Below are 57,671 nucleotides of genomic sequence, written 5' to 3' on the forward strand. Positions count from 1 at the left end.
CTAAAATGACCGCCATAGTCCTGACGATTTTTTAGCAAGCTACGGTACGTAGTCCCTGCCACATAGTCTTGTACCAGGAATAGCTGGCCGCCTTCCCGCATCAACTCGCGAAATTTGGGAATCTGGGAATGCTCCAACTGATAAAGTACCTTGGCTTCCCGCTCAAATAGTTCCTGCGCCTTGGCTAATAAGCCCGGATCGTCAATTTGGGGCACAAATTCTTTCAACACGCAAAGCTCTTTAAACCGATGTAGGTCCTCAGATAAATAGGTACGACCAAACCCCCCTTCTCCCAGTTCTCGCAGTACGTTATAGCGTGCGCCCAACGGGGTGCCAGGTTCCCAGGGTGTGCTCATTGATCGGCTCCTTCACAGGTGAGTGTGCGCCCCACTAAAAGTTGATCGGGGGAAGTATCCCCCTACCAGTATCGGGACTAATTGGTCAGTGTAGTGGGTTTTCCCACGGATGCAACCACCGTCTTTAATTTTTTTTATGGCCATTGGTAAAGACATTCCATGGAACGTCTCTACCAGTGGCCTCCCCCTATTCGTTCATATTTTTGTAGGTGGCCACGGCGGATGGCGAAATCCGATTGAGATAACGGAAAATCCAATACTTAAACACCGTGTCTAAAATCACCGGGAACGTGGCAATGAATAGAAAAATAAAGTCGCGGTTGGCCGGAAACCCCAGGTGGCGCGATAGACCTTCCAATAACACCTCCCAGCCATGGGGAGAGTGGAATCCCACAAAAATATCCGTGAACAGGATGATGATGAATGCCTTGGCACTATCGCTCAAGCCGTAAACAATTTCATCGATAAAGGCCTTGAGGGTGGCAACCTGACGTTTGCAGGTACTCAACAATAGTGAAAACGCGAACACCGCAAAAATATCGGCAAAAACATTTTTGACTGAATCGGCACTACGTTCACGATACTCTTCTTCAATATCTAAGGCTTTGGCTAATACTCGCTCTTCTAATTGAATTTCATTCAGGGCAGCCACTTTGCCCAAAATCACCTCAAACCGCAGTCGCTCTTCAAACTGCTGTAGTTCATGTAGGGCTTCTTCTTCCATCTCATCGTTGAGAAATACCTCAGCTGCTGTGGTTTCGCGCACATAGTCCACCACAGGGCCAACAATGAAGTGCTTGGTCAACTGCTGGGTAAGCAGGGGCACAATCACCAGGAGCAATATAAAGCGTAAGGCTATTTTCGTCTTATTCTGAGATTTGCGAAAACCGCGCATCACGTCAGCTTCAGCCTTAGGATCGAGATCTTGTTTAACCCGATCGACCGTACGCAAGATGGAGCGTGGTAACACGCTACTGCGAGCGGCTAGTCCGGCTCGGCTCTTCTCAGTTTTGCCTGCGACATTATTTGAATTTTGCTGAGTTGTCTTGGTGTCATTGACCTTGCTCAAGGTGAGCGAAGCAGACAGGTCGTTGTAGCGCCCCAAAATCTCATCAATAAACCGTAATTTCTTGAAGATGATGGCAGATTGATCAATTAGATCGAGGGTATATTCATCCTGCTGATCGTCGTAGGACTGCACTTCCATCTGCCGCCCTTGAGAAAGGCTGGATCGAGTAGCTTCAAATTCCTCCATTCGCTGCCGAATTAGGGCAATGTTACGCTCAACTTCTCCTTCGATGTAGCGATAGGCACTGTCCCCGTACTCACTATTGTCTTGAGTGATGGGTTTACCGTCGAAGTAGTCGTCTTCTATCTTTTTGATAGCTAAAGCAGCTCCGTAGGCCTGATCAAGTGATTGGTCAGGAGACTTAAAAAGCCACTGCCCTGCGTTGCGAAAAAATGCGCGAAGCTGCATGGAGATACTGGGGTGCGCTGGAATGCCAGAACTATAGTATCAAGTCCAGGGAAGTGGGGAATGGGGAGTCTTGGGTAGGGTTGCGATCGCACTCAACTCTCTTGTCCATCAGCATCAGGGGAGAAAATGTGCCAGGACTGATCCAGCCGGGCCGCTTGGCCTAAAGGGGCTAGACTTCGCACTATCGGACCATCGGTTACCTGACGCAGTAACGCCACAGCCGGTTGTTGACTCGTAGCCATGGCATCGTAGGCAGTAATACTGCGCAGATTCAACAGGGTAATCAACAATAGCGCAACCAGAGCGAGCACGCTGAAAACACGGTGGGAGCGGACGGTAAACGACTGATATTTAAAGGGCTTGGTAAAGTTACCAGCAAAGCGACGATTACTGGCAATGGTTTCATAGAGGCGAGTACCCACGGCCATCAGCGGAGGCACTCGTAGTACATGGGCTAGGGGACGAAACACAGGTGAGAGACTAACCACATAGGCAATGCCATGCCATTTGTAATGATGCTGTCCCTGCCAATCGACAATCACCCAGGAGTTGTGGGTTTCCATCGCGGTCTGGATCACCGGATCACTCTGGGTAATTTGCAATGGGACTCGACGCGGCAAAATTAAAAACGTCCTAATCAGATGCACAACCTTTTTGCAAAAGCCACACTCCGCATCGTAATAAATTTTGAGTCCTAGGTGTTTGGGGGTAAATGTGCGCTCAGCTAAGTTATCCCACACCGATGAGGGCACAAAGGCTAACCAGGTAATACAGCTGATCATAGGCAGTAAGCCCAGGTTTAAGGTAAGTGCCCCGCCAATGTGGAAAAGCAGCAAGAGCACAACGGCCAACAGGCGACAAACATCAGTTTTGATTGGGCTCCAGAGTAGCAGGGGGCCTACCCATGCCAACACCATGGCCATCATACCCACCCCGGTACCACCGCTCAGGGGTTGAGACAGGGCAGACGCTATATAGATATAGCTTTGTTGAGCCATCAACCCCACGGTGGCCATGGTCACAATACGTTTCGGCTGGGGAGTTTTGGCCATGTTTAATGCCTGGTCCACTGAGTAGCTGCTGCCCGACGGTAAAAACATGGCCCAGAAAACCATGGCTCGCAGCACATCGTCAGCTGACGATACGATCAGAGGGTTGCGGTTATGCAATGAGATCAACATGAGCCAGGCCACGATGGTAGCCCAGCGAGTACGATAGCCGATCAGCATAAGTAGGGCACTAAAGGTTGCGATCGCAAAACACCCCCACTGCCACACCACTGAGCCACTTAACGCATGAATCGACCAGTACCCTGGCAGCCAAAGTGCTCCCAGGGCACTAAGAGGCAATGTCCCCTGGTCAGTATAATCAGCCACTACATTGCCCAAGCGGAACCACACATCGAAGAGAATCACCAACGCCAGCCCCAAACGCAGCAGCGCTAAGGAACGTAAATCGAGACCATAACGATGTTCAAGGGGTTTAAGCCAGCGAGAAATCATGGCAGAAAACAGGTAACAAAGGAGCACGTAGGGTGGGCAGTGCCCACCTCACAAAAAAATCAACGCAAAGGTAATTTAGCAACCATTCACCCAGAAACACTTAGGCCAGTTCAGTAACCCCCATCATCCAAACCAATTCTACGATTTCTTAAACGGCCAAAGTCCAGCGACAATCTGTTGTAGGGCACGACGGGCCACCTTCAATCGATGCCGATTGGTGGGTAGACGATGAATATACACAGCTCGGCGAATAATGCCACCTAGTTTTCCACCCAAACTAAGGCCAAAGCTCCATACCCCAGCGGTTCCCTTGCCAAGGGCCAACATGTCACCCAGGTGCAAATAGCGAAAAGATTTGGGCTGTCGCTGTCGCGTCATATAGGCCAAATTGCTAGCCACAGCAGCGGCAGCTTGATAGGCAGCCTGGGCGGTGTTGGGAATCGGCTTTGGTTGAGCCGCCACATCTCCAACCACAAAAACATTGAAATAGTCTTCTAGCTGTAGCGTAGAACGCACCCACACCTGTCCCTGATCATTAGTACGCACGGGGGTACCTAGCCATTCAACCGGCTCAGTTCCCGTAGCCCAAAGGGTGAGATGGCTGGGCATATCACCCTCGTCTAACCCCACTGTAGTAGGCCCTACCTGATTGATCTGGGTTTGTAACAGCACGTCTACATTACGCTGCAACAGGGCATCCATGGCCTGACGCTGCAGTCCTTTAGGAAAGGGCTTAAGAATTTGATGACCACGATCCACCAACCGCACCTGCCCTTTTTGACCAAGACGATCAGCGACCTTTGTCGCCAATTCAACACCACTCGCTCCAGCCCCAATAACGGTGACAGCAACCGGGTGTGCAGCCTGGACCAGCTGATCTAACCGAGCCTTAACAGTCACCACATCATCAAGGCTGCGAAACGTAATGGCATGCTCACGAATACCAGGAATTGGCAATGGTCGCGTTTTAGCACCGGTAGAGACCACTAGATAGTCATAGGGGAGACTGTCACCCTGACGCAGCATGACTCGCTGCTGTTCTAGATCAATATGGTCAGCCCAATCCTGCTGCCATTGGACATTGGTCCCCATTAACAAGCTCTGGTAAGCAGGCGCGACCTCCCAAAGCAACAACTCCTCAGTCAAAACTTCGTATAGCAGTGGTGTAAAAAGAAATCGTTCGCGAGGCTCGATCAGGGTAATGGCACTGTCCCTAAGATGACGATATTTCTGCAGATATAACGCCGTATACAAACCGCCGAATCCACCACCAACAATCACAATACGTGGGCAATAGTTAGTGGAACGACCGGAATAAGACGTTTGCGCAGGAGATAGGGCCATATGGACTATTTATTTAATAGCAATAACCGGTAGTAATACTTCCAGATTTACATAAAGCGATTGACTATAATTCTGACCATGGGTGCTCTAACGTTTAGTTGTTTAGAAGCCAACATAGTCACCAACGCAGCATCCCCCACAGTCGCTGCAGTCTTGGGCTACAAATCCTTGCGGTCAACAAGATTGACTCGGCAACCCTCAGGATTAAGATAATGAAAGCCCTATGGTTAATTCTGGCAGCTTCCCAAGACTATGACAAAGGCAATCCAAGACAATCTTGAGCATAGAACTTGGAGGCAAGCTCCAGCTGATTGCTACCAAACCATAGACCACAGCACAATGGATCTATGGCGCATTCCCCTGGATCGACCAGCACAAGTGGATTTACTGTCAAAAGATGAGCTCAACCGCATGAATCGCTATCGTTTTGCCGCCGATCAGCGTAAATTTGCAGTTGCCCGCAGTAGTCTACGTCAGATTTTGGCCGGTTACTGTCAAACCAGTCCTGCTGACCTTATTTTTAACTATGGGACCCATGGCAAGCCATCCCTGCACAAGCATTGTGACTGGCAATTTAATCTCTCTCACTCAGGTGAATATGCCCTGTGTGGTGTTGCCCAACACGTTGTTGGCGTAGATATTGAGCAATTGCGCTCTATGGATAGATTAGACGGCCTGATCAAGCGTTGCCTGGCACCATCAGAACAACAGTCCCTTGCCAGCATTTCACCCACACAGCACAGCAGCGCTTTTCTAAAATATTGGACATGCAAAGAGGCCTACCTCAAAGCCACAGGCCAGGGTATCAGCGAATCCCTAGCTGGCATTGAAGTTGACCTGTCACCAACACCGCAATTAAAGGTAACAGGTCAACCATGGCAGCTACAGATATTTACTCCCTGCGACGGATATACAGCAGCTGTGGTTGTCGCACCAGAAATCACTCAAATACGGCTTTGGGCCTAAGGAGAGGACTATAAACTAGCAACCCGATGGCCGAAATGTAGCGGCTATTGCATCCCCTCATCCACATCCCTAGTGGATAGATTTACGCCACACAGCACTAAACCAAGGCAGGCGGTTCAACTGATTTGGCAATCACTCCATCCAGGCGCACATTGGACCAGTTAACACCCCGCACAATCGCACCAGTCAAATCAGCACCACTCAAGTTGGCATAGGATAAATCAGCACCACTCAAATCAGCAAAACAGAGCTTAGCGCCCTGTAGGTTTGCCCCCTGCAAGTTTGCCTGCCTAAAATCACTCAAACGTAAGTCCGCTCGCTGTAGTGATGCATCGGATAAATCGGCAAATGTGAAACAACTGCGCAATACTAAGGCTCGACACAAGTCGGCTCGCTTCAAATTGACCCAGCTTAGATGGGCTCGCCAAATCATCGCACCCACCAATTGAGTTGCTTCCAGATTCGCCTGGTTCAAGTTAGCCCATGTTAAGTCCGCATAATTCAGACATGAGCCATTCAGCGTCGCTTCAGGCAGCTGGGCCTCACGCAAATCTGCTCGATCAAACTGACGCTGACCAATGTTATATCGTCTAATTAACTGAGATGCTTCCAAAGGTGGTTCCTCAACCGCTAGTGCAGAGTCGGATAGGGTTACATCGCCCAAAACAGCAACTTGTCAGTACAGCACCGAAAGTGTGCAGGCTTTTGTAAACTTATATTAATGTAAACTAATGTAACAATTTACGAGACACGACGCAACCTCAGTTTTTGTGGCTAATGCCCTTTGCATCATGAAACATTGAAATACAGGCGGGGTAGCCTAATGCTTCAGTTTCCTTCAATTATGTTGAACTCCGGTTCACGTAACTTCATCCCATAAACCTTATGGTCGATGGGGTTGCTTCGTAGCAATCCGTGGTAACAATATCGAAAATAACAGAGGTCAATTAGGCGATTAATGGCAAAGCAGTGGTTATGGAGCTCACTTTTAGGTTTGTCGATGCTTTTGCCTGGGACAGTGGCCCTGGCGCAAATTGAAACGACGCCGGAGCCAGAAGACGCTTATACCCAAGCAATGAACCTGGGCTATACCTATGCAAATCAATTTGATTATCAGACAGCACTCATTAACTTTCGTCGGGCTTTAGAGGAACGGCCAGATGATGTTTATGCCCTGAATGCGATCGCAAACATGGAGTATTACATCAAGCGTAATCGCCTTGACGCTATTCAAGCAGAGGTCGATACCCTTCAAGCCCGGCTAAACCTGGCAGCTCAAACCAAAGATTGGGTCTGCGTTACCGCCACTGTCGATGAGCTTATCCCCTATGCTGAGGGCCTAGAACGAGAGCGTCTAACCGGCTATCGCAGCCAGCTCACAGGCGTTCTCGACTCTCGCACAGATGTAGAATTTTGGTCTACAGTGTGCAGTCCCGATCAGCCATTGCAATAAAAACTGGTATTACAGGTCCGCTAGCTGACCGTCACGAGATAAGGTTTTACCCGTCAGAGCCGCTTCTAGAAACTGTTTTGGAGGGTCAATATAATTTCCGTCGAGTTTGACTCGAAAATCATAGTGTTCGCCTGACCCCAGACCGCTATTGCCAGTCAGGGCAATCACTTCGCCGCTAGTAAATTGTCCCGAACGGCACTCATTTTCTAGCAAATGCAGGGACTGAAACACTAGTTTCGGGTAGGATTCTGTAGTTTGATTGGCAACCCAGCCACCGCCATCCACATCCCACCAGCATTCCACCGTAACCTGGTCTCCCGTCACCCCCACCGCATACACTGGGGTACCTGACGGGGTCGCCACATCCACACCATTATGGGGCACATTAATGGCACCTGTTACCGGATGCACAGGCCGGATGCGCATATGGTCAGTGACGTCATAACCTGCGATCGTATCGCCCGTCTTCAGGGTCAACGCACTCTGAAAATCAACTATGGCTCTCTTAGGCCCTGACAGCCGCAGGTCTAACACATAGAGAATGGGCAACAAAATAAGTGACGCGCAGGTTGCCGTCAGGGCTAGCTTTGGCAATCTGCCAAGGGAAAATCGAAGCTGTTTGGTTTGAGACGCTCCTTGATTAGTAGGATAGGGCTTTACCTGGGTATTAACTGAATCTGACGACCATGCTGTGACTGTCCGAGCCTGGGCTGTGGGAATATCCGTTGCAAACGTTCCCCACGGCTCATCACTGACTGGAGAGCTCCCTTGATCAATAGGCGGTCCCACTTCATCGGCAGTGACAATAACCAGCTCACCATTGCCTAGTTTTTCCAGTAGCTCTGAAATACTGCCACAACCCACCGCTTGCGCCGCCGCTTTTGAACCGTGCCAGGCCTGCGCAGATACTGTAACGGTACAGCGACGTTTAGCAGGGGCAGCTGGCGACTGAGGAACGTTATTCACAGATAAACACAGCCTCGCGGACATTTTCTGCCCCTTATCCTACTGGAATCTCACCGGAAGGCAAGGCAAAACTGACAGGTTGGTCAGTCCCACACGTGACCGACACAACAACAGCCCCACAGAGTATAAAATAGGGCCGTCCTGCATCAGCCCCCACCGTGAAGTCCACCACAGATATCCATGCACTGATTCGTGAGATACCCGATTTTCCCAAACCTGGCATCCTTTTCCGAGATATTACAACTCTGCTACAAAATGCTGACGGCCTGAGAGCCACTATTGATCTGATGGCAGAACAAGCCGTCAACCATCAGCCAGACTGCATCGTCGGCATTGAATCCAGAGGCTTTATCTTTGGCATGCCCCTTGCCTACCAACTCGGTCTGAGTTTTATCCCCGTCCGCAAACCCGGCAAGCTCCCCGCCGCTGTCCACCAAGTCTCCTACGCCTTAGAATATGGGCAAGATAGCCTCGAAGTACACCAGGATGCTCTAGATACCGGTCACCGCCCCCTGATCGTAGATGACTTACTGGCCACTGGCGGCACAGCAGCAGCCACAGCAAAGTTGATTGAGCAGACTGGCGCAACCATTGCAGGCTTTAGTTTTGTAATTGAGCTAAGCGAATTGAATGGTCGCCAAAAACTCCCTGACGGAATTCCCATAACCACGCTACTGTCATACTGAGATCACGCCTGTAGGGGCGCAGCATGCTGCGCCCCTACAACGAAATTCTGCACCCAACTTTAATTTCGTTGCCCATGACTGCAGAGCCCACTTCTACCCAATCTCGTTCACCATTGCAAACACTGCAGATGGTGCTCACCAGTGAGACGACGCTCTATGTGCTCAAGCGCATTTTGCAGGCATTATTGACGCTTCTACTGGCCTCAGCCTTTAGCTTTTTTATCATTCAGCTAGCACCTGGGGACTTTTTAGATGCTCAGCGACAAAATCCACAGATCTCTCCTGAAACTATCCAGCAGTTTGAAGAACAGTTTGGACTCAATAAACCCATTTGGCAGCAATACTTTCAGTGGATTTACCAGGTGGTCACCAAGCTCAATTTTGGTGTGAGTTTTGCCTATCAACGCCCAGCGGTAGAAATCTTGGCAGAGCGTATCCCCAATACGTTGCTGCTATCCATTGCATCCATTATCGTTACCTGGGCCATTGCAATTCCTCTGGGCATCATTGGGGCCGTTAATCACAACAAATTTACCGACCGTATCCTACGGGTACTCAGCTACATTGGCCAAGGTTTTCCCGCCCTAATTACGGGTCTGCTGTTGCTATTTTTTGCTCAGCTCACCACTCCCCTATTTCCAGTGGGCGGACGCACCAGCATCAACCATGACGACCTCAACTGGATTGGCAAAGTGCTAGATGTGGCTTGGCACATGATCTTGCCGACACTGGCCCTCAGCATTACCAGCTTTGCAGGCCTACAGCGACTGATGCGGGGCCAAATGCTCGACGTATTGCGACAGGACTATATCCGTACTGCCCGCGCAAAAGGTCTCCCAGAAGAGCGAGTCATTTATACCCACGCCCTGCGCAATGCCATCAATCCTTTGATTACTTTGCTAGGGTTTGAATTTGCAAGTTTACTGAGTGGTGCATTTATTACTGAATATTTCTTCGGCTGGCCAGGTCTGGGACGATTAACGTTACAAGCAGTGCAGTCCCAAGACCTGTACTTGATTATGGCCAGTCTAATGATGGGAGCCACCATGCTAATCGTTGGTAACTTGCTGGCTGACCTGGCGCTGTCCTTTGTGGACCCGCGCATTAAACTCTCAAAGATGAATTAGACCATGCAGCCTTTTAGGTCCTACAGTGGTCTACTTGTCGGCTTTATAGTATTTGGCATCGTGATTTGGTTAGCGAACCGGGTCCACGGTGAATTAAACGACCCAGGCTTTGCCCAAACGATATTAATTGCCGTTTCCGGTTGGGCCGGGGGATGGTTAGTAGGGTTCCTGGTCGCTCCAAACACCAGCAATGAACTAAAAAATCTCTCTCAAGCCACCTCTACCATTACGGCCTTCGTTGCCGGGTTCATCATGGCAAAAATAGAACCTTCATTTACCCCGATCTTTGCTGATGGCCAGCTGATGAATGAACCCATCTACGGCATTCGTGTATTAATCTTTATCATCTGCTTTGTGGTAGCGGCTATTAACATGTATGTATTCCGTGAGTTTAACGGACGGTATTGAAACATGTACGCTGTGGTTTCTCCAGAAAAAATTCAACTTCCCCCAGGTACGGTCATGCGAAGGCAGCGTGCATTAAAGCTTACTATCCTCGGTAATGCTGGCTTGGACAATACAACTGCATTTTAGTGTCATTGAATTGTCCAGTTTCCCAACTCATCTCGATAGAGTGTTTCATCAGAAAACTCAAAACACAACGTTTCTGAGTGGAGTAAATCCCCTCCGTGGCGTGGCATTTTAAGATACATGGCTACTTGGTCCTCGTTGACGAACACAAGCACATAGATATCGTCACGCTTTTCTATACCGGTTCGAACTTCTACATCCCAAGGAAATCCAAGGGTAGATTGGGCCATATTATTGGTGGTATATGGCGCAAGCACACACATGCGATTCCAAGTGTTAGGGCCAATGGAAGCCAGGCTCAATTCACGATCATTGGCTTGCAGATCGGCGACAAGACTGCGCTGGGGAAATAGTCCTCCCATGCGGCATCCAACCATAGTGGACAGCAGAAGGATAACTAATAGCAAGTGGCGATAGGTCATCAAGGCATGCCGTCCAGTAACAGTGCACTAATAGGTTATTCAACTTTCACCGGTTCACGCTGTCCGTCCGCTGAAATATCCACAAAGTACCAACCCTTTTTGTGGCATACCTTTTTGCATCAACTGTTTCAAATCTCGTATATAGCTTCAGCAACGTTCGTTCTCTTTCTGATGAAAAAGTTGTCTACCCCCCTCAAGGAATGAACTATGATTTTTGGTTTGACTTCTAAACAAAGGTCTCTAGCCAACCACCCCCACCTAGATCAATTAAGCTTCGCAACAGGAACGTAGGCGATTGAGAACTTTTCTCTTAGCGTAAGGATAAAGCAATTCGTATACTATGTTCACCAAATCTTACTATCTACTACGCTCCACCCACGACGGGCAATATCTCGCTGCGAAACCTCGCAATACTGAAACCTCAAAAGGGTTTTTGATGCTTTTTAACGCTGACTATGAAGCCCTTAGCTATGTTAATCAGCATGCAGCTGAAGTCGCTAATCGCTTTGCCGTCGAACCCATCAGTGGGCCACAGCTTAAGCAAATGATGGAGCGCTGGGGCTATGAGGGTGTAGGAGTCGTTAACGATCCGCTAGTGCCACAGGTAGAGTTTTTAAAACGTAGTTAAGTAAGTTTTGAGTTTTGAGTTTAAGAGAATACATCAAGTTGCCTTAATAATTTTTAGGCAGTCCACCCAAAATAAGAACTTAAAACTTAAAACTCAAAACTTACTCCATTAGCTCCGCTAACTCCATCCACCGCTCTGTTGCCGTATCAATCTCCGTTGTCAGATCTGCCAATCGCTGAGACAGTACCTGCATTTCGTTGTAGTCGCTAGGTGGGTTAGTATACAGCTGGTTTTCTAGGGTTCCTTTTTCTGCTTCTAAAGTTGGAATTTTCTCTTCCAAAGAGGCATACTCACGCTTTTCTTTATAGGAGATTTTCTTGGGCTTTGATGAGGTTTGAGTTTTGGGTTTTGAATTTTGAGTTTTCTGTGGTTTGGCAGCAGCTTCCTGTTTAAGCTTCTTTTTCTGTTCAGCTTTCTCTTTATAGTCTAAATAGACTGAATAGTTTCCAGGATACTGCTTGAGATTACCTAACCCTTCAAACGAAAACACGTTTTCAACAGTACGATCGAGAAAATAACGATCATGAGAAACAACAATCACACAGCCGTTAAAGTCTTCTAGATAGTCTTCTAGGATGCCTAAGGTCTGCACGTCTAAATCATTGGTAGGCTCGTCCAGAATCAGTACATTAGGAGCCTGCATCAACACCCGCAACAAAAACAGACGTCGTCGCTCACCACCAGAAAGCTTATGGATTGGCGCATATTGCTGATCGGGCGGAAAGAGAAATCGTTCCAGCATTTTAGAAGCGGTAATCACCGTACCATCGGCAGTGGTTACCAGCTCAGCCACGTCCTTTAGATAATCGATCACCCGCTGGTCTTCATTAATGTTCACATCGTCGGAATACTGGTCGAAATAGCCGATGTGAATAGTAGAACCAATCTCAACGATGCCAGCATCAGGCTGCTCGCGCCCGGTGATAATATTCATCAACGTGGACTTGCCCACACCGTTGGGGCCAATGATGCCAATGCGATCTTCTGGGGTAAATAAATAAGAAAAGTCTTTGATCAGAATGCGGTCATCGTAGCCTTTGGTGACGTTTTCTAGCTCAATGACTTTTTTACCGATGCGGCGACCGGCAGTGGCAATCTCCACATTGCCCTGGACTTGCTTAAACTCAGCGTTTTGCATATCGCGGATGCGATCAATGCGGGCTTTTTGTTTAGTGCTACGGGCCTTGGCACCGCGCTGTAGCCACTTTAGCTCACGTCGGAGCACTCCAGCGTGCTTTTTCTGGCTGCTGGCAGCTGCATCTTCTTGAGCCGCTTTTTTCTCTAGGTAATAACTATAGTTGCCTGAGTAGGGATACAGCTCACCTCGATCAATTTCTAGAATGCGGTTGGTGACTCGATCCAGGAAATAGCGGTCGTGGGTAATCAGGAATAGGGCACCACGATAACGGCCTAGGTAGTCTTGGAGCCACTCTACCGACAGGGCATCAAGGTGATTGGTAGGCTCATCCATAAGAATGAGGTCGGGTTCGGAGAGGAGGGCGGTTGCGATCGCAATCCTTTTCCGATATCCCCCCGACAGCGTTCCAATCTTGACATTAAAATCCTCAATTCCCAGCTTGGTCAATATCACCTTCGCCTGAGTCTCTAGCTCCCACGCATTCGCCTGATCAATCTGCTGAGATACCCGTGATAGCATCGCCATCAGCTGGTTCGTATCTCCTGTCGCGTCCGCCAACCGAGCAGAAATCAGCTCATACTCCCGCACCAGCGCCATACTGTCACCGCTATCGGCAAACACCTGCTCCAGTACCGTCAGGTCTTCATCCAAGTCTGGCTGCTGGGGCAAATAGACAATTTTGCTGCTGGCATTCTTCCAAATTTCGCCGCTATCGATGGGTTCTATACCCGCGATCATCTTTAGCAGCGTTGACTTACCCGAACCGTTGGTGCCAATCAGCCCCACCCGGTCCCCTTCCTCAATACTAAAGCTGGCATCCCGAAGAATTTCCTTAATGCCAAAGTCCTTATTTATGTCCCGTAAAGCCAGCAGAGTCATTAGTCAACGCAGAACAACCGTAGCTAGTGTAACGTGGGTGGCCGACCTATGATTCTGGACCAGCATCCCATTAATGGTGGCAGCTGGCTCAATGCCGCCATACCTTAACTCAACAATGCCCCACGCATACTGTCATAGTCACGGACCTCAATAGACATTAGACATTGTTATTGCGTTAAAGAAATAGATAATGGTGTCTTTTTTATTTTGATGTTATCCCATCTTTCCAAGACGAAAATCATCCAATAAAGTTGCCAATCAACTGAAGATTTTTCACAAACTTTAAACACCTGGGGTACTTGATGAATAGAGAATTGAAGACTCGTGGACCAGCCCAATTTATGACGGATTTGACTTCAGCATCTACGTATTATGAGCAAAACCTGGATGCGTTATACCTTGAAGGACAACAAATTTTAGGTAATAGCGACTATCTTCCAATCAACACCAATTAGTCTGGAATAATGTTTTAACCCATGGGCTTGCTGTACTTCAAAAGGTTGCTACTTAAATACCAGAGAGCATCACTACCACTAAAGATTAGCGTGCCTTTCATTGTGATGTTTCTAGGTTTCTGGGTAGTCAGCGTTGCTACAGTAGGAAAGTTTTTCTCACATAAGTTAGAACAAGATAAAAAGGAGCAGGCAGAAGAACTTGCTGCTTTGGTTGAGAGAGATATTTATCGAGAAATGGCTTCTCTACGGCAAGGGGCCCGTTTTTTATCCATTGAAGCCTTCATAACTCAGGCAATCATCAATCAAGATATCAATCAACTCCAGCAAACAATACTCCCCCTCGAAGGGATTTTAGAGACCGATATTACTAATATTATCGATCATAATAAAAGACAACTATTTCACGACAAAGATACTAAACTACAGAGTTTCAATCTTAACGACCAAGAGATCAATAACCTACTAATCAAAGGATCAGAGATTACTGATGTTGTCAGTAGCCATAATTTTGGACCTCCTGTTTTAATTGGTACTGCACCCATTAAAAGTGATCAAGGGGTAATCGGCGGCGTTCTACTGGGTACAGCCCTTGATAGTGATTTTCTCAATCAAATTAATTTAACGATTCAAGAACAGATCATTGTTTTATCAGATGATGTAATTGTCGCCTCCACATTTTCATCTGACACTGTCCATTTAGATCAACTAAGTCTCGATAATCTCCAGGATTGTATTACTATCGATCGTCAGAAATTCTTAGCGGAGTCTATTTCTCTGGCTAGCTTCGATGGTGAACAGTTTCAGCTAGTGCTACTGATTTCCCAACAGTCGTTAACTCAGGCAAAAGACGCACTTTGGTTTTTTATCGCCATTGTCACATTAGGTGGGTCATTTATTACCTCTATCCTTGGCTATTGGATTGCAAAAAGAATAGCCAGACCCATTCAAGATATTACTCTGATAGCACAACAAGTAGCCGGAGAAAGTCGCTTTGATTTACGGGCACCTGCCAGTACGCAAGACGATATTAGTATTTTAGCCCTGTCTGTCAATCAGCTGATTGAATGGGTTGGCCATTATACCTATGAACTAGAAGTAGCGGCCCAAACATTGGAAAGCAGAGTACAACAGCGAACAACAAAACTATCCAACACCTTAAAGGAGCTAAAAGCGACCCAAACCCAGCTGATTCAAACTGAAAAAATGTCTAGCCTTGGCCAGATGATCGCTGGCATTGCCCATGAAATCAATAATCCCATTAGTTTTGTTCAAGGTAACATCGAGCCTCTAAAGGAATATTTTGAGGATTTACTAGAGCTGATCAAAACTTACCAAACAGAGTATCCAGAACCGTCCTTAGCAATTCTTCAAAAGTTAGAAGAAATTGATTTTGACTTTTTATTAGAAGATTTGGATAAGCTCTTGGGTTCAATGAATGTGGGAACAGAACGAGTCCATGAAATTGTCCAGTCGTTACGCAATTTCTCCCGTCTGGATGAGGCCACGGTCAAAGATGTTAATATCCACGAGGGCATTGATAGCACATTACTTATCCTCAATCACCGCATCAAACACGAAGTCACCGTTGTAAAGAAATATGGTGAGCTACCCCTGGTGCGCTGTTATCCCGCTCAGCTTAATCAAGTATTTACTAACGTAATTGTCAATGCCTTAGATGCCATGTTTGAGGCTAATTGCGATCGCAAAAAGCTAAAAATCATCACCCGCAGGGTTGATAACAAGCATGTTCAAATTATTATCTGTGACCGAGGTCCCGGCATTCCCCGCGAGATCCGCAGAAAGATTTTCGACCCCTTTTTCACAACAAAACCAGTGGGTAAAGGGACAGGTCTAGGCTTAGGCATTTGTTTTAGGATTATTCAACAGCACCACGGCAAAATCCGAGTACGCTCTAAGGTAGGTAAAGGGACTGAGTTTCTTATCACCTTACCCATCGACGTATTACCCGCTGATCCAGCCATCGCCAAATCCGCCAGAGTCGCAAGTTAATAGGGTAGATCTTCAGACTGCCAATCCGGACTGGACTCCGCCACCAAGGGCAGCTGCCCGACATCTGTACGATACCCCTTATCCCGCTGATCTGGTTCTCGTTTACGTGGGGACTGTTTGCGTCGACGGGCAATATTCTCCTCCGTAGTCTCTTCTGCAATCACTTCATACAAGATCGCTAATTTATTCCCATCTCCCTTACGGAGCACACGACCTAAACGCTGAATATATTCCCGAGTAGAGCCACTGCCTGATAACAAAATTGCAATTCTCGCGTCAGGAACATCCACCCCTTCGTTGAGCACATGGGAAACAACAATGGTCTTATAGTCTCCTGTGCGAAAGCTTTGCAAAACCTCACGCCGCTCTTTTACCGGAGTTTGATGGGTAATGGCAGGGATCAAAAAATCTTGGGAGATTTTATACACTGTGGCATTGTCATTGGTGAAAATGATGGTGCGTTCAGGGTAATGCTGAGCCAACAGATCTTCTAATACCCTCAGTTTGCCAGCGGTGCCCAGGGCAATATTTTTAGCCTCACGATGAGCCAGCATTGCCCGACGCCCCGTTTGCGAACGTGCACTGGCGGTGACAAATCGCTTCCATCCCTCAGGGCTGCCAAGCCAAATCCGAGACTGCTGCAAAAAGTCGTTGCGTCGTTGAATCAGCTCTGCATACCGCCGCCGCTCAATTTCTGACAAAGAGACTTTTAGCTGCACAATTTGATAGGGGGCTAACGCCTGACCAGACAATTCAGCCGCCGTTTTGTGATAGACAACTGGCCCCAGTAGCTGATCGAGATCGCTATGGCGTCCATCAGCCCGATCAGGGGTAGCGGTGAGCCCCAATCGGTAGGGTGCGATCGCATATTCAGCAATCACCCGATTAAAGTCACTGGGCAAATGGTGGCATTCATCGCACACCAATAGGCCATAGCGATTGCCCAAACTCTCTGCATGGATCGCCGCACTATCGTAGGTCGCCACTAAAATATCGGTGCGATCGCGACTGCCCCCACCCAACAAACCAATATCCGCATCGGGAAATGCCGTCTCTAAATGGGCATACCACTGATGCATCAAATCTAATGTGGGCACCGTAATCAAAGCACTGCGGGGAATAGCCTGTAGCGCTAATTGAGCCAGGTAAGTCTTACCCGCCGCTGTCGGCAAAACCACCACCCCTTGCCACCTGTTTTGCTGCCAAGCCTGGAGAGCTTCGCTTTGATGGGGATAAGGTTTAAACGTCAGACGAGGCGTTAGTTCCAAAGCGGTAAAGTCAGACGCCTGATCATTCACCTCCACCTGCTCACGACGCAGCGTCTCTAACAATGGGCGATAGCAGTGGGCCGGGATCCGAAACCGTTCAATGCGGTCATCCCACACGGCATGATCAATCCACCCCTTACCTCGCGGCGGCGGGTGCAAAATTAATGTGCCGCGATCAAACCGCAGCGTGGGTATACGCACCATACACAGAAAACATAAAAACGGGTTGCGTGAAGACCGCAACAACAACAGTAGCTAACTATACCAAGCTCAGTTATCTACCCTAGTTCCTGATTAAAGGAACGTTAAGTCTCCTACATTTTTTTGTCGACTACGTGTAATCACCGAGGTCGTTTATGGACATTTGGTGACAATTAAATCAACTATCCGAGAACCCATGCAGCTTTGCTCTGGAATCGATAGGTTCAAAACTGTATTTATCCGTAGCATTTACCAAGGAGAATCGTCATATGGATATGTCAATGATTCTAGGTTTGACTCTTGCCGGTTTAATTATGCTGCTCAATGGCAACAAACATCAGGGAAAAGAGTCCAAAACACGATCCGGTAACTCATCTGAGTTTATAGTCAGCGTTGGCGGCGACGGCGGCGTCTCCATCAGCCCTAAGAAAAAATCCTGAGACTTTAGAGACTAAGGTCTATGGGCTCACGTTTGTTTGTCAACCCCATGCAATGATTATCCGTCATCCTTAACCCGTTCTAATACCAATCGGAATTCAGTCACTCCGATTAATCAGGGACAATCCCGTAGGGGCAATCCCTTGTGGTTGCCCTTCGATATTGGGTGCAGATAACCAGGATGTTGTATAAGACAACAATTCAAAATTAAATTAAACACCTGAGGGGGGATTCGCAAAATTGTGAATCCCCCCTCAGATGTAATTATCTAAAACCAGCGCAAGAGAACCCTGGTTTATAGAACAAACCCTAGTAAGGTGAGTGACTATTTAAGAAATCACCCCACTCTCCACTGTCTATTCCCCATTGCCCCTAGCCAGGCGTCTTCTCCGGCAACAGGCACTTATCAGAATCACAGCCTGCCGGACCAGCTTCAATCAGTTCACCCGCATCATAACGCTCTAACGCTGCATGGAAATTCTCGGTGGAACGACGGGCTAGAACCTCGTTACACAATTCCTCGTAGCGTGCTTTATCAATGGGTTCAAACGGCAAACGTGGGAATGTTTGCAGATCATCAAAGCGTGCCAGTAGGGCCGAAGAAATATAGCCTTCGTCATTTTGAATCGCCCGGTGAATGCGTTCTGCTAGAACCTCAATTTCATTTTCACGAAATTCGATAGTAGCCGAGGTATTATGCGCCGTATAGTGCCGCTGTACCTGCATGTAGAAATCAAACTGAGTCAGGGCAGAGAACTGCTCAATGGCAATCTGATCTGCCCCTGGCAAATTAGCCCAGGGCACCTCCACAGGCATTTCCACTAGCCACTCAGTACAGCGGGGATCAAAAGGATCATTTAGCAGGTTGCCGTTCTCATCTTTATCAGACTGGGATGGCACCACCGCATAACCATAGTCAATACAAGCCAGGGCCACCGGATCATCCTTGCGGAAGGTAATGCGACGGATAAAGCGTTGGGACTTAGGTGGATGCCAACCAGAAGACGCACCGCTGAGGAGACTCTTCGTACCAGCAGGTTGCACAGTTGTGCAGCGGTTGGGACGCTTGATGTTATGGCGATCGCAATAGTCCCAAACCGTCCCATGGACAATGGCCTTCCAACGGCTTAGATACTCTTGCTCCTTGGCCTTAAACTGCAAGCCTTGCATAGTGTCTGGACGACCGGCTTCCCACCATTTCAGCCAGCCCACCCCAAAGGCCTGCACAAAGAAGTCAAATAGTCCGGTAAAGGATACGCCGACAATGGGATCATCCAACCGTGATTGCTGATAGCGGGGTTCGATAAACTGGTGATTGAGCAGAGCAGCAACTGCGATCGCACCGGCACGGAAGGCATCTTCCTGTTCCTGCAGGTTCTCTGGATCAATTTGGTTCAAGTGAATTTCCGCCAGATTGCAGTGGAAGTTCTGGCCCAAAATTTCACCGCAGGGGTTTAGGCCATAGCGCCCTTCGCCCTGGGCACGGCGTTCTGCTTCACCCGCCCACTGAATCGCCCCCTCACCGGAGTAAAACTGCTTACGCACCGCATTGGTCATTTCCTCCAAGGATGGCTTGGTGTGGAACACCCGCGTGTGGTTAGCCATACGCAGCGCATCACGCTCAGGGTCAATTCGCCAGTTGCCGTCAGCATCCTGTTGCCACAGATTATCTTTAGCCGCCGCCGCTTGCTCATCATGGCTGTCAAACTGACGCATCCCCGCCGACCGCCGGATATTACCAGCCACCACACAGGCCGCAGCTTCATCAATTAACAGACAGCACTCCACAGAGTTGAGCTTACGGCCAATGGCTTTATTTAAAATTGTGGCGCAGCGATTGTATAGCCCCGGCAGCTTCACCGGATTGGCCATGCCGCCAAATCCCTTCAGCTTTTCCCCCGCAGGACGCACATCACTCAGATTAACGACCACATCTACATCACCCGTGAAGTCTTCACGGCTGGAAAGCTCTAAAATCGTCTGATACGACATCACCCAGCCATTACGACTATCACCAACACGGATCTCAACACGGTTGCCATCCACCACGACATCCGTTTCTTCACGACGCTGAGCCACAGGCGTAGCCCCCACATCGCCAGCCATGGTCACCGTTAACCGATTACGAATCACTGGCAGCTGATCGATGTATTTAGGCTCTAGCATCGCACCGGTGCCACAGCCCATCATCGCTAAATCCATCATCAGACCAAAGGCACGCCAGTCCACCACATTGGTGCTGGTACAGTTATAGGCCCCAGAGAAATTTTTCTGCTGCCTACTCCACTCAGTCCCCCCGACCCAGAGCCAACGACCCGACGGCAGCGCCTTTAATTCCCGCTGCATTCGCTGCACCAGGGCCTTTTCGTCCGCCGTCAGCTTACCCAGTTCCACCAGACCGCCTAGGGTGCGATCGCAAACGTCATACCAAGATTCCCGCTGTCCATCGTCCAAACGACGGCTATAGGTACGATAAAAAACTGGATAGGCCGCTGGCGCAGTTCCAGGGAAAGGCGTTTTTGTACGTAGTCGTTCTAACTCTTGAACCATTCGTCTGGACTTCCTTACGAATCTAAGGGTGTGAGTGAAATAGGGTCGTTAACGATGGGGATGTACATCAAACCTTGGGAAACAGCACATGTAGCGCCAATGATGTCCCCAATACTTGTTAACACTCTAAATGTGCTATGGCACATGGAAATAAAGCCTAACACCACCATCAAAAAAAATCTAGCGTCTTGCCTTTAGGGCGAACGCTAGATGTAGCGATCAGTAAATTTTTTATCCATTACGTGAACTAAAACCCCTAAACAGCCGTCAATCCTAACTAACGAACTAATCGACGATTTAGCAAGATGACGTAAGGGGAGACGATATACCGTTGTCAGGCTATATTAATTGCAAGACCCAGGGGTATTTACATCCACATCCAAGCAACGTTCAAGGCCTGATTCCATTGGATCAAGGCTATTTTTTAAAGCTCAGTTCTAGGGTTGTGAGCCAGGTGCGATTTAAAAAGTGGTCAAATTACTAAAGTTACTAATAGGTTGACCGGTAAGCTGCAATATGAGGGTAGCCATATATAGAGGACCTAAAGAATATATGGTTATAGATACTCTAATTGGCACTGGGCTTACATAATGCTCCATATAGCATTCTCGTGGTGTTTGGTAAAGATTTCCTGTCTTAACGATTAACTCAATTCCTTTTACGGGTTTTTCCGAAGTTAGTTCTACTTCCCTGTATCCAATGCTGTGAATCAACCCATTGACCATGAGCCATTCAGTAGTGTTGTCCTCTCCATTAACAGAGACAGTGCAGCGGCCATGTGACTTCACGATTGCTATTTGCACCTATAACGGTGCCCAGCGTATTCCGGCTGTTCTCGATCGACTACAGCAGCAGCTTAATACTCAAATACTGCGCTGGGAAGTTTTTGTAATCGACAACAACAGCAGCGATTCTACAGCTGCAGTCGTCCAGGAATACCAGCAGAAGTGGTCGTCTGACATTCCGTTGCGGTATTTATTTGAGGGTCGTCAAGGGGCCGCTTACGCTCGCCAGCTAGCCATGGAAACGGCTAAGAGCGAACTGGTTGGTTTTTTAGATGACGATAATTTACCGGCTGATAACTGGGTAGCAACGGCCTATAAGTTTGGCCAGCAGCACCCACATGTTGGGGCCTACGGCAGTCAAATCTATGGCCAGTTTGAAGGCACGCTCCCCGATGACTTTCATCGGATCCAGTCATTCTTCGCCCTAACTCAGCGAGGTGATGAAGCCCATGTTTATCAGCCTCGCCAGCGAGTCTTGCCACCCTCTGCAGGTCTAGTGGTGCGGCGGCAGGCTTGGTTGAAAAACGTCCCCCGTCAACTCATTTTGACCGGGCGTCATGACGAACAAATGCTCACGGGCGAAGATTTAGAAGCCATCGCCCACATCCGCAGAGGTAACTGGGAAATTTGGCACAACCCCGACATGAAGGTTTGGCATCAGATCCCAGCCCGTCGTTTGCAGCGCAGTTATCTGCTGCCATTTTTCCGAGGCATTGGCCTCAGCCGCCACGTGACTCGCATGCTCAACATGCCCTCCTGGCAGCGTCCCTTTATGTTTTGGGTGTTTATAGCCAGCGATTTGCTTAAAGCCCTACACCATGTGGTGACTTACCGCACACTACTCCAAACCAAGGTTGTCCCGGCATGTGAGCTAGAATTCTATCTTTGCAGCTTGGTCAGCCCACTTTATATCTGGCGTTTACTATTGCTTAGGTTTCTAAAAAATAAATCTTGAGATATCAATTATCTCAACTACTTTGGGAATATAGAACCGTAGGGACTGCATAATTCTGCGCCTCCTGATGTCAGCCCTCCAAGGCTATGTTTATTTGATACCTATGACCTGTGTCAGTGCTGCACTCATCCTGCCCGTTCGAAATCGTCAAGCCTATACATCAGCCATTTTGCATCAGCTGAGGGCTCAAATTTCTGCGTCCTCAGGTGCACATACCATCGAAGTGATAGTGGTGGATGATGGGTCTACCGATGGGACACCTGAGTTGATTCGCCAAACCTTTACAGCGGTTCACTTACTACAAGGGGATGGCGAGCTTTGGTGGACGGGTGCGATCGCAACCGGCATGAACTTTGCCCAGCAGCAACTGCAAACAGACTATGTCGTTTGGCTTAACGACGACATCACGTTAGCAGACGACTTTATATCCCAACTAATCCAGGTATGTCAGAAAAATTTAAATAAAAAAGTAATCACCGGCGGCATCGTATGTGCTCAATCTCACCCAGACTGGATTGTATTTGGCGGGGTGATTGCCAGCCAACCCATTAATAACCTGGAGCAATTTAGCGATAGTCCAATAATTCCAGTAGATACCTTAAACGGCAACATTGCCGTCATACCCACTGCATTGATAGCAGACATTGACCTCCCCAATGCCAAACGATTTCGCCACTACGGCGGTGATTACGAATATATCTGCAGAGCGAAGGAAGCAGGGTACAAAGTGCAACTGTCCAATCAACTAAACGCAAGCACTGATTGGCAAACCAGTGACGTCATTCGCTACATGCCCCTGTGGATTCAATGGTATATCAGCCAAACCTTTACGGATAAGCTCAAGGTTCTCCAAAGCTTAACTAATCGAAAATCGCCCCATAACGTCGAGCACATGGTTAACAGCATCCATCGGCAGTCTAACCATGTACCCCGCTGGATCTACCTTATTTTTCATCTCAAAAAACTCATAAAACTCGTTAGTAGCGCCCTCATTCCCGCATCGTTACGCCACAAACATGTTCAAGCTTATTTCCAAAAACATAACGTGCCCTCCGACGTTGTGCAATCTGTCTTGCAATAGCTGAGTTTCGATGAAAATATTACATCTCAGCACATCAGATGCGAATGGCGGAGCGGCTCGGGGTGCCTATTGGATGCATACGGCCCTCAAACGAGCTGGCGTTGATTCCCACATGCTCGTGGCCGAAAAATATACTGATGACTCAACAGTAATTGGCCCCAGTGGCATTACAGGAGGACAAAAAATTCTTAACGGTATTCGTCAAACCGTCGAATACTGGCCCTTAAAACGTTATCCCCACAAATTACCAGGGCTCTTTTCCCCGGCTATTTACCCCAATCCAGTTATCAAACAAATCCAACAAATTAAGCCAGACATCATTAATTTACACTGGGTTGGGTTAGGGCTGCTCAGGCCAGAACAACTCAAAACATTTACCCAGCCCATCGTCTGGACATTACGGGATATGTGGAGCTTTACCGGAGGTTGCTGCTACACCCAAGGCTGTACTCGATATCAACAGCAATGTGGCCGCTGTCCTATGCTGGGCTCCACTCAAGAAAAAGACTTATCTAGAAAAGTTTGGCAACGCAAATATCATGCCTGGCAAAACCTGAATCTAACCTTAGTACCCATTAGCCAATGGGTAGCTGACTGCGCCAGCAAAAGCACTCTATTAAACCAATATCCTGCCCAAGTCATCCCCAATGCCGTAGATACTGATATTTTTCGTCCTATTGACAAAAATATCGCCCGTGACATTCTGAAACTGCCTCAACAGGATAAACTCATCCTTTTTGGTGCGTTAAGTGCAACCACTGATAAGCGCAAAGGCTTTGACCATTTAAGAGCTGCTCTAAATACACTAAAAAGTAACAATACCTTGCCTCTGCGAGCTGTCATCTTTGGTGCGAACAAAATATCACCATCAATGAAACTCAATATCCCTCACACTATGCTGGGACGCCTAAACGACAATGTCACACTGGCACTCGCCTATTCAGCCGCTGATGTGATGGTAGTCCCTTCTGTTCAAGAAGCCTTTGGTAAAACCGCCATTGAAGCCATGGCATGCGGCACACCAGTGGTATCCTTTGATGCCACTGGCTTACGCGATATTGTTGAACATCAAAAGAATGGTTATCGTGCCGCATGCTTTAGTGCTGAAGACTTGGCTAAAGGTATTGAATGGACTCTTGAAAATACCGAGCGTCTACAACAACTCTCTCAACAATCTCGACAAACTGTAATTACAAAGTTTTCATTTGAAGTCCAATCAGCATCCTATAAGCAACTTTACCAAGAACTATTGCAATAAATTTGAGAAATCACCTTTGCACTAATTAACCACTATTAATAAAGCCACTCTTTAAAGCCACCTATTAATTTTTATCTATATATGATGACTCAAAAACACAAGCATCCATATACAGCATCTCCTATCTTTATTGTTGGCTGTGCTCGCTCGGGCACAACGCTTCTACAAAGCCTGCTAGCCAGTCATCCCGATATTGCTTCATTCCCAGAGTCCAAATTTTTTGTAGATCTTGTTTGGATGCCAGAGGAACGCTCACGTCGCTATGCCTTAGGTCTAGTTTCTAAGGAAATGCGCAACACAATGGAATCGTTTTTGCATGAAGTTGGGCATCCAGAACTCACTTATAAACTTCCGCGTTTACCCCTCATTCAGGCCTACGTTCGTAGCTTTAAAGAAATAATGGGCGAATTGACCCATCTACAAAAAAAATCTATCTGGCTAGAAAAAACCCCTGAACATTTACACCGACTGAAATATATCGAGCACTACATGCCAGAGGCCAAAGTGATCCACATTGTTAGAAGCGGCATGGATGTCATTGCTTCTATATATGACCTAGCTCAGCGTCATCCCAACCATTGGGGACGCACCTTTAAAACCCTAGATAATTGTATTCAACGTTGGACTGAGGACATTGCCATCACGCATCAGTATCTGGATAAGCCTAACCATACGTTGATTCACTATGAACAAATGGTTAGCCATCCAACAGATGAAGTCAAACGCCTCTGTAATTTTATTGGTGTCCCCTTTGATGATCACATGCTCGAAAATTATCGCAATACATCGAGCCAATTAATCCGATCTCGCGAAACCTGGAAAGCCTCAACTCAAAAAAATATACAGAATACAAATTCTCAGAAATTTTTATCAGTGTTTACCAGGGAACAGCAAAATTACGTTAAGAACCTGGTGCAACAAGTCAATTTGCCAGTTTTACCAACACAAACATTGGCCTAAGGCTAGCAATAAAAGCACAAGGAGCCATGGTCGCTACGCAGAACAGCTGAAGAGACTTTTAGAGTACTTTTCTAGGAAAAATGTATTAATACTAAATTCTGAACAACCAGTCCAAAATCCAGAAAAGGTGTAGGGGAAACCGAACTACATTAGCGGAAATCTACAATTGGGATCCAACTTACGATGTATCAATATATGGTGCGGCATGCTTTATGCACGTTTAATACAAATCCGATAAAAATGGACAATCCTGTAGGGGCACTCCCTTGGGGATGCCCTTCAATAACGGGCACCATCAGTCAGGATTTTGTATAAATTAGTGCATAGAGCCAACACCGTTAGCAAGTCTTAATGAGTCAGAGTAAATCTAAGTCATGGCAGTTGTTCAAGAAACGGGAAACATCAGTATCCATACTGAAAATATTTTTCCCATCATCAAAAAGTGGCTCTATTCCGACCATGAAATCTTTCTGCGGGAGTTAATTTCCAACGCGGTAGATGCCATCAGTAAGCTGAATATGGTGTCCCGAAGCTCCGACTTCACTGGCGAAGTCGGCGAGCCGGAAATTACCATCGCTATCGATAAGGACGCTAAAACTTTAAGTGTTAGTGATAATGGCATCGGCATGACCGCTGATGAGGTTAAGAAATACATTAACCAGGTAGCCTTCTCCAGTGCCGAAGAATTTGTATCTAAGTATAAGGACAATACTGACCAGCAAATTATTGGTCACTTTGGCCTAGGGTTCTATTCATCATTTATGGTGTCCGACCGAGTCGAAATCGACACCTTGTCCTATCAAGCAGAAGCCACTGCTGTCCATTGGTCCTGTGATGGCACTACCTCCTTTGAGCTGACTGATTCAGAACGAACTGATCGAGGCACCACCATCACCCTACATTTGATGGAGGAAGAGGCTGAATACCTGGAGACGACTCGCATCCAGCAGCTGATCAAAACCTACTGCGACTTTATGCCTGTTCCCATCAAATTAGATGGGGAATCTGCCAATAAACAAAATGCTCCCTGGAAGCAATCCCCCGGTAACCTCACCGATGAGGATTATCTAGAACTCTATCGCTATCTCTATCCGTTCCAAGAGGAGCCGCTGCTTTGGGTCCACTTAAATACGGACTATCCCTTTGTCGTTAACGGTATTCTGTACTTTCCAAAGCTCCGCCCCGACGTCGACGTTACCAAAGGGCAAATTAAGCTTTTCTGCAATCAAGTTTTTGTCAGCGATAACTGCGAAGAAATCATTCCACAGTTTCTACTACCCCTGCGCGGTGTCGTCGATAGTACCGACATTCCCCTAAACGTCTCCCGCAGCTTTTTACAGAATGATCGCACCGTCCGCCGCATCGCTGACTACATTGCCAAAAAAGTAGGTGATCGTCTCAAAGAGCTATACCGCACTGATAAAGCGAAGTACATTGAGTGCTGGCAAGATTTGGGCACCTTTGTTAAGTTTGGCTCCCTCAATAACGATAAGTTCAAGCAGCAGATCGCCGATTTTATAATTTTCCGCACCACGGCAAGCCTCGCCAGCGATCAGCCAAAAGTTGAAGTGCAAACGGCAGAAGACGATGCCTGGCAGTCAACAGACGAGGAAAGTGCAGCCATTGATGCCAAGGGTAATCCCTACACCACTCTCAAAGAATATTTAGAGCGGAATAAGGAGAAGCATGAAAACCGAGTCTTCTATACAACGGACGAAGTATCCCAAGCCACCTATATCGATCTGCACAAGCGTCAGGGACTGGAAGTCCTTTATCTAGACTCCTTTATCGACACTCACTTTGTACCGTTTCTAGAACGGGAGTATTCTGATGTTAAGTTCTCCCGTGTAGACTCTGACCTGGATGACACCCTCATCGACGAATCAGCGGGTAGTGACATTGTCGACCCAACCACTAATAAAACTAAGGGTGAGCGGGTGAAGGAGCTATTTGAAAAAGCCCTCGCTCAGCCCAAGGTTACGATTCGAACCGATGCCCTCAAGTCTGACGATGTCCAGGGTGCACCGCCTGCCATTGTGCTACTTCCCGAAGAAATGCGCCGCATGCAGGAAATGATGGCGATGATGCAGCAGCAGACGGCTCAATTTCCTGAGGAACATACCTTGCTGGTGAATACGGCTCATCCACTGATCCAGAATCTGCTAGACATGAGTCAGGGCGCAATTGTACAAGCTGACGGTGGCGAGTCTCCCACTGCGGCCATGGCCAATATGATTTGTCAACATGTCTATGATCTGGCTTTAATGGCGCAGAAAGGATTTGATGCCGATGGCATGAAGTCGTTTGTGGAACGCTCCAATAGCCTGCTAACAGGTTTAACCAAATCATAGGCAATGGCCGTTTTCTTGAAGACCTCATAGGTGTTTCTTAGAAAAGGCTATACCGGTTGCAGGCTCCCCCTTTTGACCTATCGTGTACACACAAGTCCTGGAAACTAGCGTTTGCGCTTGTCTACCCCCCTCTAACTCCCCCTTGGTAAGGGCTACCGTGTATACATAAGTCGGAGAGTCGCTCCAAATCTCGAGCCCACTCTGCGAGAAGAGCAAAGCTCTACATCCCCCAACCCCTTACTCCCTAAGGGAGAAGGGGGGCCTGGCCTCAAAGTCCTTCGCCCCCAGGGAGAAGGATTTAGGATGAGGGCCAATTCAAGGTCAGGTCTACTTTTTGGGACATTATCTTCTAGATGTGTATACACCGTAGTTGGTAAGGGGGAGGACCGGAGTTTCCCCCTTTACCTTAGGCTTTAGCCCATGCCAGGAGGGCTTTAGAGGGTATTAAGGGGGGTAATGCACGATTGTGAACTCCCTTTCGAGATGTGTGTACACCGTAGCCCTTTTGATGGAATAGTCCACCTTTTCCAAATTAGGAATACTGGGGTTTCCCAATCCTGGGGAAACAAGACTCACAGCCCCCAGTATTGGGGGGTAGGGGGCCTGCCCGCCCCCTGAAACCCCTTGGCCTGTTACTCAATCATGGAAATATCTTTTGATTTGAGAATCAGCCCTAAAATATGAGGGGGTTGCATTTAAGAGTGCAGCCATGTAAGGATTAAGGACTGTATTCCAAGGACTGTACCATGAGCCGCAGATGTGATCTGACGAATAAAAAGGCTAATAATGCCTTTGCTGTTTCTCACTCTCACCGACGTACCAAGCGTCTACAACAGGCAAATCTTCAAGACAAGCGGGTTTGGTGGCCCACAGGCAAACGTTGGGTAAAGCTGCGTTTATCCACTAAAGCGATTAAAACCCTTGAAAAGAAAGGGATTGAAGCAATGGCCCGTGAGGCAGGCATTGATTTGAGTAAGTATTAGAGACTGTGGCACTGGTTCAGGCATTAATTTATTGAGTTTGCAATTGCCTGAGTTGATACAACTTAATGCTGCTTACTTAGCTTTATCAAAAGCTTAAAGTTTTGGTATGTTCACGGATAGATCCCCTGACTGCAAAGTCAGGGGATTTACTGTATGTATAGTCGATGATATTCAAATGCAGGATCTTGCAGAACCTTAGTTATGTCGAACTGATCGTGATGTAGAGACAGATATCTATGGATTGTTTTGATCACGATCTGATCGATTCGTCATAAGGAATGGGTAAAGTTCAAGTAAACTATTCAGGCTTTATACTGATTACCAGTTTGGTAATTAAAGGTTTAGGCTGGGTAAATCTACTATGGGACATGTAGATACCACGCAAGTTTTCGTTCCCTGAGAGTTCAATTGCTTTAAGTCTTAAATAGACTACAAATCGATGGTCATGTTGGCATATGCCATATCTGATCTAACGCTTATTTTTTAGAAGTCAGCGATGTCTACCCCAAAACGCTCTCGAGTTTCTAATCTTCGTCGATCCTTGACTCACGTTAGGCAATTACCCAAGCATTTTATGGCTTGGCTGCTTCGCCTTATTTTTGCTGGCGCTCGCTTCAGTCGCACAAACCAGGCCGGTTTTATCTTGCCAACAACAGTGATGTTGCTTTTGGTGTTGACTCTAACCGTTGGTGGTCTCAGCTTTCGTTCGTTTAGCCGACTAAACCAAACCATTGCCTATCGTGAGCAACAGAGCATCGATAATTTTGCTGTTCCAGCAGTGGATAGGGCTAAGGCAAAGATTGAGTTCTTATTTACAAAAGATAAGGCCATCATCGATAAGCGACCGCCATCAAGTACTGATTTGGTCAATGCGCTCTTAGCTAAGTCAGGTACTTGGGGAGATGCAGACCATTCAGAGCAGGATCCCTACACCTTACCTGATGAAAAGCAGCTAGATATTAATGGTGATGGCAACCCCGACCCTGCATGGAGTTTTCCATCTGACGACGGCAGTCTCATTGTGTATTCTCTGTTGACCTCTCATGAAGGACGAGATAGCGGCGGCAATATTATTAATGAGTCAGGAACTACTACACCTTTGACCCTAAGCTCCAATAGGACCCAGGAAAAAGCGAATGCCCTGATTACGCGCAACGGCCCTATTAATACACAACGATCAGCAGAAGGTTGCCCTGTAAGCATCCTGTCAGGTGATGGTTGGCAAGATGCTGGCAGTAATCTACAGAAAAATTTCCAAATTGATGTTTTAACAATCACTAACCCTAACAGCCCTAATCGAACGGTTCATTCCGCAGAATATCAACAGGTCCGTAGTACTCCGAAAGGTAATAAATATGGTGCCTGGTTCCGCTACGACATGGAAATATTTCCGGGTGCAGCTTTTCGCTGGAATGGGGCAATGCACTCAGAATCTAACATCATTGCATTTGAGAATCTAGAGGCCTATCTAGTCAGTTCTCCAGAATCCTGTGTCTTCAGTACAGATGCATCGGAAATCACCCTTAGTGTAAGTAGCTATGACACCGATGGCGATGGAACTAATGATCAATTCTTCCAGGGGCACTTAGTTTCAGGTGCTTCAAAAGATGACAATTTTGCTGGGAGGAGAGGTAAGGAATTTCATGAGGAAAATGATGCCAATCCGGTCAACCCTGGAAAAGCTCCTCTGAAAGAGGATACTGATTCGGTTGATGAAGGCGGAGCACGCGTAACAGACGTCGCTGTAGATCCGGTTTTGATTCTTACAGAAGACAGAACCGTTAACCTGAATCAAGGTACTTGGGATCCTGAAGTTGGCAAAGATGCCTTATTAAATCCAGCAAACCCTGATGAAACTGTACGGCTCTTGACTGATAGTGCCCGAGTAAGAGTGTTTCCTGATGCGGCTCGTCCTTTTGTAGATGATGGATTTCGGGCTGATAGTCGCTATGGTCCAAAGCCACGTTATGACGCATTAAATAGTTTGACTCAAGCTAATAGTGAAACTAATAACGTTTCCCATGTGATTGGCGACATTATTGATGATAATCCACTGTTAGCCGATGATAATCTAGCTGAACAGGAATATGGCTTAGATGGCTACTGGGAACGTCGCTCAGTTGTCCAGGGGTTACGAGTTATTGTTGGACAACGACTAGAGCTGGGTAACAGATTGGGTTGGGAAGCTGATGATCCACTCTACCCACCTACAACAGTTCAGGCCATAACCGATAAAGGTGCTGCTCAGGCTAAACAGCAAAAGTCATTGCGCGATAATTTAGCAGCTGTGCAGGGCATGGTTGCTTACCACTACACCCAGGACAATGGGGAACTGCCATATATTTGTATGGCTTCAACCGTACATCCAGGGACTGAACAAACCCTCACAAATAGTCGAACCTTTGGCACCTATCCTCAAACAGGGGCAAGACGCATTGATTTTCTAACTGGCCAAGGTACTAACGGTTGGGAATTTGATTTTCAAAGTCAGTATGCCACCTCAGATATTTTTGGTAATAAAGTTGTTGGAGAAAATGAGCCATTGGGAAGAGCGTTACGTAACTTGGCGCATTTTGCAGGTGATCCTCAGGGAGGAGCTCCATCCTTTTCGCCTGTTCAAGGTATTCAGAACGATGCTGTAGGTCTTACTCTAGAGCCTAATGATGATTTCGTTCATCCCTATCCCTACCTATCTATGTGGGGTGATTTTTCAATTTTGCGCAGAATTCTGTTTGAGCATAACTACGCAGACGGCAGTGAAACTGATTTAGTTGATACTCTGGACAAGTATAGGAATTTAAGTCCTGCTGATAAATCAACTCTACATTCTGCAGCCTGTACTCTAGGGATGTTGGCTTCCAATTTGGAAAGTTTGGAAGCGTCTTACAACAATGTCATAAACCCCGCAACAAACCCTTCTATTACTGCCCTCGCCACTGAATTAAATAACATAGCTGCTGGTGGTTCAGCGCCTACATCTGGTCAGGGTAGTGATTGGATAGATGCCTTGGAAACAGGTGGCTCATCAGTAGCGAATTTGGAAGCAGCAAAAGTTATAGCTTTGTATCGTCAAGTGCTTAGGGATCGCCAGTTTGGTTTTGCCGAAGCGGGAGCTGCGACCTGTGCAGTAGGTGACTTTCCAGGAGTAGCTGCAGGTGGTATCGTTGCTGCCTTTTGTTCGGACACTCAACGACCAGCTTATCCATCGTTGTACTATCTTTTCCCAACTCTTGCTCACAACCAAAATGGTTCATTAGTCGCTGCCAGTCCTGATGTTCTTGATTATCCTACACCTCTTCTTCCTGGTGTCATCCCTGCAACTCAAATAGATGAATACAATACTGAAGGCCCAGCTACCGACAAGTATATTTTTGATGCAGCAACCCCAGGAAATATAAGAGTAAATAGTGCAGTTGCCTATGCAGTACTTGACCCCACTAATGCAGAGCCTACTGATTTAAGTAACCTTGCACTTACCCCTGTAAATACCGTTGCTGATTTTGAACAACCAACGGAAGTTGTAGCTCCTGAAGCAGATATCCGTGACGAGTTACAAAGAAGCACCATTAATGTCGGTGGTACTACCTTTAACGTTGATGGCACCCTCAATCAGCTTACCTTTTTAGACAAGGCGATGATGGATGGGCGTGAGCTTTTAAGCACCCGTGTACTCAACTTAGATATTGAGAAGCTCACCCAAATTACTGCTGATGCAAGTTCATTCTTCACTGATGGCCCTGACCAGGTAGCCTGGATCCCTGAGGTTGATGGTATTTTTTATGCGGCCCGAGAAGATGCCGTGCGTGAAGATAGTATTGTTCGTCCCCGCCGGGCAGATTGGGCAATCTGTAGAGACTTTACAAACCTTTTGGATAATGGGCAAAACTGTCCAATGATTGTTGCCAACCCGGCTGATGCGAGTCAGAGAGGGACCTCTGACCCACCATTGGCCGACAACTTAATTAGTCCCAAACCTGTTGATATGTACGCCGATCCAGATCGACGCCCCAACGGCTTTCGATTAATCAATGGCTCAATTATTTATCGCTCAGCAGATGACAAAGCAGCTGGTGTTACCTTTGTCACCGACAATACGGCCTATGTTTATGGCGATTTCAACTTACACCAGGATGCTGCTGGCAATATCCTAGAAGAATTCCAAGAACAGCTGGGTATAGATTTTGCAACAGGAGCAGGTAATCCCTTTAATGATTTTTATGGCCGCACAAACCTAGATGCAGACTTTGCTCGGGGTGGTCAAGATCTTTGGAGGCCCTCTGAAATTTTTGCCGATGCCGTTGGCATTTTGTCTAGCGAGTTCCGTGATGGTTGGGTTGAGGATGCCTATATTTACGAGACTGATGGTGCTGAAGGTACTGCAGCTGTTAGCTCCGCATATTTAAATTCGGATCGGCCTCGTAGGGGTACAAACGCTAGACAAGCTGACGATTGGCAACGTGAAGATTTAGCAGCTACACAAGGTGATACTGATGTTACCCTCCCTATCTGGTTTGACCGCAATGGGAGAGTTTTTAAAGCGCAAGATGAGGCTGATCTAGGTTCTCCGTATACCGAGTTTCCTACTACCTTTGCTGGTGCTAATGCTAATCAAATCGGATTAAACGAAAATCTTGAGCGTCAGAGAAACCTCATAACGGCTGCAGACAATACCCGAGTAAATGCACTGCTGGTATCAGGTATTGTGCCTCTGCGGTCAGGCCAAAACTATGGTGGGTTACACAACTTCCCACGACTGCTTGAATATTGGCCCGGTAAAAACCTGTTTATTTCAGGGGGCTTTTTCCAGTTGAACTTTAGTACTCAGGCAACGGCTCCATTTGACCAAGATGCCTGGGAACCAGGGGCAAATCCTAATGGCGCTCAGGTGGACAATGGCTTTTACGGTGCCGCTACCCGTATTTGGGGATATGATGTCGCCTTCCAGTACACCAGCGTTGCCCCCATTGCCCGTCGATTTATTACATTTGGTCGACCCAGAAGTGAATTTTATCGAGAGCTACCACTCAATGATGAGTACATCGCTAACCTTTGTACAGCAAGGAATAATGCGGGTGATCTCGAACTCGGTGCTGATGTTGGTTGCCAATAGGGAGTGAGCGAAAAATGTTTATGAAGAGTAGGCAACTAAAAAAGATGGCTAGGACAATGTCACAACCATCTACTCAGACCAATGACAGCGGGCTGACGCTGATTGAGGGGCTGGTAGCAATTGTGATTATCGCCATTACCACTACTGTCATGACGCCAATGGTAATTCTGGCAGTCGGAGCCAGAGTTCAGAGTCAGCGAACAGAGCAAGCTTTTCAAATAGCTCAAGCAGAAGTAGATCGCATCAAGGTAATTGTTGAGCGGGGCGGGGCTTACACCCTAAACATTGCACCAACGCCAGCTGCTGTTGTTAGTACAGCTGATTTTGAGACACAAGTACCAGGCTCAGATCCTCCTGAATACATAATGCCGCCGCCTGCCACCATTGCTGATGATTACTCCACGACATCTGACTCTGCTCGGGGCATTGACTTTGATAACGATGGCAACGATGATTATGCCGTTCAAATCTTTAGAACTGCAGGGGTTGAAAGAAGCGGTCGACCAGTTGCCTTTGACCTGGGGGTTAGGGTCTATAGAGCTAATGCTTTAGCACCTGGCGCTAATTTAGGGGTAGAACAGGCTCGTCTTTCTGTAAGCAACAGTGAAGGGCAGGCAGGGAGTCGTCCCCTCGCCAATATCTATACAAGCATTATCAGAAGTGATGGTGAAGAATCACTTTGTGACTACTACGAATTTATTGATAATACTGCTTCAGTACCAGCTGATTGTTAACTGCATCATCCCTTGAGAGCATCCATGGCTGATTATCGTTCTAAAACTTTGTTGTATCGATGGCTATTGCAGCGTCGACAATATAAGGCTTCTGGTTTCACATTAACAGAAGTGCTAATTTCAATCGCCATCGCTGGCGTCATTGTGTCTGGTTTGTTATTTCTAGTGGTTGAACTGTTACAGATAGACCGCCGAGAAATTGCCTTAGAACGGGTCCAGCGAGATATGCAACGGGCGATGGACTACATCGCTGATGACTTAAAGGAAGCTGTTTATGTTTACGACAGCAGCAGTTTACCGGATATTGTTGCCGATATTCAGGAGTTAAGTGATGAAGAAGGCCCTGGTGTTACTGGTAGTGGTGATGCCGTCCCCTTAATTGCCTTCTGGCGCACGGTCCCTATCGAAGATGATGTCTTGCCCGATACTTGCACAGGCAGTCGTAGGGAGATTGAAATCTGTCGAGTTGCGAAAACACGTCGAGCTAGTTATTCACTGGTTGTCTACTATCAAAAGCATAGAGATGATGGCGCAGCGAATTATCCCTGGCAAGGTGAAAGCGTTCTCAGACGTTATGAGCTTCCACAATACAACCCAGGCACACTGAACGTAACAACTGGCTATATAGAGCCCATTGATCTAAACAATGGGGAAACTATTTTTGAAGAATGGACCGATATAGTAACGACTGCTATCTCTGGGGGTGAAAGTGCAGTACTAGTCGACTTTGTAGAAGAAGCTAATATAGATGGCGCTGGTGCTATTGACTGTCGAGCGTTAATTGCAGACTTTAACAGCCCTTTGACTGGAGAGGTAGACATCGCAGCCGATGAGTACAACTATGTGCTTACTCCTACAGATGCAACTGAGCAAACCGGATTTTTTGCCTGCGTACGAGCACCTGAGCCAGCGGGTGAAAATTTCAGAGCAACTCAGGATGTTTATCTTTTTCTCAGAGGTGATACCAGGTCTGCGAGTCGCTTTCTAGGACCTGCAAGTGACAACAGCATTCGCCCTGCACTGCAAACCCAGGTAAAGCTGCGTGGTGTCATTGACAAAGACGGATAAATAGCAACCAAAACACTCATCATGAAGCGATTTAGATTACCCAATTCTGCTAATGCAACAGCTGGTTTTACTTTAATTGAGCTGTTTGTAGTGATCATTATGGTTGGAATTTTGGCCGCCATTGCTGCACCGGGGTGGCTGGGTTATATGAATCGTCAACGAGTTAGTCGTGCCCGTAGTGATTTAGCTCAAATCATTCAAAATGCCCAAACCGAAGCACAGCAGAGAAACTCAACAAGAGTTATCAGATTTGCAGAAGATACTGGAATACCTGGTGCTCCAACAGTGCAAGTCAATTCTACAGTTGGTGTAACAACGGGTAGAGATCGTTCTGTCGGTGGAGAACAAAACGACAGCATACAATTAACAACTAGCGACCAAGAGTTTGTGTTTAACTACCGTGGTGAAGCAGAGGGTGCGCCGTATATTGTTTCTGTAACGTCTGAGTTCAGTAATAATCCAAGATGCATCATAGTACCAACATTATTAGGTGGGACTGTTCAAGCAGAAGGTGATGAATGCGATGCCGCTCTTTATGAGTAGAAACAGAATACGATAAACAGAATAATGGCTGTAAAAGCAGGCAGATTTGTTAATGTACCCTGTCAGTCATAAAACGTTTCAACTCTCTCAATATCTCAGTACATCCTGGGAACCCTTAGCCCTGAAATGTTGTAGTTGTCTAAACAGATCAGTGTATCCTGGGAACCATCTTTGAACTCAAGGTCGTTAGTCTAAAGTATCCTGCCTCATAGAAGGATACATATGAAACGCTTTCGGGTTCCTGTCCCTAATCGTCATTCACTAAATCATTATATTGGTCGAATACCTAAGCGGTTTATGGCTTGGGTGCTAAGGCTGGCTTTTATGGGTGCTCGCTTCAGTCGCACTCGACAGGCTGGCTTTGTATTACCAACAACGGTAATGCTGCTTCTGGTACTCACCTTAACTGTTGGAGGATTAAGTTTCCGCTCATTCAATCGGGCTGCTCAGACAATCGCATATCGTGAGCAACAACAGATTGACAACTTTGCTGCGCCCGCCGTTGACAGGGCTAAGGCTAAAATTGAGTACTTATTTACAAAAGATCCAGAAGTCATTAACAAGAGACCACCCTCTAGCAGTGACTTAATCAATTCACTTTTAAAGTATTCAAGGCCATTGGCAGACGGAGGTTACGGCCAAATCTGGGGGGCTGCAAATCAAGCCAATGACGATCCATACACATTGCCAGATGAAACCCAGTTAGACATCAACGACGATGGTAATCCTGACCCTGCGTGGAGCTTTGAATCCCGTGATGGCAATACCATTGTTTATTCAATCCTCACCTCTCACGAAGCAAGAGATTCAGATGGTGACATTATTCAAGACTCAGATGGTAATGAACTGACCCTAACCTCTAACCAGGTAGATGAAAAAGCAGATAACCTGGTTACGCGCAACGGTCCTATTAATACGCAACAGTCGGTTGATGGTTGCCCTGTAAGTACCCTGGCCGGTGATGGCTGGCAAGATGCTGGCGGTACTCTACAAAAAGTCTTTCAAATTGACGTTCTAAACATTGCTAACCCCAACAATATTAATCGAACGGTTAGCTCCGCAGAATATCAGCAAGTACGCACTATTCCAAAGGGGAATGTATATGGTGCCTGGTTCCGTTACGACATGGAAATATTCCCAGGTGGAGATTTTCGCTGGAATGGAGCCATGCACTCAGAGTCAAACATCATTGCATTTGAGAATCTAGAGGCCTATCTAGTCAGTTCTCCAGAGTCCTGTGTTTTCAGTACCGATGCATCGGAAATTAGTCTCAGTGTGAGTGGCTACGATACCGATGGCGATGGCACTGATGATCAATTTTTCCAAGGGCATTTGATTTCAGGTGCATCAAGGGATGACGATTTTGGGGGAAATACAGAATTTCACAAAGAGAATAATGCTACCCCCACTAACCCTGGCAAAAATAATCTGAAAGATGATACCGATTCAGTTGATGAAACTGGTGGAACTGATGTCACAGATGTTGCTGTAGACCCAGTTTTAATTCTTACAGAAGACATTACTGTTAATTTGGATGATACATCGTGGGATCCTGAGGCTGCCAAGGATGCGTTATCTCCAAATCCTTTAGAGCCCAATGATCAAGTTCAACTGTTGAGTGATAGCAGTCGGGTGCGTGTCTTTCCCGATGCAGCTCGCCCATTTGTAGATGATGGGTTTCGAGCAGACAATCGCTATGGGCCAAAGCCCCGTTACGACTCTGAAAATAGCTTAAGTCAAGCTAATGGTGTATATCTCTCTACACCTCACCAAATTGGTGATGAAATTAATGACAACTCAGTGTTAGCTAGTGATAATGCGGCTGAGCAAGAGTACGGTCTAGATGGGTATTGGGAACGACGCTCTATTTCTCAGGGTTTACGTGTTGTTGTTGGTCAACGGTTAGAGCTAGGTAATCAGTTTGGATGGGAAGCTGATGATCCGCTTTATCCACCCACAACAGTTCAGAATCTAACTCGTAGTGGAGGTGACATAGAAAAGACACCTGCTCAAGCTAAGCAACAAAAGTCTCTGCGGGATAATTTAGCAGCTGTGCAGGGCATGGTGGTTTACCACTACACCGAAGACAATGGAAACTTACCCTATATTTGTTCAGCGTCTACAGTGCATCCAGGTACTTTGGATACTTTAATAAATAGCCGTACCTTTACCAAATACCCAGAAACAGATGATTGGAAAATTGATTTCCTAACAGGAACAGGAACTAACGGCTGGGAGTTTAATTTTAGTAGTTTTGATAGTAATAGTAACGGCGACATCACCGATGAATTTGCCGATGACAAACCCATGGGCAAGGCGCTCCGTAATCTAGCGTATTTTGCCGGGGACCCTCAGGGTGGTGCGCCATCGTTTCCCCCAGTTCAAGGAGAAGCCGGTCAGGCTGACGAATTTGTTCATCCCTATCCCTACCTATCCATGTGGGGAGACTTCTCAGTGCTCCGACGTATTTTTGACGACTACACGGTCAACACTGATGCCCAATACGATGATTTGAGCCCAGCAGATAAGTCTACCCTTCATTCTGCGGCTTGTACGCTAGGAATGCTGGCGTATAACTTAAATAGTTTACAGCTTGAGTTTGATAGCATTCCAGCCAATGGAAGCGCTGGCCTAAATGCTCTTGGGGTACAGCTGGCTAAACTAATGGATGGAAATGTTGCCAATGGTGAGATTGGTGAAGATACAACAACTAACCTTTGTACAACTTCCTTAGGTAGTACAGGTTGTCCACCTAGTCCCTACGATCCAAGCTATTACACTCAATTTACAAAAGAGGAATGGCTCAACGCCCTTGAAAATGATGGTGCTCTGGGTGCAAACCTTGATACAGCCATAGCCCGAGCTGAAGTAATTGGCAGACTACAACAGGTTTTACGAGACCGCACAATGGGCTTTATTCCTGCGGGAACATCCCGTGGGATTGCTGGCTCAGGGACAGGGTATAACCCAGCTACAGGTACCTATACCTATCAAGGGTCTGGCGGAACTTTTGCTGGTGAAATCTTTGGTGCCGGTTGTGACCCAACTGGCTTTGCCACCACTGGTGGTAACTCTGAAAACGCTCAACTTGGTTTAACAATGGCCTTTTGTTCCATTTCCGAAGGGCCAAAGTATCCAATCTTGCATTATCTTTTCCCAGTCACGGACCACGATTATCTTGACTTAAATAACTCAACTTATCGTCAACCCTACAGGGATAATTTCTATCCCACTGCCGTAACCACAACTGCTGAAGAACTTTTGAATGAAGGAAGCACCGCGTCTCCCTTTGTTGTCGAGGTTGATGAGAAAGGTACCACAGGGAGCCTTGCAAATGCGGCTGACGATGAAATTATTGGTGGTGTAAATGATGATGACAGCATACTCTTTACAACAGTTGGGCCAGATACTATTGCCCTAGCACCCAGGACCAGTCTTGCCAATTTCAGACAGCCAACCAGTGCGGGTACTGGCCTCAGCACCCGCGATGACCTCCAAACAAATGCAATTGATGCAGACGGTACCATCACAGAACTTGCATTTCTTGACAAAGCCATGATGGATGGACGCGAGTTGTTAAATATTCGCGTGCTTGATTTAGATATCGATAAACTGACGGATATTACTGCGGACGCTCGTTCATACTTTACCGTTGGCACCGAGCAAATTGCCTGGATTCCAGAAGACGATGGTATTTTCTATGCCGCCAGAGAAGATGCTGTGAGAGAAGACAATATCGTTCGCCCTCGCCAGGCAGATTGGGCTACCTGTCAAGATTTTGCCAATCTGCAAGATAACGGACAAAACTGTCCAATGGATGTTGTGCCAAATGGCCCTAATCAACAAGGAACCTACGATCCACCGTTGGCAGACAACTTAATTAGTCCAAAGCCGGTTGATATGTATGCCGATCCTGATCGACGCCCCTACGGTTTCCGATTAATTAATGGTGCGATTATCCATCGTTCAGGCGACGATAAGGCCGCAGGGGTTACCTTTGTCACCGATAATCCAGCTTATATCTATGGTAATTTCAATCTCCACCAAGATACTTCTGGCAATATTCTCGAAGAATTTGAAGAACAGCTAGGCACAGACTTTGCCACCGGAGCAGGCAACCCCTTTAACGATTTCTATGGACGTAGCACCCTGGACCAGGACTTTGCACAGGGCGGCCAAGACCTATGGAGGCCTGCCGAAATTTTTGCTGATGCAGTCAGCATTCTCTCCAGTGAGTTCCGCGATGGTTACGTTGAAGATGCCTATATTTATGAAACTGACGGTAGTACAACTACCATAGGGGCTAATAGTGCTCAATCCTCATATCTAAATTCGGATCGACCGCTTAGGGAGGATGATGCTACATGGGAGCCACGCCACTGGCAGCGTGAAGATTTAGCAGACCAACAGGGTGATAGCAATGTTTCGCTGCCAATCCGATTTAATCGGAACGGCATTGCAGCTAAAGCACAGACTGAAGGGGACTTAAGTTCTGCATACACCGAATTCCCCACTACGTTTAATGGTGGCCGTGCAAACCATATCCAGTTTTCAGATGAGGCTGAACGTCAGGAGAATCTGATTCCAGCAGCTGATAATACCCGCGTTAATGCACTGTTAGTTTCGGGTATTGTACCGCTGCGAGCAGGCCAAAACTATGGTGGGTTACACAACTTCCCACGGCTGCTTGAGTATTGGCCTGGTAAAAACTTGTTTATTTCAGGGGGTTTTTTCCAGTTGAACTTTAGTACCCAGGCAACGGCTCCATTTGACCAGGACTCTTGGGAACCAGGTACTACACCTATTTCTACTGGTGGTAACAATGTGTACAACGGCTTCTACGGTGCCGCCACCCGTATTTGGGGTTACGATGTCGGTTTCCAGTACACCAGTGTTGCTCCCATTGCCCGTCGTTTCGTTGCCTTAGGTCGACCCAGAAGTGAGTTTTATCGGGAGCTGCCTCTACAGGATGAGTATATCGCTAACCTCTGTACAGCAGAAGATTCGACCGGTGCCCTTGTACTCGGTGCTGATGTTGGTTGCCAATAGGGAGTAATCGAAAATGTTTTTGAAAAATAGGCAACTAAAAAAGCTAATGAGTACTAAGTCGCAAGTACCTGTTAAGGCCGATGACAGTGGTCTGACGCTGATTGAGGGGTTGGTGGCAATTGTGATTATCGCCATCGCTACGGCAGTCATGACGCCAATGGTCATCCTGGCTGTTGGGACCAGAGTTCAAAGTCAACGGGCAGAGCAAGCCTTTCAAATAGCCCAGGCAGAAGTAGACCGGATAAAGCTGATTGTTAGTCAGGGTGGGAACTACACCTTAAATATTGCGCCAACACCAACGGGTGTAAATAGCGTAGCTGACTTTGATGTTGTTCCGGTCCCTGCGCCAAATGTTATTAACGACAACACATACTCAACAACAACTGACGCGGCTCGGGCCATTGATGTGGATAACGATGGCAACGCCGATTACGCTGTTCAGGTTTTCAAAACTGACGGAATTACAAGCGGGACAATCCCCGTCGCGTTTGATCTAGGGGTTAGGGTTTATCGCGCTGACATCATAGGAAGTTTAGATCCCACAGATGTGGAACAGGCCAGCCTGATTATGACCAGCGGTGAAGGGCAATCAGGTAATGCCCCCCTCTCCACTATCTACACTAGCCTCATCAGAAGTGATGATGAAGAATCACTGTGTGACTACTACGAATTCATCAACAGTGTTCAAGGAACAACTGTTTCTACGCCTTCTGAATGTTAACTGCACTATTCTTTGAAAGCTCCATGGCTAATTACCATTCTAAAAGTTGGTTGTATCGATGGCTGTTGCAGCAACGAAAACATCGAACTTCTGGGTTCACCTTAATGGAAGTTCTTATCTCAATGATCATTGCTGGCATCATTATATCTGGCTTGTTGTTTTTAGTGGTTGAACTGTTACAAATAGACCGTCGAGAAATTGCACTGGAACGGGTTCAACGGGATATGCAGCGTGCCATAGACTATATCGCTGATGATTTAGAAGAAGCTGTCTACGTCTATAACGATGTTCGCATGCAGGAGATTGTTGACGATATCCAGATTTTAAGTGACCAGATGGGCACTGGTGTGGAGGGTAGTGGTGATGCGGTTCCCTTACTTGCCTTTTGGCGCACAGTGCCTCTAGATGATGATGTGTTGCCTGATACTTGTACAGGCAATGACGATGAGATGGAAATCTGTCGAGTTGCGAGAACACGTCGAGCGAGTTATTCCCTGATTGTTTACTATCAACAGCATCGGGATGATACTGATGCAGACTATGTTTGGAAGGGTCCCAGCGTCCTCAGACGTTACGAGCTGCCCCAGTATGCCAACTTAGCCACTTTCACTGAAACCCCTGGTTACGCGGACCCTATTACGGACCAGGCTACTGATTTTGAAAACTGGGAGCCGAGTACAACGCCTGATGCTGTTGGCGGCAATAGCGTCGCGTTAGTAGATTTTGTGGAACAAGCGGATCCAGGGGGGACTGCTGTTGACTGTCGTAATTTAGTCTTTGGTCTCAATAGCCGTTTAACTGGAGAAAACGATAACACTAATGATGTATATGACTATGTCGTGACTCCTGAAAATGCGACCGATGCAGCTGGTTTTTTTGCTTGTATACGACAACCTAACCTGGCTGACGGAGATTTTAGGACAACTCAGGATGTCTATCTTTTTCTCAGGGGTGATGTTGAATCGGAAAATCGCTTTTTAGGGCCAGCAAGTGACGGCAGCCGTTTCCCTGTACTACAAACTCAGGTCAAGCTGCGCGGTGTCATCAATAAAGATGGATAATTAGCGATAAGGACACTAATCATGAAGCGATTTAAGCCACAAAAATCTATCTCTTCAACAGCTGGCTTCTCAATGCTTGAGCTATTGGTGGTTATCATTATGGTAGGCATTTTGGCCGCCATTGTTGCGCCTGGCTGGCTGGGTTATATGAATCGTCAACGTGTGAGTCGTGCCCGTAGCGATTTAGCCCAAATCATTCAAACTGCTCAATCTGATGCACAACAAAAAAACTCCACTAGAGTCATCAGATTCTCTGGGGCTGCGGGTGTATCAGCTGCTCCTACAGTACAAGTAAACTCTACAACTGGTGAAACAACTGGTAGAGAACAGTCTGTTGGTGGAGAACAAAATGGCAGTATTCGGTTAACGGCGAATGTTCAAGAGTTTGTTTTTAATTATAAAGGGGAAGTTGAACCCGTTAATCCAACAGATTTACCCTATATTGTGTCTGTCACCTCGGAACTGAGTGAGACACCGAAATGTATCATTGTGCCGACTATACTTGGCGGCATTGTGCAAGCGAATGGTAACGATTGTGATGCTTCTCTTTACTAAGGACAACTCTCACAAAATATGAGAGTTTAAGGCTTGAGCATTTGATATTAGTCGAGCTTGTTGACAGCCAATTTAGGGCTATTTCTGGGAATTTTAAAAGTGTTGCAAGTTTCCGCTTAGCTAGACTATGAGTAAATTCCACAGACTTCAATATTCTGTTGCTAGGGACTCTGGCTTTACACTTTTAGAAACAATTATAGTTCTCGTCGTTGTTGGTATTTTAAGTGCTCTAGTATTACCAACATGGAATGGATCGCAAGAACGATGGCGGGTTTCTGAAGCTCAAAGTAACGCCTATAGTGCAATTCGCAAAACTCAAGCGATGGCAATGCATCAGCACGTAACCTGGCAATTTAGTATTCGTGAATCACTCGCGGGCGAGGTGGAATGGGCCATGCACCCGCTGTCAGGTGTACCTGTTGACTGGACATCTTTGGGTGATAAAGCTCTGGATCTTGACCTGGCAGATACCACCTTGCATAAGCGCGATGGAGCGTACTATATACGCTTTGACTATAAGGGACGGTTAGCTTCACAGACGCGGACGCTTACGTTCACCAGCAGCAGGGCACCATCCATAAAAAGCTGTATAGTAATGTCCACCCTATTGGGTGCTATCCGCCAATCCCATGAGCAACCAAAACCTAACGCCAGAGGACGATATTGTTATTAAACGGTATTGTTATTAAGTAGAGTAATTGTGTTTGCTTGCTTGGAGGGAGATTAATGGCTCCATACTCTCATGCTCAGATTGAAAGCATAGTTTTTGATCTGGGTGGGGTAATTGTCAATTTGGATTATGGTCTCACTATTCAAGCATTTAGTGAGTTGGCTGGTTATGACGTCACTCAGCAGTATAGTCAACAGAGCCAAGCAGACATTTTTTCCAAGTTTGAGGTTGGCAGTATTACACCAGCTGAGTTTAGACGCAGTCTGATGCAGTTGCTACAGTTTGAAGCTGACGATGAGGCAATTAATCAGGCGTGGAGTGCACTGATTCTTGATTTTCCGCCAAAGCGGGTGGAGTTAATACGTCAGCTCGGCCAGCAGAAGCGGATATTTTTATTGTCCAATATTAATGAACTACATTTAGCGACGAGCGATCGCAAATTCACCGAAGCCATGGGCAACGACATTGGCACCCTAGCCGATCAGTTTGAGCGGGTCTATTATTCGCATCTGGTGGGCGATCGCAAACCAAATACCAGCATTTTTCAACGGGTCATCGATGAAAACAACCTTGACCCCGCAAAAACACTTTTCCTCGACGATACAGCCCACAATTTAGTCGGAGCACAGCAGATTGGCTTGCAAACCGTACACATTACCCAGGAGCGCCCTATCGAAAGCCTGAATTTGTTGGATTTATAGCGATTTCAAACAATTTGGCCCTAGGAGAACGTATAGAATAGTAATCTATTCCCTTGATGTTGCATTCTCCTATGGTAAGCCTCGCTGATTTTGCCCTGTTTGCCCTGTTAGGTCTTGGCGCTGGGACCCTCGCTGGCATGTTGGGCATTGGTGGTGGCATGGTCATTGTGCCTGGCCTGTTCTATTTGTTTTCACTGATGGACTTGCCTAGCTACAGCCTGATGCATCTCGCTGCAGGCAGTGCCATGTGCATCATGATTTTTACCTCAGCAGCATCAACGTTTTCCCACCATATGCGCGGGGACGTCCATTGGGATATTTTTGGTCGGATCATCGCTGCCATTGGTGTGGGTGTCTTAATTGGTAATCTACTCTCTAATCATTTAGACACCCATTGGCTAGAAATTATTTTTGGGTCATTTCTCTTATTGGTGTCCGTCAAAATCTTGCTTAACTGGAAACCTGCCTTTGAAGAAACCAGCTCCCCACCCCTTGTACTGATCGCCACAGTTGGAACTTTAATTGGCTTTAAATCAGGCATCCTAGGCATTGGCGGAGGCGCAATCAGTGTACCTTTTCTCCTCTATTGTGGTCTTCCCATGAGCAAGGCTAGCGGTACCTCCGCCTCATTTACCTTGCCAATTGCCATCGTCGGTACCCTGTCATTTCTACTATTCTCCCAAGGATATACAGATATCTCCTGGGCAACGGGTTACATATACTGGCCAGCCGTAGCCTTAGTGGCCCCGTTCACCATGCTCGGAGCCCCCATTGGCACTCAGCTATCCCACATTATTTCGCCGCAGCAGCTACGGCGAATCTTTGGCTGGTTGCTGGTGGTCATTGGCCTACGTATGTTTGGTGGTGGTATTCAATTTTTGGCCTAGGAATAATACCTATAACAAACGACTGTTGAGGCAGCCTCTCCTTTGGAGATGTGCATTCAGCAGTTTGCTATACTGCCCTACTCAGCCAACCAATCTTTTGCCCAAATCAACGCTTCATCCGCATTGGTCAATTCTCCACTGGCTTGGGCCTGTTCAATGGCACTGAGCAATTGTCCGATCTGAGGGCCTGATTTTAGATTTAACCCACGCATCAGATCCTTACCGCTGAGTAGTGGTGTAGGGTGGGCAACCGGATCATCAGGTGTCTGATAGCGTTCTACCATCACCCCAACAGCGGTGGCCGGTATACCCATGGAAAGGGCGACTAACGAGACAGCGGGCAAGCTGGTGCCAGCGAACTTAAATAAAAAGAATTGGTCTGCTTTGGATAAACAACCATTTTGCTCAGCCATACGGTCCAAATAGGGCTGCACCTGGAGCACTCTAAAGATGGCCTGCCCCTCACTGCGGCTGTACTTTAAACGCATCAACCAACGGTGAGCTGCCTCTTCATCCAGCGGCAGTAACCGAGATAGGCGAGCGGCCTTAATCCAGCTACGATAGTGCCCTGCGGGAACTGTATCTTTCCAGCCATGGAGCAGCTGTAGGTAACCTGGTAGGTTGGGCAAGTTGACTAACGCACTATCTAAATTAGCCAGTTGCTGGGCATGGCCAGCATTGAGGTGGGGTAGCCAGGCATCAAATAGGCCATCTTGCCAAGCCATTTTGAAACAAGCTGACCCGTTAGGCTGACTTAATAGGGCATCTAGCTCATGGCGAATACGCTCGGGGGCAATTTTTTGTAGCAGTGGTGCCAGCTCACGAATAGAGGCGCGAGTATCACTGTCAATGGTAAATCCTAACTGAGCTGCTTGACGATACGCTCGTAACAGTCGCAATGGATCTTCAGCCAAGTTTTCACGACTGACCATCCGCAATGTTTGCTGTCGCAGGTCAGCAATGCCATTGAGGGGATCGATGAGTCGATCACTGGGAGGATGATACGCGATCGCATTAATAGTAAAGTCGCGTCGCTGCAGATCCGTTTCTAGGGTGGGGCCTACCTGTTGGGCAAAGTCGATGGTCGCCTGGTCGAAGACAGCACGGGCAATTTGATTATCGGCATCGAGCACCACAAAGCCAGCCCGATAGCGTCTAGCAATGGCACTCGCGATCGCAACTGCCCCATCCGGCAAGACAAAATCTAAGTCTAAATATTCTGCCTGGCGCTCTAGCAAAGCATCCCGAACACTTCCCCCAACAACACAGGCTGTTTCCGGCAGCAGGCGGCTATCAAAGGGCCAAGTTTTAGGAATTAAGGCAGACGCCATAGACGACACAAACTTCAACGATGCAGCTCCAAACGTAGTGCGGCTTACAATTTTCCTATATTGCGTCGCCCGTAAACACGTATTTCGCAACCTAATTTTAGGCTTCTGCTAGGTTTTCGCTAAAACTTAGGGGCAACCGCACATTTTGAAACAAATTCCCCTGGCTATATTTTAGCTGCGTTAAAGTGGTGGCAAAGTGCATATATTCTGCAGGAATGCCCTCACTGGGTACGCCCCATCATCTGCAAAGTGCCAGCAGCAGCAACTTTTATTATTTATTCCCTACCCTGCTTTCACTCTCAACCATTCAGCCCCTTAAGCACACCTTTTCCATTCCATGTGTATTTGCATCAACTGCCACTATGTTGACCGCTGTATCACTTACCATGCGGTTGAAACGAACCATCGGCAGCCCCACTTAACAGATTCTCCAGATTTTGACCCCCAAAATCCGACAATTAACGCCAACATTAGCCCGCCCATTGTCAGCGTAGAAGGCGATCGGATTGTGCAGTCTGGCGACTTTGGCTTTGAATACGATGTGGTCGGCTGCGACAGTTTTCAACAGGATATGGGCAAATGGGCAAGATTGCGTCCCGGTGAAGCTATCCCCACATAATATGCCCATGGGTAACGAAGTGGGCACCGCCCAGACACCATGGTGAGTCAAAGGACAGTTAACGGAAAACACCGTTATGAAATCATCCAAAGCTTTGGCAGAGGGCAAAGTGGCCAAACCGATCTCGCCCATGTTGTAGCACCTGAATCCAATCCGACCGCTCAACGGCTCCTCGTTGTCATCAAACAAATTTATCGCCCCCAGGAACCGCTCGATACCTTAACGAAGCGGATGCAAGCTGTGGGCCAACATCCTCAGCTACCGGCACTCGTCGATAGTTGGCAGACATCGGCAGGGCAGTTTCTAGCTTTTGAGTACATTGATGCCCCAGCCATCACCCAAGCAGAGCCTCCGCCTTGGCCAGCAAAAAAGGTGGAAGTTTGGTTGTTATCCCTTTTGGCAGTCTTAGAATATCTGCACAGTTTCCGCCTTATCCACGGTGACATCCGCCCAGACAACATTCGTCAAGGTCAGCAGCCGATGCTCATTGACCTGCGTATCACCAAACGTCTGGACAGACAGCAAACGCCCCTCAACGTCACTGGTGGCGACGCGGCCTATGCGGCCCCCGAACAGGCCCTTGGTCAGCTAGTCTGCGCTAGCGATTTGTACAGCCTGGGATTGATAGCCATTCATTTACTGACCGGATTAAACCCGTTTGATCTTTATTCAGTCGCTGACAATCGCTGGATTTGGCCCGATTTAGTCGCAACACCGATACCCAAGAATCTCAGCACCGTTCTCCATAAATTGTTGGCACGGTCCCTTGAAACTCGCTATGCCACTGCCAGTCAAGCGATTAGCGACCTAAAAAAATCTTCTGCCGTCTCCCTATTGGATAAAGCCCGTTCTCTACTATTGCCAATAGATACCTGGTCCCAGCCTCCACAAGCAAGCAAAGCCCCCGCATCCTCTAAATCTCTAACGGCCCTGTCCTCTCCACAACTCCAGTGGCAATTTCTATACCAATTTTCAACCGGCATCACCACGGCCTTAGCAATTCAAGGCAATATCCTGGCTATGGGCACTAGCTCTGGCAGTCTGCTCATTTGTGATTTACCTAGCGGTGAGGAGGTTTATACCTTAAAGGGTCGACGCCATCGAGATCGCATCACTGCCTTAACCTTCCATCCTCAGCAGCGCATCCTGTTCAGCGCCAGTAGTGATGGCACCGTCAAACTGTGGGATTTGAACCGTGGTGAGCTTGTGCAAACATTGCAACAACCCGGTTGGCAACCAACAGACCTGGCCGTCGCACCACCGTATCTCATCATCAGCGATGGCACAGGTTATATCGATCTGTGGGATTTGGCGAAGCTCTCACCCTGCCATCGGTTTAATCAACATCAGGATTGGGTTAGCGTGATCGCAACCAATGGCAAACAATTAGCCAGCATTAGTCGCGATCGCACCCTGCGGCTATGGTCTTTACCCGAACAGCGTCTGCTGGAAACCATACCCATTGGCCCCAGCCGAGCCCTCGCCCTTCACCCCAGCGGGCAGCATGTGATTGTTGGCAATGACCAAGGGCAGGTAAATGTCTGGCATGTAGCTAACCTCGCTAAACCCGATCGACTATGCAGTGCCGATGATGGGATTACGGCCCTAGCCCTGAGCCCCGATGCCCGATTGCTGGCAGTTGGTACCGATGGCAATGCTTTACGCATCTATCAGGGCACTAACGGGCAGTGTGTTTCTGAATTAGCGCAGGGATGGGGAGTGGTTGCGATCTCGTTTGACGGCAACACCCTTGTCAGCAGCAGCCAGGACGAAACCGTCACCGTATGGCAACGGAGCAACCACTCCGTGACATGATCCGTGACATGATCAGAGGCAACTTGTGAATCTCCTCTGTCAGTTGCCACAGCTATGGTCCATCCCTTACCTTCCCCTCTCGCTCCTGGTGATTTGCTTTACGCTATTGCTCCCAGTGGCGCTTTACGAGCAACCGAAAAATTCGAGGCAGGTGTGGCAGTGTGGCGAAAACGTGGTTATAGGGTAGAACTCAGCCCCACCTACGACACACGTTGGGGCTATTTAGCAGGTAGTGACGAGCAGCGTCGCCAGCAGTTACTTAACGCCCTGAAAGACCCTAGCTATCGTGGCGTACTATGTGTTCGAGGCGGTTATGGTGGCACCCGTCTGCTAGAAAACTTTCAATGGCCAACGGGCATTAGTAAATGGCTCATTGGCTTTTCCGATATTACCAGCCTGCTGTGGAGCAGTCAGATGAGTGGCGGCGTCCATGGCCCCCTACTCACCACCATCAGCCAAGAAGCCCACTGGTCACTGCAACGGCTATTTAACTGGTTAGAAAACCAAACCCTAGAACCACTCAAAGGTCATAGCTGGGTCAGCGGCATCGCCACAGGCAAACTGCTGCCTGCCAACCTGACCGTGGCCACCTGCCTGCTGAACACCACCCATGAACCCAATTTTGCCGGAGCAATTCTGGCCTTTGAAGATGTAACCGAAGCACCCTATCGCCTCGACCGCATGCTCACCCACTGGCGGATGTTAGGCAAATTTGACCAGGTAGCAGGTATTGCCCTCGGTCGCTTTAGCCAATGCGAACCGCCAGCTAATATTCCTAGCTTCAGCGCTAAGGAAGTTTTACAAGAACGTCTGGGGGACCTGGGTATTCCCATCGTCGCTAATCTGCCCTTTGGCCATGATGGCGTCAATGCGGCCTTACCGTTCGGTATTCAAGCAAAAATAGAGGCCAGAGCCGATGGCCCTGGCCTCTTGTCATTTCCAAATCATTATCGACAACCGCTGTAGGGGCGTTCCATGGAACGCCCCTACAGCGGAAATTCCTACGTAATTATGATTAAGCCTTAACCATTTTCTTCTCGCCATCACCAACGGTAACGATTTCGGTTTCCATTTCATTCATCACCGTTTCTGACAATGCTGGAATCGAATCATCTCCGGTAATCAGACGAGCACCACGCTGATAGGTGAAATAATTCCAGCCCCACTGCAACAGCACTAGCAGCTTGTTATCAAATTCGATCAGGAAGTAGATATGAACAAAAATCCAGATAAACCAGGCAGGGAAGCCAGATAACTTCATAAAGTTCAGGTCGGCCACGGCCTCATTACGGCCAATCACGGCCAGGCTGCCCTTATTCTTATAATTAAACGCCGGAACTGGTTTCTTAGCCAACTTAGTCTTGATGGCATTAGCCAAATAGCTACCCATATCCATGGCAACAGCTGCAGTACCCGGCAAAGGCTTGCCTTCATTGCCCTGGTAGGCAAAGTGAGCCAAATCGCCACCAATATAAAGATTGGGATAGTTCGGCACACTCAAGTCAGAGTCAACAATGACTCGACCAATGCGGTCGGTTTCAGCGCCAGTCTTTTCTGCAATGGTTTTACCCAGGGGAGAAGCCTTGATGCCAGCCGCCCAAAGTACGGTGCAAGCCTGCATATCAGTCACGTTTCCATCGTGTTTGATGGAAACTGTGTCACCGTCGATATTGGTAACCAAGGACTGTGTACGCACCTCAACCCCTAGCTTTTCCAAAGAAGCTTTAGCTGCAACTGACAAATCAGCAGGGTAAGGGGGCAACACCCGGTCCATACCCTCTAGCAAAATAATTTTGGTTTCCTGGGGGTCGATATCGGTGAAGTCATCCTTGATGGTCTCGTAGGCTAGCTCAGCCAGAGCTCCAGCTAGCTCAACACCAGTGGGACCAGCACCCACCACGAGGAAGGTTAGAAGTGCCTTACGACGTTCGGGATCGGACTCCTTCTCAGCAGCCTCAAATGCCAAGAAAATACGACGACGCACCTCCAGGGCATCTTCGATAGTTTTCATTCCAGGGGCAACATCAGACCAATGATCATTACCAAAGTAATGATGGCTAGAGCCAGTCGCTAAAATCAGACTGTCATAATCAATGACTTCATTACGCTTGAGGCTAACCTTTTGAGCATCGGGATCAACATCCACAACCTCACCCATCAGCACTTTGACGTTCTTTTGACGACTGAGTATAGAACGTAGAGGCGAAGAAATATCACCAGCTGACAGTCCACCTGTAGCTACCTGATAAAGCAATGGTTGAAACAGGTGAAAGTTCCGTTTATCAATGAGCGTCACCCTCACTGGGGCCTTGCCCAAAGACTTGGCGGCGTAAAGGCCGGCAAAGCCTCCACCAACGATCACCACATGATGTAGAGATTTTTGCTGAGCTGTGGTTTTTTGGGCTATAGGAGCCTGACCAGAAAGGGCTGCTGTCATAGCATTAAAAACTATTACGTATGATTAACAATCTTATATCGTCTATCTCTGAGTTGAACGCCTAAACCAGGGTCTTCTTCAAAGTTTATTTATATATCAGCTCATGAAGTAGGCCTGATATAGGGGTTTTCCCTATTTTGAAGATTCCCTTTTTAAGAAAAAAGCCTGAGAAAGCTACCACAATCAGTCCCAAAATCAGATGACGTATTTACTTCTCAGTATGTTTTTTAATGTGTCATGGGATTTACATACATGCTTCTATATTGTTCCGTCCGGAAGAATACATATCATTCAGATTCATGAGTCTGAAGCACCAAGACGGGGCTTGACTTGGTAATCTGATTAACCAGGTTTATAAAACAGTGCTAGGCGCATGTTTTTCTGATGGTTTAGACGAGACAAACTATTCAGATATTTCAGAGGGCAAATTGAGTTTGTGGGTTTGAGAGGGGGATAAACTATGGCTTTAATCGTCCAAAAGTACGGCGGCACATCGGTGGGCAGCGTTGAGCGGATCCAAACCGTTGCTGAACGGGTACAGGCAGCGGTACAGGCAGGCAATTCCGTTGTCGTGGTCGTATCAGCCATGGGCAAAACCACTGATAGCCTAGTCAAACTCGCTAGCGAAATTTCTAGCCAACCGAGTCGTCGAGAAATGGATATGTTGCTCTCCACTGGAGAGCAAGTATCCATTGCGTTATTGACAATGGCTCTCCAAGAACGAGGCCAGGCAGCGGTTTCTATGACCGGTGCCCAAGTTGGCATTGTGACAGAGGCTCGCCATAGCCATGCTCGTATTCTGCGTATTGAAACGGAGCGAGTCAAGCGCCACTTAGAACAGGGTCAAGTCGTTGTAGTTGCTGGTTTTCAAGGCATTAGTGATGCCCCTGATTTAGAAATTACCACCCTTGGTCGTGGTGGCTCAGATACCTCTGCCGTAGCGTTAGCTGCTTCCCTACAAGCGGATGCATGTGAAATCTGCACAGATGTTCCAGGGATTTTAACCACGGACCCGCGTTTGGTGCCATCAGCCCAGCTGATGACTGATATCACTTGCGATGAAATGTTAGAACTGGCCAGCCTGGGGGCCAAGGTTTTACATCCAAGGGCCGTGGAAATTGCCCGTAACTACGGAGTTACCCTGGTGGTGCGTTCTAGCTGGACTGAAGATCCTGGGACCAAGGTTACCGCCCCGAACAGACTGCCACGCCCCTTAGAAGGGTTAGAGCTAGCTCACCCGGTGGACGCTATCGAGTTCGATACGAACCAGGCCAAGGTAGCCTTGCTCAGGGTGCCAGATCGACCTGGCATAGCGGCCCAGCTATTTGGTACAGTGGCTCAGCAAAATCTCAACGTTGACCTGATTATTCAGTCCATCAACGAAGGGAACTTCAATGACATTGCCTTTACCGTTGAAAAGGATGTCTTGGAAGACGCCAAAAACCTGGCATCATCACTGATTCCTTCATTGCGAGGTACCTCTGAGGATGGCGATACGGTTGCTTTGGTCACTGATACCCAAATTGCCAAAGTGAGCATTGCTGGTGCCGGTATGATTGGTCGCCCCGGTGTTGCCGCCAAGATGTTCTCCACCTTGGCAGCCGCAGAGGTTAATATCCAAATGATTGCGACGTCTGAGGTCAAGGTGAGTTGTACCATTGCTGCTGAGGATTGCGATCGCACCATCGCAGCCCTCTGTAATGCCTTTGACCTCAATCAGTCACCCGCCCGCTTAGATGCCACTGCAACCGTCCCTGGCCCTGCTGTTCGTGGAGTTGCCTTAGACCGTAACCAAGCTCGCTTGGCTCTACGCTATGTACCCGACCAACCCGGCATGGCAGCCAAACTCTTCCAAGTCCTGGCCGATCGAGGCATCAGTGTCGACATGATCATCCAGGCCCAGCGCTGTCGAGAACTCAACGGCATTCAAACCCGTGATATTGCCTTCACAGTAGCCCAGGCTGATGCGGACATGGCCAGGGGCGTCCTCCAGTCTCTCGCGACCGAGTTTGGCAGTAGTGAAATTGTTCTGGATAAGGCCATTGCTAAAGTCAGCGCCGTCGGCATCGGCATGATGACCGAACCCGGCACCGCTGCAAAAATGTTTCAAGCATTGGCCGATAGCGATATCAATATACAGATGATTGCCACCTCAGAAATCAAAATTAGCTGCGTCGTCGCTGAAGATAGCGGTATTGATGCCCTAAAGGCTGTGCACACCGCCTTTGGCCTAGCAGGTAGTCAAGAAATTAAAGTACCCGCCTAATGGATAGAGAGTAATGGGGAGTGGCACTTGCCCAGGAAAAACTTCTCTATCAACGCTCCACTTGCTCCAGCGACAAATGAGGTGCCACTGGTTTAATCACCGGTATGGGTTTGGACAATTGATTAAATAACTCCCAAAGCACCTCATTAGCATCCGTTGTGGGTTGAGAGGACCGGGAAAGCAAAATATCGCGACACACCTGCCGAAACTCAGCATCATCCGCTGAAATGTGGATCCTCTCACGCTGACAAACCTGGGCAATCATCAACTTAGGACGTAAGCTAAATTGCCCTTCAGGAGCCACGTGTCTAAAAAACTGCTGCACAATCCTAATCACCAAAGTGGCAGCATCATTAGAAATGCCCGCTAATTCTATTAACAGCTGCTGCTGAGTCAAAACATCTGGTTCCGACAAATGTATGGTGATCAAACGATCCAGTAATGCAGTTTGGGTGCCATAGGTACCATAGTATTCTTCCGAATTCGAAGTAAAAATCACTCGAAATTCAGGATGAATGGAAACATACTCTGAGCCATGGTCACCAGTCAGCACTAGAATCCGCTCCTCTAAAGCAGATAACAAAGCCGTATTGAGCTCAGGGCGAGAACGATTAAATTCGTCATAGATCAGCGTCCAACCTTCGGCGCAAGCTAGCCTGAGCCAAGAGTCTTGCTGACCAGAAACAGTTAATTCATGACCACCGACAACTAGCAACATCGGACGCTTTCGACAGTCCGCTAAATGCATAGCTAACGTAGTTTTACCAATTCCCGTTGGACCTTCCAAGTGAATGGAATAGCCAGACCGCAAATATCGCAGCGCCCGCTTCATAATCTGGCCAAGTGCAGCAGTCTTTACAAACTGCTGAGGGCGCACCTGAATTACCGTGGACACCAAAGACACCGATCCCTTGTAAGTGGAGTATGGGCTATAACGTGTACACTGCCCATAAAGATTAGCTAATGCTGCTGTTAAAGATATCCCTATGAAAATGTTTCTACGTAGGAAGTGCCGATAGATAACTGAGAAGACCTACAAAAACATCTCAAAGATGAGCAACGGCATTTGCCTTAACATTCCCCAGTGGGGTATATCACTCTCTATTGTCCCCTCCCTAGGCCTATTCATAACCCAATAGGTGCTTTCCGCACTATTCAGGCTTAGCGTTATCTTTCGACTACTTAAGGAGCTACCGTCTGTTTTCCCAGACTTACTGATTCAGAGATCCCACTATTTTGCCAGGCCCACTGCTTTACAGGACCCACTGCTTTACAGGACCCACTGTTTTACAGGACCACTCGCCCCCGCTCGATTTGTCTAACTGATGGATTCTGCCTACATTGAGCGCCTATTACAGGCATTAAAAGATTCAGATGAAACTGTTCGCAATCAAGCAACAGGTGAGTTCTGGCATATGTGGTTTCACCAAAAAGGGATGCAAGGGGCCAAGCGTTTGATTGAAAGTCAGACCCTAGTAGAAGCAGAGCGGAATGATGAAGCCAAAGCCATTCTCGATGAACTCATTGTGACTGAACCTGACTTTGCCGAAGCATGGAACCGCCGTGCCGTTTTGAATTACATGCTCGGCAAATACCCAGCGGCTATTAACGACTGTGAAAAAACCCTTGAGCTCGTCCCTTACCACTTTGGCGCACTCCATGGTCTAGGGCTATGTCATGCATCCATCGGTAACTATCTAGATGCTATTCAATGCTTTCGTCGCACCCTAGATATTCAGCCGTTTTCCTTAATCAATCAACGGCTAATTTTGGAATGTACGGCCAAATTAACCTGATGCGCTGGTGGATCTAAAGTTGCTGTCTAGTGAACCGTGTTTTTGAAATGTCGCCCAGACTGCGAGTAACCACTTGCATTTTGTGAGACCCTGACAAAATACAATAGGCAATAACTTTAAAATTCGCTTCACGACGTATGCAAACCCTGACGCCCCCTTCTTCAAATACTGGTTTAAACGAACTGCTCGATACCAAAATTATTCGTCGCAAAACGCGTCCAGTGCCGGTTGGCAACGTCATCATTGGCGGCGGAGCTCCCGTCGTTGTGCAATCAATGATCAATGAGGACACCCTAGATATTGAAGGGTCCGTCGCCGCCATTCGCCGTCTGCATGAAATTGGCTGTGAAATTGTGCGCGTTACGGTTCCTAGCATAGCCCACGCTAAAGCCTTGGAAACCATCAAGGAGAAACTGGCAGCAACCTATCAAACAGTGCCTCTGGTGGCTGACGTACATCACAACGGCATGAAAATTGCCTTGGAAGTTGCCAAACACGTTGACAACGTACGCATCAACCCCGGCCTTTACGTGTTTGAAAAGCCTAGCGATGACCGTACTGAGTACACCCAGGCAGAATTTGATGCAATCGGTGAAAAAATCAGAGAAACCCTAGAGCCTTTGGTCATTGCCCTACGGGACCAAAACAAATCCATGCGCATTGGAGTCAACCACGGATCCTTAGCAGAACGCATGTTGTTCACCTATGGCGACACCCCTGAAGGCATGGTGGAATCGGCCCTGGAATTTATTCGTATTTGCGAATCCCTAAACTTCCATAATTTAGTGATTTCCCTCAAAGCCTCACGGGTACCTGTCATGCTGGCCGCCTATCGTCTCATGGCTCAACGCATGGATCAGCTAGACATGGACTACCCGCTGCACTTGGGGGTGACTGAAGCTGGGGATGGAGAATATGGTCGAATTAAATCGACAGCCGGTATTGGCACTCTCCTAGCCGAAGGCATTGGCGATACCATCCGTGTCTCTCTAACCGAAGCCCCTGAAAAAGAAATCCCAGTGTGCTATAGCATTTTGCAGGCCTTGGGCTTACGTAAAACCATGGTGGAGTACGTTGCCTGCCCATCCTGCGGGCGTACCTTATTTAATCTGGAAGAAGTTCTACACAAAGTACGCGCTGCAACTGACCATCTCACAGGATTAGATATTGCTGTGATGGGCTGTATCGTTAACGGTCCAGGGGAAATGGCAGATGCTGATTACGGCTATGTGGGTAAAACGCCTGGATATATTTCCCTGTATAGAGGGCGTGAAGAAATCAAACGTGTGCCTGAAGAAAGCGGCGTAGAAGAATTAATTAACCTGATCAAGAGTGATGGTCGCTGGGTAGAGCCGGACAAATAAGTGACATATCTGTAGAACAAATTACCGAGTACAGCATTCGGGGCTGTCATTTTTTCCTGAGGAAAAAATGACAGCCCCGGATATGTTTTAAGTACTGTTCAAGGAAAACTTCATCTCCAACTCATATCCATTTGTTAACTTGGAGCATAGAGCATGAGTCCAATGCACATTTAA

44 protein-coding genes are annotated in these 57,671 nt (G+C 47.5%); 31 read left to right on the forward strand and 13 right to left on the reverse strand.

The genetic code is table 11. The features are described 5' to 3' along the window. The 4 genes from DXZ20_RS12040 to DXZ20_RS12055 form a co-directional block, all read right to left on the reverse strand. Nucleotides 1-356, reverse strand: a 356-nt coding sequence (locus DXZ20_RS12040; RefSeq protein WP_163703477.1) for a protein kinase, incomplete at its 3' end; no start/stop codon positions are given. A 187-nt stretch (nucleotides 357-543) separates the two neighbouring features. Beyond that, nucleotides 544-1,833 carry a proton extrusion protein PcxA gene (locus DXZ20_RS12045; protein ID WP_163698411.1) on the reverse strand — a complete coding sequence of 430 codons (1,290 nt, stop codon included), beginning with the start codon at nucleotides 1,831-1,833 and terminating at the stop codon, nucleotides 544-546. A gap of 92 nt (nucleotides 1,834-1,925) precedes the next feature. Beyond that, nucleotides 1,926-3,335 (reverse strand): DCC1-like thiol-disulfide oxidoreductase family protein, encoded by a 1,410-nt coding sequence (locus DXZ20_RS12050; protein WP_163667889.1) that lies wholly within the window; start codon nucleotides 3,333-3,335, stop codon nucleotides 1,926-1,928. Nucleotides 3,336-3,473: 138 nt separating this feature from the next. Further along, entirely contained in the window at nucleotides 3,474-4,679 is a 1,206-nt protein-coding gene (locus DXZ20_RS12055) for an NAD(P)/FAD-dependent oxidoreductase (protein WP_163667886.1), read from the reverse strand. 252 nt (nucleotides 4,680-4,931) lie between these two features. Between DXZ20_RS12055 and DXZ20_RS12060 the strand changes: the two genes are divergently transcribed. Beyond that, nucleotides 4,932-5,645 (forward strand): 4'-phosphopantetheinyl transferase family protein, encoded by a 714-nt coding sequence (locus tag DXZ20_RS12060; RefSeq protein ID WP_163667884.1) that lies wholly within the window; start codon nucleotides 4,932-4,934, stop codon nucleotides 5,643-5,645. Nucleotides 5,646-5,742: 97 nt separating this feature from the next. On the opposite strand, the gene DXZ20_RS12065 is transcribed toward DXZ20_RS12060, so the two are convergent. Next, nucleotides 5,743-6,309: a pentapeptide repeat-containing protein gene (locus DXZ20_RS12065; RefSeq protein ID WP_163667881.1), complete on the reverse strand. Its 567-nt coding sequence runs from the start codon at nucleotides 6,307-6,309 to the stop codon at nucleotides 5,743-5,745. 294 nt (nucleotides 6,310-6,603) lie between these two features. Between DXZ20_RS12065 and DXZ20_RS12070 the strand changes: the two genes are divergently transcribed. Then, the gene (locus DXZ20_RS12070; protein ID WP_163698414.1) at nucleotides 6,604-7,098 is read left to right on the forward strand and encodes a tetratricopeptide repeat protein; all 495 of its coding nucleotides are present in this window, start codon (nucleotides 6,604-6,606) and stop codon (nucleotides 7,096-7,098) included. A gap of 9 nt (nucleotides 7,099-7,107) precedes the next feature. On the opposite strand, the gene DXZ20_RS38495 is transcribed toward DXZ20_RS12070, so the two are convergent. Next, nucleotides 7,108-8,064 (reverse strand): peptidoglycan DD-metalloendopeptidase family protein, encoded by a 957-nt coding sequence (locus DXZ20_RS38495; protein ID WP_163698416.1) that lies wholly within the window; start codon nucleotides 8,062-8,064, stop codon nucleotides 7,108-7,110. A 158-nt stretch (nucleotides 8,065-8,222) separates the two neighbouring features. Between DXZ20_RS38495 and DXZ20_RS12080 the strand changes: the two genes are divergently transcribed. The 3 genes from DXZ20_RS12080 (at nucleotide 8,223) to DXZ20_RS12090 (ending at nucleotide 10,285) form a co-directional block, all read left to right on the forward strand. Beyond that, nucleotides 8,223-8,750, forward strand: coding sequence for an adenine phosphoribosyltransferase (locus DXZ20_RS12080; protein WP_163667875.1), 528 nt, complete (start codon nucleotides 8,223-8,225; stop codon nucleotides 8,748-8,750). A 74-nt stretch (nucleotides 8,751-8,824) separates the two neighbouring features. Then, nucleotides 8,825-9,877, forward strand: coding sequence for an ABC transporter permease (locus DXZ20_RS12085; protein WP_431732049.1), 1,053 nt, complete (start codon nucleotides 8,825-8,827; stop codon nucleotides 9,875-9,877). Between the two features lie 3 nt (nucleotides 9,878-9,880). Then, a complete protein-coding gene (locus tag DXZ20_RS12090; RefSeq protein WP_163667873.1) occupies nucleotides 9,881-10,285 on the forward strand; it encodes a hypothetical protein in 405 nt (134 codons plus the stop codon). Nucleotides 10,286-10,413: 128 nt separating this feature from the next. On the opposite strand, the gene DXZ20_RS12095 is transcribed toward DXZ20_RS12090, so the two are convergent. After that, nucleotides 10,414-10,785 carry a hypothetical protein gene (locus tag DXZ20_RS12095; RefSeq protein ID WP_163698418.1) on the reverse strand — a complete coding sequence of 124 codons (372 nt, stop codon included), beginning with the start codon at nucleotides 10,783-10,785 and terminating at the stop codon, nucleotides 10,414-10,416. Between the two features lie 385 nt (nucleotides 10,786-11,170). On the opposite strand from DXZ20_RS12095, the gene DXZ20_RS12100 reads away from it, so the two are divergent. Further along, nucleotides 11,171-11,458 (forward strand): hypothetical protein, encoded by a 288-nt coding sequence (locus DXZ20_RS12100; RefSeq protein ID WP_006515333.1) that lies wholly within the window; start codon nucleotides 11,171-11,173, stop codon nucleotides 11,456-11,458. A gap of 100 nt (nucleotides 11,459-11,558) precedes the next feature. Here DXZ20_RS12100 and DXZ20_RS12105 read toward each other — a convergent pair whose 3' ends face one another. Further along, the gene (locus DXZ20_RS12105; protein ID WP_163698420.1) at nucleotides 11,559-13,475 is read right to left on the reverse strand and encodes an ABC-F family ATP-binding cassette domain-containing protein; all 1,917 of its coding nucleotides are present in this window, start codon (nucleotides 13,473-13,475) and stop codon (nucleotides 11,559-11,561) included. Nucleotides 13,476-14,035: 560 nt separating this feature from the next. Between DXZ20_RS12105 and DXZ20_RS12110 the strand changes: the two genes are divergently transcribed. Then, nucleotides 14,036-15,940 (forward strand): sensor histidine kinase, encoded by a 1,905-nt coding sequence (locus DXZ20_RS12110; protein WP_250565730.1) that lies wholly within the window; start codon nucleotides 14,036-14,038, stop codon nucleotides 15,938-15,940. Here DXZ20_RS12110 and DXZ20_RS12115 read toward each other — a convergent pair. Then, nucleotides 15,937-17,412, reverse strand: coding sequence for a DEAD/DEAH box helicase (locus tag DXZ20_RS12115; RefSeq protein ID WP_163698424.1), 1,476 nt, complete (start codon nucleotides 17,410-17,412; stop codon nucleotides 15,937-15,939). The two genes, DXZ20_RS12110 and DXZ20_RS12115, sit on opposite strands and share 4 nt — an antisense overlap. A gap of 266 nt (nucleotides 17,413-17,678) precedes the next feature. Between DXZ20_RS12115 and DXZ20_RS12120 the strand changes: the two genes are divergently transcribed. After that, nucleotides 17,679-17,849 carry a hypothetical protein gene (locus tag DXZ20_RS12120; protein WP_163698426.1) on the forward strand — a complete coding sequence of 57 codons (171 nt, stop codon included), beginning with the start codon at nucleotides 17,679-17,681 and terminating at the stop codon, nucleotides 17,847-17,849. A gap of 370 nt (nucleotides 17,850-18,219) precedes the next feature. On the opposite strand, the gene nrdJ is transcribed toward DXZ20_RS12120, so the two are convergent. Next, on the reverse strand, nucleotides 18,220-20,397 hold the full coding sequence (gene nrdJ / locus DXZ20_RS12125) for a ribonucleoside-triphosphate reductase, adenosylcobalamin-dependent (protein ID WP_163698428.1): 2,178 nt from the start codon (nucleotides 20,395-20,397) through the stop codon (nucleotides 18,220-18,222). 723 nt (nucleotides 20,398-21,120) lie between these two features. Here nrdJ and hpsE point away from each other — a divergent pair. The 17 genes from hpsE (at nucleotide 21,121) to DXZ20_RS12210 (ending at nucleotide 45,869) form a co-directional block, all read left to right on the forward strand. After that, nucleotides 21,121-22,137: a hormogonium polysaccharide biosynthesis glycosyltransferase HpsE gene (gene hpsE, locus DXZ20_RS12130; protein ID WP_163667858.1), complete on the forward strand. Its 1,017-nt coding sequence runs from the start codon at nucleotides 21,121-21,123 to the stop codon at nucleotides 22,135-22,137. Nucleotides 22,138-22,204: 67 nt separating this feature from the next. After that, entirely contained in the window at nucleotides 22,205-23,218 is a 1,014-nt protein-coding gene (locus tag DXZ20_RS12135; RefSeq protein WP_163667856.1) for a glycosyltransferase family 2 protein, read from the forward strand. Nucleotides 23,219-23,228: 10 nt separating this feature from the next. Continuing rightward, nucleotides 23,229-24,476 carry a glycosyltransferase family 4 protein gene (locus tag DXZ20_RS12140; RefSeq protein WP_163698430.1) on the forward strand — a complete coding sequence of 416 codons (1,248 nt, stop codon included), beginning with the start codon at nucleotides 23,229-23,231 and terminating at the stop codon, nucleotides 24,474-24,476. 81 nt (nucleotides 24,477-24,557) lie between these two features. Continuing rightward, on the forward strand, nucleotides 24,558-25,436 hold the full coding sequence (locus DXZ20_RS12145; protein ID WP_163698432.1) for a sulfotransferase family protein: 879 nt from the start codon (nucleotides 24,558-24,560) through the stop codon (nucleotides 25,434-25,436). Between the two features lie 374 nt (nucleotides 25,437-25,810). After that, complete coding sequence (htpG, locus tag DXZ20_RS12150) at nucleotides 25,811-27,787, forward strand: molecular chaperone HtpG (RefSeq protein WP_163698434.1); 1,977 nt, start codon at nucleotides 25,811-25,813, stop codon at nucleotides 27,785-27,787. Between the two features lie 746 nt (nucleotides 27,788-28,533). Continuing rightward, complete coding sequence (gene rpmB, locus DXZ20_RS12155) at nucleotides 28,534-28,770, forward strand: 50S ribosomal protein L28 (protein ID WP_006515318.1); 237 nt, start codon at nucleotides 28,534-28,536, stop codon at nucleotides 28,768-28,770. 496 nt (nucleotides 28,771-29,266) lie between these two features. Then, the gene (hpsA, locus tag DXZ20_RS12160; protein ID WP_163698435.1) at nucleotides 29,267-33,880 is read left to right on the forward strand and encodes a hormogonium polysaccharide biosynthesis protein HpsA; all 4,614 of its coding nucleotides are present in this window, start codon (nucleotides 29,267-29,269) and stop codon (nucleotides 33,878-33,880) included. Between the two features lie 56 nt (nucleotides 33,881-33,936). After that, the gene (locus DXZ20_RS12165) at nucleotides 33,937-34,614 is read left to right on the forward strand and encodes a prepilin-type N-terminal cleavage/methylation domain-containing protein (protein WP_250565731.1); all 678 of its coding nucleotides are present in this window, start codon (nucleotides 33,937-33,939) and stop codon (nucleotides 34,612-34,614) included. Between the two features lie 24 nt (nucleotides 34,615-34,638). Continuing rightward, complete coding sequence (locus tag DXZ20_RS12170) at nucleotides 34,639-35,682, forward strand: PulJ/GspJ family protein (RefSeq protein ID WP_163698439.1); 1,044 nt, start codon at nucleotides 34,639-34,641, stop codon at nucleotides 35,680-35,682. A 21-nt stretch (nucleotides 35,683-35,703) separates the two neighbouring features. After that, nucleotides 35,704-36,225 (forward strand): pilus assembly FimT family protein, encoded by a 522-nt coding sequence (locus tag DXZ20_RS12175; protein ID WP_163698441.1) that lies wholly within the window; start codon nucleotides 35,704-35,706, stop codon nucleotides 36,223-36,225. A gap of 222 nt (nucleotides 36,226-36,447) precedes the next feature. Next, nucleotides 36,448-41,274: a hormogonium polysaccharide biosynthesis protein HpsA gene (gene hpsA, locus DXZ20_RS12180; protein ID WP_163698443.1), complete on the forward strand. Its 4,827-nt coding sequence runs from the start codon at nucleotides 36,448-36,450 to the stop codon at nucleotides 41,272-41,274. 46 nt (nucleotides 41,275-41,320) lie between these two features. Then, nucleotides 41,321-41,995 (forward strand): prepilin-type N-terminal cleavage/methylation domain-containing protein, encoded by a 675-nt coding sequence (locus tag DXZ20_RS12185; RefSeq protein ID WP_250565083.1) that lies wholly within the window; start codon nucleotides 41,321-41,323, stop codon nucleotides 41,993-41,995. Between the two features lie 23 nt (nucleotides 41,996-42,018). Beyond that, the gene (locus DXZ20_RS12190; RefSeq protein ID WP_250565082.1) at nucleotides 42,019-43,056 is read left to right on the forward strand and encodes a prepilin-type N-terminal cleavage/methylation domain-containing protein; all 1,038 of its coding nucleotides are present in this window, start codon (nucleotides 42,019-42,021) and stop codon (nucleotides 43,054-43,056) included. Nucleotides 43,057-43,077: 21 nt separating this feature from the next. Beyond that, complete coding sequence (locus DXZ20_RS12195) at nucleotides 43,078-43,611, forward strand: pilus assembly FimT family protein (RefSeq protein WP_163667833.1); 534 nt, start codon at nucleotides 43,078-43,080, stop codon at nucleotides 43,609-43,611. A 127-nt stretch (nucleotides 43,612-43,738) separates the two neighbouring features. Next, nucleotides 43,739-44,284, forward strand: a complete 546-nt coding sequence (locus DXZ20_RS12200; RefSeq protein WP_163698445.1) for a pilus assembly FimT family protein — start codon at nucleotides 43,739-43,741, stop codon at nucleotides 44,282-44,284. A 53-nt stretch (nucleotides 44,285-44,337) separates the two neighbouring features. Further along, nucleotides 44,338-44,982: an HAD family hydrolase gene (locus DXZ20_RS12205; RefSeq protein WP_163698446.1), complete on the forward strand. Its 645-nt coding sequence runs from the start codon at nucleotides 44,338-44,340 to the stop codon at nucleotides 44,980-44,982. Nucleotides 44,983-45,053: 71 nt separating this feature from the next. Continuing rightward, nucleotides 45,054-45,869: a sulfite exporter TauE/SafE family protein gene (locus DXZ20_RS12210; RefSeq protein WP_163698448.1), complete on the forward strand. Its 816-nt coding sequence runs from the start codon at nucleotides 45,054-45,056 to the stop codon at nucleotides 45,867-45,869. Between the two features lie 77 nt (nucleotides 45,870-45,946). Here DXZ20_RS12210 and DXZ20_RS12215 read toward each other — a convergent pair whose 3' ends face one another. Further along, complete coding sequence (locus DXZ20_RS12215; protein WP_250565732.1) at nucleotides 45,947-47,200, reverse strand: CCA tRNA nucleotidyltransferase; 1,254 nt, start codon at nucleotides 47,198-47,200, stop codon at nucleotides 45,947-45,949. A gap of 337 nt (nucleotides 47,201-47,537) precedes the next feature. Here DXZ20_RS12215 and DXZ20_RS12220 point away from each other — a divergent pair, with 337 nt between their 5' ends. The 3 genes from DXZ20_RS12220 to DXZ20_RS12230 are packed head-to-tail and all read left to right on the forward strand — an operon-like array spanning nucleotide 47,538 to nucleotide 50,600. After that, entirely contained in the window at nucleotides 47,538-47,819 is a 282-nt protein-coding gene (locus DXZ20_RS12220) for a Ycf34 family protein (RefSeq protein ID WP_163667823.1), read from the forward strand. 39 nt (nucleotides 47,820-47,858) lie between these two features. Further along, nucleotides 47,859-49,634, forward strand: coding sequence for a WD40 domain-containing protein (locus DXZ20_RS12225; RefSeq protein ID WP_163698452.1), 1,776 nt, complete (start codon nucleotides 47,859-47,861; stop codon nucleotides 49,632-49,634). Between the two features lie 54 nt (nucleotides 49,635-49,688). Continuing rightward, a complete protein-coding gene (locus DXZ20_RS12230; protein ID WP_163698454.1) occupies nucleotides 49,689-50,600 on the forward strand; it encodes a S66 peptidase family protein in 912 nt (303 codons plus the stop codon). 49 nt (nucleotides 50,601-50,649) lie between these two features. Here the strand turns inward: DXZ20_RS12230 and DXZ20_RS12235 are convergent, their stop codons facing one another. Then, complete coding sequence (locus tag DXZ20_RS12235; protein WP_163698456.1) at nucleotides 50,650-52,071, reverse strand: NAD(P)/FAD-dependent oxidoreductase; 1,422 nt, start codon at nucleotides 52,069-52,071, stop codon at nucleotides 50,650-50,652. Nucleotides 52,072-52,531: 460 nt separating this feature from the next. On the opposite strand from DXZ20_RS12235, the gene DXZ20_RS12240 reads away from it, so the two are divergent. Next, nucleotides 52,532-54,337 (forward strand): aspartate kinase, encoded by a 1,806-nt coding sequence (locus DXZ20_RS12240; protein ID WP_163698457.1) that lies wholly within the window; start codon nucleotides 52,532-52,534, stop codon nucleotides 54,335-54,337. Nucleotides 54,338-54,386: 49 nt separating this feature from the next. Here DXZ20_RS12240 and DXZ20_RS12245 read toward each other — a convergent pair whose 3' ends face one another. Beyond that, nucleotides 54,387-55,232 (reverse strand): AAA family ATPase, encoded by an 846-nt coding sequence (locus DXZ20_RS12245; RefSeq protein ID WP_348918295.1) that lies wholly within the window; start codon nucleotides 55,230-55,232, stop codon nucleotides 54,387-54,389. A gap of 430 nt (nucleotides 55,233-55,662) precedes the next feature. Between DXZ20_RS12245 and DXZ20_RS12250 the strand changes: the two genes are divergently transcribed. Together DXZ20_RS12250 and ispG are read left to right on the forward strand one after the other, a co-directional pair. Then, nucleotides 55,663-56,133: a tetratricopeptide repeat protein gene (locus DXZ20_RS12250; protein ID WP_163667811.1), complete on the forward strand. Its 471-nt coding sequence runs from the start codon at nucleotides 55,663-55,665 to the stop codon at nucleotides 56,131-56,133. A 137-nt stretch (nucleotides 56,134-56,270) separates the two neighbouring features. Further along, complete coding sequence (gene ispG, locus DXZ20_RS12255; protein ID WP_163667809.1) at nucleotides 56,271-57,497, forward strand: (E)-4-hydroxy-3-methylbut-2-enyl-diphosphate synthase; 1,227 nt, start codon at nucleotides 56,271-56,273, stop codon at nucleotides 57,495-57,497. Nucleotides 57,498-57,671 lie beyond the last annotated feature (174 nt).

This window comes from Adonisia turfae CCMR0081 (assembly GCF_011009555.1).
GTDB classification, from domain to species: domain Bacteria; phylum Cyanobacteriota; class Cyanobacteriia; order Phormidesmidales; family Phormidesmidaceae; genus Leptothoe; species Leptothoe turfae.

Coding starts and splice junctions, on each gene's coding strand:
- hpsE (WP_163667858.1), top strand. CDS start 21,121: ATGAGCCATTCAGTAGTGTTGTCCTCTCCATTAACAGAGACAGTGCAG.
- DXZ20_RS12190 (WP_250565082.1), top strand. CDS start 42,019: ATGGCTAATTACCATTCTAAAAGTTGGTTGTATCGATGGCTGTTGCAG.
- DXZ20_RS12235 (WP_163698456.1), bottom strand. CDS start 52,071: ATGACAGCAGCCCTTTCTGGTCAGGCTCCTATAGCCCAAAAAACCACA.
- DXZ20_RS12115 (WP_163698424.1), bottom strand. CDS start 17,412: ATGGTGCGTATACCCACGCTGCGGTTTGATCGCGGCACATTAATTTTG.
- rpmB (WP_006515318.1), top strand. CDS start 28,534: ATGAGCCGCAGATGTGATCTGACGAATAAAAAGGCTAATAATGCCTTT.
- DXZ20_RS12070 (WP_163698414.1), top strand. CDS start 6,604: ATGGCAAAGCAGTGGTTATGGAGCTCACTTTTAGGTTTGTCGATGCTT.
- hpsA (WP_163698443.1), top strand. CDS start 36,448: ATGAAACGCTTTCGGGTTCCTGTCCCTAATCGTCATTCACTAAATCAT.
- DXZ20_RS12050 (WP_163667889.1), bottom strand. CDS start 3,335: ATGATTTCTCGCTGGCTTAAACCCCTTGAACATCGTTATGGTCTCGAT.
- DXZ20_RS12240 (WP_163698457.1), top strand. CDS start 52,532: ATGGCTTTAATCGTCCAAAAGTACGGCGGCACATCGGTGGGCAGCGTT.
- DXZ20_RS12090 (WP_163667873.1), top strand. CDS start 9,881: ATGCAGCCTTTTAGGTCCTACAGTGGTCTACTTGTCGGCTTTATAGTA.
- DXZ20_RS12055 (WP_163667886.1), bottom strand. CDS start 4,679: ATGGCCCTATCTCCTGCGCAAACGTCTTATTCCGGTCGTTCCACTAAC.
- DXZ20_RS12165 (WP_250565731.1), top strand. CDS start 33,937: ATGTCACAACCATCTACTCAGACCAATGACAGCGGGCTGACGCTGATT.
- nrdJ (WP_163698428.1), bottom strand. CDS start 20,397: ATGGTTCAAGAGTTAGAACGACTACGTACAAAAACGCCTTTCCCTGGA.
- DXZ20_RS12060 (WP_163667884.1), top strand. CDS start 4,932: ATGACAAAGGCAATCCAAGACAATCTTGAGCATAGAACTTGGAGGCAA.
- DXZ20_RS12120 (WP_163698426.1), top strand. CDS start 17,679: ATGGATATGTCAATGATTCTAGGTTTGACTCTTGCCGGTTTAATTATG.
- DXZ20_RS12135 (WP_163667856.1), top strand. CDS start 22,205: ATGTCAGCCCTCCAAGGCTATGTTTATTTGATACCTATGACCTGTGTC.
- DXZ20_RS12185 (WP_250565083.1), top strand. CDS start 41,321: ATGAGTACTAAGTCGCAAGTACCTGTTAAGGCCGATGACAGTGGTCTG.
- DXZ20_RS12230 (WP_163698454.1), top strand. CDS start 49,689: ATGGTCCATCCCTTACCTTCCCCTCTCGCTCCTGGTGATTTGCTTTAC.
- DXZ20_RS12095 (WP_163698418.1), bottom strand. CDS start 10,785: ATGGTTGGATGCCGCATGGGAGGACTATTTCCCCAGCGCAGTCTTGTC.
- DXZ20_RS12200 (WP_163698445.1), top strand. CDS start 43,739: ATGAGTAAATTCCACAGACTTCAATATTCTGTTGCTAGGGACTCTGGC.
- DXZ20_RS12250 (WP_163667811.1), top strand. CDS start 55,663: ATGGATTCTGCCTACATTGAGCGCCTATTACAGGCATTAAAAGATTCA.
- DXZ20_RS12145 (WP_163698432.1), top strand. CDS start 24,558: ATGATGACTCAAAAACACAAGCATCCATATACAGCATCTCCTATCTTT.
- DXZ20_RS12175 (WP_163698441.1), top strand. CDS start 35,704: ATGAAGCGATTTAGATTACCCAATTCTGCTAATGCAACAGCTGGTTTT.
- DXZ20_RS12170 (WP_163698439.1), top strand. CDS start 34,639: ATGGCTGATTATCGTTCTAAAACTTTGTTGTATCGATGGCTATTGCAG.
- ispG (WP_163667809.1), top strand. CDS start 56,271: ATGCAAACCCTGACGCCCCCTTCTTCAAATACTGGTTTAAACGAACTG.
- htpG (WP_163698434.1), top strand. CDS start 25,811: ATGGCAGTTGTTCAAGAAACGGGAAACATCAGTATCCATACTGAAAAT.
- DXZ20_RS12140 (WP_163698430.1), top strand. CDS start 23,229: ATGAAAATATTACATCTCAGCACATCAGATGCGAATGGCGGAGCGGCT.
- DXZ20_RS12225 (WP_163698452.1), top strand. CDS start 47,859: ATGGTGAGTCAAAGGACAGTTAACGGAAAACACCGTTATGAAATCATC.
- DXZ20_RS12085 (WP_431732049.1), top strand. CDS start 8,825: ATGACTGCAGAGCCCACTTCTACCCAATCTCGTTCACCATTGCAAACA.
- DXZ20_RS12205 (WP_163698446.1), top strand. CDS start 44,338: ATGGCTCCATACTCTCATGCTCAGATTGAAAGCATAGTTTTTGATCTG.
- DXZ20_RS12210 (WP_163698448.1), top strand. CDS start 45,054: ATGGTAAGCCTCGCTGATTTTGCCCTGTTTGCCCTGTTAGGTCTTGGC.
- DXZ20_RS12220 (WP_163667823.1), top strand. CDS start 47,538: ATGTGTATTTGCATCAACTGCCACTATGTTGACCGCTGTATCACTTAC.
- hpsA (WP_163698435.1), top strand. CDS start 29,267: ATGTCTACCCCAAAACGCTCTCGAGTTTCTAATCTTCGTCGATCCTTG.
- DXZ20_RS12045 (WP_163698411.1), bottom strand. CDS start 1,833: ATGCAGCTTCGCGCATTTTTTCGCAACGCAGGGCAGTGGCTTTTTAAG.
- DXZ20_RS12110 (WP_250565730.1), top strand. CDS start 14,036: ATGTTTCTAGGTTTCTGGGTAGTCAGCGTTGCTACAGTAGGAAAGTTT.
- DXZ20_RS12195 (WP_163667833.1), top strand. CDS start 43,078: ATGAAGCGATTTAAGCCACAAAAATCTATCTCTTCAACAGCTGGCTTC.
- DXZ20_RS12100 (WP_006515333.1), top strand. CDS start 11,171: ATGTTCACCAAATCTTACTATCTACTACGCTCCACCCACGACGGGCAA.
- DXZ20_RS12105 (WP_163698420.1), bottom strand. CDS start 13,475: ATGACTCTGCTGGCTTTACGGGACATAAATAAGGACTTTGGCATTAAG.
- DXZ20_RS12215 (WP_250565732.1), bottom strand. CDS start 47,200: ATGGCGTCTGCCTTAATTCCTAAAACTTGGCCCTTTGATAGCCGCCTG.